The organism is Antribacter gilvus (assembly GCF_003946865.1).
Taxonomy (GTDB): Bacteria; Actinomycetota; Actinomycetes; order Actinomycetales; family Cellulomonadaceae; genus Antribacter; species Antribacter gilvus.
In genome coordinates, this window is sequence record NZ_QXTH01000016.1 from 1 (window position 1) to 56,984 (window position 56,984).

Below are 56,984 nucleotides of genomic sequence, written 5' to 3' on the forward strand. Positions count from 1 at the left end.
CGACGCCGTCACCACCGCCGCCGACCCCAACACCATCGCAGGCGACCTCCTGGACTGGATCAACCAACGCTGACCCATTCCGAAACACGCCCTAGGGCCCCCTAGATCCAGCCCTCCTCCCACGCCCGGTGGGCCGCGGCGTGGCGGGTGGCGACGCCGAGCTTGGACATCGCCGACGAGAGGTAGTTCCGCACCGTCCCGGGCGCGAGGTGCACGGCGGCCGCGATCTCCGACACCTGGGCGCCCGTGCGGGCCGCCCGCAGAACCTCCAGCTCGCGGTCCGTCAGCGGGCACTCGTTCTCGGTGAGCGCCGACGCGGCGATCTCCGGGTCCACGTACCGGCGCCCGACGGCGACGTCGCGCACGATCTGCGCGAGCCGTGCCGCCGGCGTCGACTTGGGCACGAAGCCGCTCACGCCCGCCGCGAGGGCCCGGCGCAGCACGGCGGGCCGGGCGTGCCGCGTGACGATGATGACGCGCGGCGGCGCGCCGTCGGCGTGGGCCAGGATCTGCCCCGCGGCGTCCAGCCCGTCGGTGGGTGGCATCTCCAGGTCGAGCACGGCCACGTCCGGACGGTGCCGCTCGGCGAGCCGCACGGCATCGGTGGTGGTGGCCGCCTCGGCCACGACCTGCAGGTCGTCCTCGAGGTCGAGCAGGGCGCAGAGGGCCCCGCGGAGCAGCTCCTCGTCGTCGGCGAGCAGGAGGCGGATCATCCGCTCACCGTCGCGGTGACCACGAACCGGTCGTCGTCGCTCGACCAGGACAGGCGCCCGCCGACGGCGGCCAGGCGCTCCGCCAGGGACGCGAGGCCCGTGCCGTCGCCGGGGCTCCCCGTCGTGCCCGGGTTCCTGGTCTCGCCCGGGCTCCCCGTCTCGTCCGGCCCGGCCGGGTCGTCGCCCGGCCAGCCCGCGCGGGCGCCGTCGTTGTCGATCACGAGGCGGGCCCCGGCGTCGTCGGGCAGCAGGACGATCGCGGCGCGCGTGGCACGGCTGTGCCGCAGCACGTTCGTGGTGGCCTCGCGCACCACCAGGCCGAGCAGGCTGCGCGGCGCCTGGGGGAGGGACGCGGCGAGCGCCGGGTCGACGTCGGCGTGCACGTCGACGCCCGCGGCGGCCAGGACCTTGGACGCGTTGGCGATCTCCGCGTCGAGGGTGGTGCGCCGGTAGCCCTGGACCAGGGCGCGCGTCTCGCGCAGGGCGTCGCCCGCGAGCTGCTGGACCTCGCGCATCTGGTCGGCGGCGCGCGCCGGGTCCGCCTCGGAGAGCCGCGCCGCGAGCTCGCTCTTGAGGGCGATCACCTGCAGGTGGTGACCCTGGATGTCGTGGAGGTCGGCGGCGAAGCGCAGGCGCTCGTCCGCGACGGCGAGCTCCCCGGCGAGACGCCGCGCGTCGTCGAGCCGGGAGGCGACCTGCCAGGCGCGGAGCATGCCGAGCATGGCCGGGCCGAACGCCACGACCATGAGGGCGGGCATCCAGGTGGCGTGCCCCACGTGCGGCTCACCCGTGGCGCGGGCCGTGAGGAGGCCGACGGCCGGCAGCAGCACCAGGGCCACCCCGAGCACCTGCCATGCCCGCCGTGCGGGAAGGAACATGACCAGCACCGAGAGGGCGGCGGCCGGTGCGATCGACCAGAGCCCGAAGTTCCCGACGGCGAGCGGCACCGCCCCCGCGACCACCGCCGCGCAGCCGGCGGCCACGAGCCAGGCGGCCGACGGCGGCTCGTCGCGCACCCGCCGCGCGATCAGGACCCCGCACGACAGGACCGTGACGACGGTCGCCAGGCCGGTGAGGGCCCGCGCGCCGGCGTCGACGTCCGGGTCGAGCACCCAGTCTCCGACGGCGAAGCCGAGCACGCAGGCCACCGTCCCCGCGAGGCCCCACCACGTGTTGCGGCGGAAGCTCGCGAGGCCGCTGCCGTCGTCGGCGAGGGCACGGGCGGTGCTCATGACGCCATCCTGCCAGCGCGGACGCGGGTGCGGGGCTGGCCCCGGGCCTTCATGACATCTGTCATGCCAGGTCGTGACAGGTGCCCGCGCTCAGGTGCGGTCCGGCACTACTGGCCGAGGGAGCCGTCGGACAGCGTGGGGAGCAGCGCGGCGAGGAGCGCCGCCCCACGGGGAGGAGAGGGCGATGAGGACGGAGACGACGGGCCGGGCCGAGGCGGCAGGGGCGCACGGGACAGGGCACGGGTCAGGGCAAGAGACCGGGCCCGGGGGCGTGCCCGCGACGCGGGCGCGAGAGGCGACGAGGTTCGTCGCGCACCTGGCCGAGATGGTCGTGGTGATGGTGCTCGGCATGATGCTGCTGGCGCCGGCGTGGAGCTGGGCCGGTGCGGTCCTGGGGGTCGAGGCGGTGCTGCTGCGGACCGATGTCGCGGCCGCGGTGATGGTGCTCGACATGGTGGCCGCCATGACCGTGTGGATGCGTGTCCGGCGTCACGGGTGGCTGGCGATCTGGGAGATGAACGCGGCGATGGCCGCACCGTTCGCCGTGCTCCTGGCGCTCTTCTGGGCCGGCGCGGCCACCCCGGGCGACGTGATGCTCTGGGGTCACGTGCTGATGGTGCCCGCGATGGCGGGCGCGATGCTGCTGCGCCGGGCGGCGTACTCGCAGCACGTCCACGGTCTCGACCTGGCCTGGCTGAGGCGGCGGTGGCCCGTGCTGCTCGGGCTCGCGGTCCTCGCCGCCACGATCGCCGGGGGAGCGGGCAGGCTGCCCGCGTGGCTGATCGTGGTGGTGGCCCTGGTGTACCCGGTGGTGGGCGTGCTCCGGCGCAGCATCCGCGGGCGGTCGATGGCCCTGCTGCAGGCCGCGGGCATCGTCGTGTTCGCGGGGATCGCACTGCTGGCGACCGCCTTCGCGGGCCAGGACACCGGGGCGCACCTGGTCGCGGCGGGCCTCGTGGGTCACGGGGTGTGGGACGTGCTCCACCACCGGGCGAACGCCGTGGTGTGGCGGTGGTACGCCGAGTCGTGCGTTGTCTACGACGTGCTGCTCGCGCTGGCCGTGGTCCTGGTCGCCGTGGCCTCCTGAGCCTGGCGCGCCGCCCGTCGAGCCGCGTGCTCGACGGGCGGCGCGGGCTGTCAGAGGGTCCAGCGCTGGTTGGTGCCGCTGTTGCACGTGTACTGCTTCAGGCGGGTGCCGTTCGCCGTCGAGGCGGCGGGGACGTCGAGGCACTTGCCCGAGTGCCGGGCCACGATCTCGACGTAGCCGCCGGTCACGCTGCGCAGCTGCCACTGCTGGTTGGTGCCGCTGCCGCACGTGTACTGGATGATCGCCGCGCCGTCGGCGGTCGAGGCGCCGTTGACGTCGAGGCACTTGCCCGAGTGCTGGGCGACGAGGTTGTAGTAGCCGTTGCCGAGGTTCTGCAGGGCCCACTGCTGGTTGGTGCCGCTGCCGCAGGTGTACTGGGCCACCTCGGCGGCGTTCGCGGTCGACGCGCTCACCACGTCGACGCACTTGCCCGAGTTCTGGTTGACGATGTCGGTCACGGTGGTGCCGCCACCGCCGTTGCCGGTGTTGGGGTCGACGCTGTCGCCCCACGCCCAGCGGAGACGGTTCGCGCCCGAGGCGTTGCGGATGGTGAGGTCGAGGTTCGTCCCGGAGCCGCCCTTGATGTACATCGAGTAGCCGTCGTAGCCGATGTTGCCGGGCTTGCCGCCGATCGCCGGCCAGTACGTTCCACCCATCTGGTTGTCGCGCATGACGTCGGTGACGGCGCGGATGTGGCGCACGAAGTTGTCGGAGCTGTTGGGGTCGCCGTAGTTGAGACCGCTGTTCATGGCCCCGCCGAACTCCGTCATGACCGCGCGCGAGGCGCAGCTCCCCAGGCGGGTGATGATGTGGTTGCGCCAGCCGTCGTAGGTGTTCGTGCCGTAGAAGAACGCGTAGTGGTGGTACGACAGGAGCGTGTTGTTGAAGCGGCTGTCGTTGCAGACGTCGCGGAGGTCCTGGCTGTAGCCGGTGCCCCCGATGAGGACCCGCCCTGCCGGTGCGGAGTAGTGGTAGCTGAGCCAGTCGGCGGCGACGTTGCGCCACTCGGTGGAGCTGTAGCCGTGCGGCTCGTTCATCGGCTCGAAGTACACGAGGCTGTTCGAGCCGTACTGGGACGTGACGGTGGACCACATCGTGTTCCACGCGGCGTAGTTGGTCACGCGGCCGCCCGAGGCTGCGCCGTCCTCCCAGTAGGCCAGGACGACCTTGAACCCGCGGGCGGTCGCCGCGTCGATCGTGGCGCGGTAGTTGTTCCACCAGGCGGTGCCGACGGTGTGGGTGTTGACCGGCAGGCGCACGGTGTTGATGCCGAGGGTGCTCGCCATGTCGTCGTACACGGCGTTGGCCTTGGCCTGGACGGTGGCGTAGCTGTCGGAGCTGCTGAGGCCGTCGAGGACCAGCGGGCCGGTGACGAAGTTGTCGCCGAGCACCGCCCAGTTCATGCCGCGGAACTGGCTGGTGGCGGCCGTGGCGGGGGCGGCCAGGGACAGCGCCGTGAAGGGGAGGAGGACCAGCGTGGCCAGCATGCTGAGCAGGACGCGCTCGAGGGGACGCCGCTGCCAGGGCAGGGCGGACTGTCGGTGAGGAGCGTTCATGGTGGTGACCTATCTCGTGCGGCGTTGCACGTAGCAGGGCGTGAACTGTGGATGACGTTGGCGTGGGATGTTAACGTCAACATCGGCGCAATTCTCACACTTGGCCCTTATGGGGTCAAGGAATGTTGCCCCGGGCCGGGGTGACGCCGGTCCGCCCGTTCGCTACGTTGACGTCCAGGTCAGAGCGCACAAGGGGGCAGAGGTGACGGTCGCACCGCAGGCACGCGCGGGAGTGCAGCCCCGACTCGCCGTCGCGCTGCTGCTCGCCGTCGTCGTGGGCGTGGCCTTCGCCATCGGGACGGTGATGCTGAACCACGGCGAGCACGTCGTGCTGCGAGGCGTCGCGACGGTGGTCGGGGCGGCCTCCGGCTGGGCGGCTGCCGGAGTGGTCTTCGGCTGGGTCATGCTGCGGCGAGGGGCGTCGGCGGCTCGCACCGTCCTGCTGTGCACCGCCTTCTTCGTCAGCGCCTCGGTCGGTTACTACGTGGCCGACTACCTGTACGCGCTGGCCACCTCCGAGCCGCCCCTGCCGCCCGGGGTCCCGCTGCTGCCTGGGGCGATGGCGAGCACCACGCCCCAGCTCTCCATCGGGGAGATGTCCTTCTGGGTGGTCGCCTCCCTCGTGTGCGGGCCGGCGTGCGCGGCGGTCGCGTGGCTGGCCGGCCGCCCCGGCGTCCTCGGGCTCCTGGGCGGGCTGTGCCTGCCTGTCGGGGCCGCGCTCTGGTCCGCGTTCATGCTGACCGACCGGTTCTCCATCCCCGTCAGGCTCCCGAACCTGGTCGCGCACTGGGCGGTCGTGGCGCTCTGCGTGATCGGGGCCGGCGTGCTGGTGGTGCGGTACGTCGCGAGAGCTCGCGCCACGCTCGCCCAGTAGCTCAGGCGTGCTCCCAGCCGGGGGCCACCAGGACGCCGTCGTGCACCGTGGCGGGGATCGTGCGGACCACCGCGCTGACCGGGACCGCGCCGTAGGCGTGCGGGAAGAGCTCGCTGCCGGGGTCGCGCGGGTCGCCGGGCTCCGCCCGCACCTCGATGCCCGCGCCCGCGAGCGCCGTCGTGCTGATGCCCAGGAGGACGAGCGGGCCGGCGTCGGCGTAGAAGGCTGCCGCGACGCGGCCCACCTGGTCCGCGTCGAAGGACCCGTGCAGGTAGCCCACCTCCGAGACGCTGCGCCCGCGGGTGGAGACGGCGTACGTTCCCGTCTGCTGGGCGGCGTTCCAGTCGCCGACGAGGGCGATGTGCCAGATGATCGGTTCCACGGGACGGACCGTAGCAGGCACACTGTTGACCACGGCCCGGAGCCCTGTTGCCGGCACCCCCGGTTGTTCGACAGGCGAACATCGGCAGATCTTCGGGGCCCGCTTGTCGGTTCTCACAGACTTGTTGGGCGTTACGCGTATTCGCGCCGTATCTGGCCGTTTTGCCGGTCCTGGCCGACGCCGTGGGCCGCTACCGTCGCGCGCCATGGGGATTCATTGCGAGTACGCGCGGTTCGCATCCGGGGAGCTCGACAAGGCGCGGTCCGACCGTGAGTGGGCGGAGACGAGGCTCGACGCGCTCGCCGACGAGTGGGTCGAGTACGACCTCCCGCCGGAGGACGCACGGTACTTCAGCCTGGGGCGCGCGTGGGGTCCGCTCCACGGCCTCCTGCTCGCTCAGCCGGGCATGCCGGTGGACGTGGTGCAGGGCGGCACGCCGCTGGGGCTCGACGGGGGCATCGGGCCCGTGCGCTACCTCGCACCGCAGGACGTGCTGTCCGCCGCCGTTTTTCTCGGGGCCACGCCGTTCACCGTGCTCGCGGCGCAGTACGACGTGGCGCAGACGTGTGACGGTGAGCCCTGCGCCGACCCGGACGAGCACCTGCCGGAGGAAGGGCTGCCGCTGCTGGGGGAGCGGTACGCGGAGCTGCGACGGTTCTATGCCGCGGCGGCAGCGGCGGGGGACGCCGTCGTGCTGATGCTCAACTGAGGTCGAGGGGCACGGCGGTCGCCCGGGGCGGGGCGCGCGCCGGGCTCCCGGCTCAGGCGGGCCGCCCACGAGGGTCGCCAGCGCGGACCTGGCCACCTCGTAGGCTGAGCCCAGACGCGACAGGCAGGAGACCGAGGTGGCCCAGACCACGACCGCGCCCAGCGTGGCAGAGCTGATGGCAGAGCTGGCCGCGCTCGAGGACCCGCGGGCGCGCGAGGTGAACGAGAAGCACGGCGATGATCACGGGGTGAACCTCGGCAGGCTGCGGGCGGTCGCGAAGCGGCTGAAGACGCAGCACGACCTCGCGCGCGAGCTCTGGGCGACCGGGGACACCGCCGCGCGGCTGCTGGCACTCCTGGTCTGCCGGCCCAAGGCGTTCGAGCGCGGCGAGCTCGACCTCATGCTGCGCGAGGCGCGTGCCCCGAAGGTGCAGGACTGGCTCGTGAGCTACGTGGTGAAGAAGAGCACGTATGCGGAGGAGCTGCGGGTGGCCTGGTCGGCCGACGGCGACCCTGTGGTTGCCGGCGCGGGCTGGGCGCTGACCACCGACCGGGTGGCGAAGAACCCTGCCGGCCTGGACCTCGCAGGGCTTCTCGACGTCATCGAGGCGGAGATGAAGGACGCACCGGACCGGCTGCAGTGGGCCATGAACCACTGCCTGGCCCAGATCGGGATCGAGCACGCGGAGCACCGCGCCCGCGCGCTCGACATCGGCGAGCGGCTGGAGGTGCTGAAGGACTACCCGACGCCGCCGAACTGCACGTCGCCGTTCGCGCCGACCTGGATCGCGGAGATTTTGCGGCGGCGGGGCGCGTAGCGACGTCGGCGTGCGCCCGGCTCCCGTTAATCAAGTGCCCGAGGCGCCTGTCCCTCACTAACCTCGCGGCATGCCTCAAGCCCGACTGCGCAGCGAGCGCCTCGACCTGGTCCCGCTCGCCGAGGAGCACCTGCCGTTCCTGGTCGAGCTCAACTCCGACCCCGTGGCGCTGCGCTACCTCTACACCCGCAGGCTCACAGCGGCGGAGACCGAGGCGCGGATGCGTCGCTGGATCGCCGGGGCGGTCGACGGGCTGGGACTGTGGGTCGCGTACGGCTCCGGGGACCCGATCGGCCTCTTCATGCTCGCCACGCCCGACGGCCCGAGCCGGCCCGGCGTGGCCGAGCTGGGCTACCGCCTGCCCCAGCGCTCTTGGCGCCAGGGGTTCGCCAAGGAAGGCTCCCGCGAGCTCGTACGCCATGGGTTCGAGGATCTCGGCCTGGACCGCATCATCGCCCAGACCATGGCCGTCAACGAGGCTTCCCGCGCCACCATGGCCTCGGCCGGCCTCACGTACGCCCGCAGCTTCCACGAGGACGTCGAGGAGCCGCTCGCGGGGCACGAGGACGGTGAGGTCGAGTACGAGATCACCCGGGGGATGTGGCGCTCGCCGGTCTGAGCGGGCGCCGGAACAGGCAGCCCGTCGCTCGCGCGGGCCTACGCCCTCGCCTGGACCTGCGCGACGACGTCGTGCGTCGTCTTCCCGACGACGTCCGGCTCGCCCTCGCCCGACCAGGTGCGGCCGTGCGAGACCCACCCGGTGCGCACGCCGGACGCGTGCCCGACGGCGACGTCGGCGTGCGCGGCGTCGCCGATCATCCAGACCGTCGACGGGTCGGCGTCCTCGGCGCCCAGCAGACCGAGCGCGGCCCGGACGGTGCGCGGGTCGGGCTTGGCGAAGCCCACCTCGCCCGACACGACCACCGCGTCGACGAGCGTGGTCAGGCCGGCGAGCCCGAGCTTGGCGCGCTGGTGCGTGCCGTCGCCGTTCGTGACGATGCCGATCCGGTCCCCGGCGGCGCGTAGCCCGGCGAGCAGCCCGGCCACGTCCGGGTACGCCACCACGTGGGCGCGGATCCCGGCGCGCATCTCCTCGATCATCTCCGCCACCGGGCCCGTGCGGCCGGTCGCGTCGAGGATCGCCTGCGCGACGAGGGGCTTGGGCGCGAAGCCTCCGGCGTCGGCGCGCAGGACCTCGGCGAGGGCGGAGGCGGGGCGGCCGGCGTCGGCCAGGGTCTTGGCCGCCCAGTCGCGGAACGCCCCGTCCCGGTCGACGAGCGTGTTGTCGAGGTCGAAGAGCCAGATCACGCCCGGACGGTAGCGGGGCGTGATCCGGCGGGTGCCGGGTGTCCACGGCGGCGCCCGGGGTGGGACCGCTCGCGCACCCGTCAGCGGCGGCGGTCGCCCGCCGCCGCCGACGCGTGGTCGGTCAACGTGTGGCGCAGGTGGCCGTGGTGGGTGGGGTTCCGCTGCCGATGAAGCCGGCGGTGGTGCTGGCTCCGGCGCTGAGGGTGCCGTTCCAGGTGGCGTTGGTCAGGGTGGTGCCGGAGAGGGTGGCGCTCCAGGCTTGGGTGATGGTGGCGCCGGTGAGGTTGGCGGACCAGCCGGTGATGGCTGTGGTGCCTGCCTTGACGACGAGCTCGGCCTGGTAGCCGCCGCTCCAGGAGTTGACGACGCGGACGGTGGCGGTGCAGGCGCCGCCGGTGGGCGGCGGGCTGACGGGCGGCGGGCTGACGGGCGGCGGGCTGACGGGCGGCGGCGTCGTCGGCGGGACCGACGGCGACGGGGTGCCCGAGCCGGGCCACGGTCCGAGGTTGCCCCCACCGATGTTGATGTCCGAACAGAGGAAGTACACCTGGTCGGCGTGCGACGCCTTCCAGACCGTGTACAGCACGGCGCGGCCCGAGCGGCCGGGCAGCGAGACGTCGGTGACGTACGGCGACGTGGTCGGGTAGCGCCCGGTCTCCTTGACCAGGTCGAGGTTCTCCCAGCCGAGCGCCTGACGGGTCGGGTCGAACCCGGCCTTCGAGACGTAGATCCGCAGGAAGTCGGCGCCGTGGTTGGCGCCGTCGGTGAGCGTGAGCCGGAAGTTGTTCGGCACGCCCTTGGCGACCCAGGCACCCGGGTTGTCGAGGGCGTTGTAGCGGCCGTTCTCGGCACGGCCGCCGGAGCAGAGCGTGCCGCTCGGGATGCCGGCCTGGTAGTTGCCGGCCAGGCCCTCGCGGTACAGGCCGTTCCAGTTCCACATGGCGTTGGTGTTGGCCTGCCACGCCTGGTAGCACATCGGGTCGGCCGTGGCCATGCCGGGGTTCTGGAAGTCGCCGCCCCAGCGGTCCCAGCAGCCGTAGTTGCGCGACGGCGGGTCGGTGACGGACCCGTGCGCCGCGGCCTCCGGGGCGGTGGCTGCCTGGATCGCCACGACCCCCAGCGACAGGGTCATGGCGAGGGCGGTCAGTGCGACCGCGGTCCTCGTGCGAACGGATTTCACGACGGACATGGATGCTCCTCCTTGAGCTCGACGGTGCCGTCACCATGCATGCCACCGCGCTCGTTGGCGAGGAGGTGAAGCGTTTCACCTCGTGGGGGCTCTCGAGCCCCCGGGCTTTGCCCTCCGGGTGACCAGACCCACACCGGAGCCGCTTGTGAAAACATGCACAAGGATGGATCCTGGGGGTGTTGGACATCCGGCCGAGGCTGGACCGAACGTAACGATCGCCTCGAGCACAAGAGGCGAGCGAAGGGATGGGGCGATGTACGGGCTGGCGGGCGGACGCTCGGAGCGTGAGGTCAGACCTCATGTACGGCGTGTGACCTCGCCCCTGCGCCGCCTCGCGGCGGCCTTGGCGACGGCCGCGCTCGCCCTGAGCGGCGCCGTCGTCTCGACCTCGTGGACCGCACCGCTGGCCGTCGCCGAGCAGGCGCCCGTCTGCCCGCCCGCGGGTGACGTCCCGCCGTGGACCACCCTGCCCGACGACGGCCCCCTCTACACCGACAACGCCGTCTCGATGTGGGCCGGCGGGGACTTCACGGTGACCGGCGCGACCGCCGAGTCCGAGGGCGTCACCGTCGTGATGGGCGACGCGACGATGTCCAAGACCGTGGCGAACGACGGGTGGTACGGCTTCAACTTCGGCGTCGTCGGCGTCGGCTCGCAGATCGCCCCGGAGCCCATGTCCGTCATGCTCACGGTGGGCGGTGACCTGACCGTCAAGCCTGGCTACTCGATCACGGTGGGCTACCTGATCGGCGGCGGCGTCGCCGTCGTCGGCAACACCTCAGGCACCGTCGACACGCACGGCGGCCCGGTCCTCACCCAGGAGGCCGCAGCAGAGCACCTCGCCCAGTACCAGCACTTCGGGGCCAAGGTGAACGCCCTCTCGTCGGCCCTCGACGCGCTGCCCGCCAACGGGACGGCCACCTTGGAGACCCGCGGCGGCGAGACCGCCCTGGTGCTCACGGCCGGCACGCCCGACGCCGCCGGGCGCCAGGTGTTCACCGTCCCCGGGGCCGACTTCGCCGCCGCGACGCGGGTCGACTTCGACAGCCTGCCCGTCAACGCGGACGGCTCCTACCCGACGGTCGTCGTCAACGTCACCGGCGGTCCGGTCGCCGCCGTGAACAACAGCACCTACGTCAACGGCACGATGGTTGCCGGGGACGGCTACGCGGGCCCGGAGCTGGGCAACGTGTCGACCGCCATCATGTGGAACTTCCCCGACGCGGGCTCGGTCAACCTCGCCAGCACCCAGGACGGCGTCAACTTCCTCGGCAGCATCCTGGTGCCCCACGGCAGCATGGTCACCGACGTGATCAGCACGAACGGGCGCCTCTACGTCGGCGGCAGCTACACCATGGGCGACTCGATGCCCAATATTGCGGCGCACGCCGAGCACCACAACTACCCGTGGACCGGCGCGTCGGCCAGCGGGTGCGACGACAACACCGTCACGCCGGTCTCTGGCGAGGTGTACCTCACCAAGCACCTGACGCCGGGCTCGTTCGTGGACGACCTGCTCGCACAGACGCCCGGCGCCGTCGTCGCCAGGGGCGAGCTGGTCTGCACCGACACCGACGGCACCGTGCTCTTCAGCCGCGAGTGGACCCTCGTCCCCGGTCGCACCGTCTACTTCGACGGCATCCCGTTCGGGGCCACGTGCACGGTCACCGAGCAACCAGGCCTCTACCTCACGGACGGCAGCCCGCTCGACACCCAAGGCTTCACCTGGGCGCAGCCCACCATCACCGTGGGCGGTCAGGCCACCTCGACCTTCACCGTCACCGACTCCGCGCCGGAGGTCGAGGTCGACGTCACCAACACGCTCCTGGGCTCCTTCGACCTCACCAAGCAGGTGGTCGGGACCACCACGGACGCGCAGTTCGGCTTCACCTGGACGGCCACGGGGCCCGACGGCGCAGCCGCCACCGGCTACCAGGTGCCCGCCGCCGGTGGCCCTGCCGTCCCGGTGACCGACGCGTCGACGGGAACCGTCACGGTCGGCGCGGGCGGCACGGTGAGCCCGGTGGTCGGCGGCAGCCCCGTGCTCTTCCCGACCGGCACCACGGTGACCGTCGAGGAGACCGCGCTGCCCGAGCCCGGTGCGGGGAGCGAGTGGGCGCCGTCGCTCAGTCCGGACACCGTCACGGTGGGCGGGCACGACCCGACCGTCTCGTTCACCGCCGTGAACACCCTCCAGCAGAAGCCCGCCCGCTTCGCCGTGACCAAGACCGTGACCGGCGACGGCGCGGACCTGGTGGACCCCGACGCCACGTACACGTTCGAGTACTCCGTGGATGGCGCGCCCGCCGCCGAGCCGATCGTCGTCCGCGCGGGGGAGACGGTCCTGAGCCCCGACCTGCCCGAGGGCGCTGTGATCACCATCGCGGAGAAGGACGTGCCCCAGTTCACGGGCGTGGAGTGGGCCGACCCCCAGCTCGAGGGCACCTTCACCGTGCACAGCGGCGCGCAGTCGCCCTACGCGCTGCCCGTGGTCAACACCGCCGTGCCCGTGGACCGCACGTTCCGGATCTACAAGGACGTGACCGGCGCAGCCGCCGGGTCCGTGCCGGGCGGCACCGAGCTCACGGTGGACTACTCCGTGAACGGCGGCGAGCAGACCGGCACGCTCACGCTCACGGCTGACGGGACCGTCGTCGACGGGCCCACGCTGAAGTACGGCGACACCGTCACCTTCAGCGAGGCCACGCCGCCCGCCGTCGACGGGGTGGTGTGGGGGAGCGCCACCTTCTCCGTGGACGGGACGGTGCTCGACGACGCGACGATCACCCTGGACTCGCCGGACGACGTCCCGGTGGCCGTCACACTGACCAACCAGGCCAAGCTGCCGGGCGTGGGCTTCGTGATCCACAAGAAGCTCGCCGGCGCCGCCGACCAGCTCGACCCCGGCGCGGTCTTCGGGGTGCGCTACCGCATCAACGACTCGTGGGACCAGCACCTCCTCCTGCTCCGCGCCGACGGCACCGTCATCAACGGACCGAGCGGGCTGCAGGCGGGCGACAGGGTCGTCTTCACCGAGTCCATCACGCCTTGGGGCGACCCCAGGCCGCCCGCCGCGCCCGGCGGAGGGTTCTGGGACCAGCACCCCGTGCTGACCGCAGACGGATCTCCCGTCGTCGTGGACGACTCGGGCCAGTGGACCGTCACTCTCGGCGCGGACACCGTGGTCGAGGTCGAGCTGACGAACGCCCTGCTCGCCGCTCCGGCGTTCACCGTCGCCAAGCAGGTCACCGGTGAAGCCGCCGGACAGGTCCCGGCGGACACGGTGTTCGTCGTCGGCTGGGAGGTCACCTCCGGGCCGAACGCCGGGATGAACGGCAGCCTGGCCCTGCCCGCGGACGGTACGCCCGTGCCTGGCCCGGCACTGACCAAGGGCGACGTGCTCCACTTCACCACCGAGTCGGCCCCCGACCTGCCCGGAGTCACCTGGGGCACGCCGACCCTGCCGCCGGACCAGACCTGGGGCGAGTGGGACGGCTACGCCCGTGTCCTGACGGTCACGAACGTCGCCGAGCTGCCCGCGACCGGCACCTTCCAGGTGAACAAGCAGGTGGGCGGCGACCTGGCGGGTTCCGTGCCGCAGGGCACCGACTTCACGGTGGACTACACCGTCGACGGCGTCCCGCAGCCGCCCCTGACCGTCCCGTCCGGCGGGCTCGTGACCTCCCCGGAGATCCCCGTCGGCGCCGAGGTGGTGGTCACCGAGACCACGTTCCCGGAGATCGCGGGCGTCACCTGGGGCGAGCCACAGATCGCGAACGGCACGTTCACGATCGCAGAGGACGCCCAGGTCACCGTGACCGTGACCAACGAGGCCGACGCGGCTCCGGCCGCGGACATCTACCTCCAGAAGCTCGGCCAGGCCGTGGGCGGCGACCCCGTCCCGCTCGACGGCGCGGAGTTCCAGCTCCTCGCCGACGAGGGCGGCACGCCCGGCACCGTGCTCGGCGACCTGCCCGTCACCCCGGTGACCGGCGAGACCGGCCGCTACGTCGTGACGGCCATCCCGGCCGGCACCTACTGGCTCCAGGAGATCAAGGCCCCCAGCGGGTACGACCTGCTGCCCGAGCCGGTCCAGTTCCTCGTCGGCTCCGACGGGTCCGTGAACGTCGCTCTCCCCGAGCGGCACCCGCAGGTCACCGCCACGTCCGCCGACGGTGGTGCGATCGACGACACGCTCCAGGTCGTCGACCGCCCGGTGCTCACGCTGCCCTTCACGGGCGGCCCGGGTGCCACCCTCAGCGCGCTCGGCCTGGCGACGCTCGGCGCCGCCGTTCTCGCCGCAGCGCTGGCCCTGCGTCGTCGACGCAGCGTGCCGCGCCGTCACTGAGCCGGGCTTCCCTCGCCCTGTGCCGGACGGCGCCCGCGCCGCCGACCGCCGTCGCCCCGCCGACGGCAACGTCCCCCTCTGTAGCCGACGGCCTTCCCCGGCGCGCCCTGCGCCCGGCGGTGGCGGCGGTCGGTGGCGCCCTTCACGACCAAGCCCGGGTACGCCGGGCCCCGCAAGAAGAGAGAAATGGAAAGAACAATGCGCACCATCGGAACGAACCGGCGTACCGGGGCGGGAGTCATGGCCGTGCTGGCCGCCTCCGCCCTCGCGCTCGGGTTCGGTATCCCGGCGGCCTCGGCCGCCAACGTGGCCCTGCCCGACGGCGACGAGACCGGCGAGCTCGTGATCACGAAGCACGAGAGCCCCGCCGGAACCGCGGCAACCGGCCTCCCGCAGGAAATCAACACCGAGACCAACCCCACGATCGACGGCGTCACGTTCAAGGTCCAGCAGGTCACCGCATGGAACGACACCCCGATCGACCTCACGACGAACGAGGGCTGGGCGCTCGCGTCGACCGTCGACATTCAGGACATGGACAACGCGACCCTCTCCGAGGGCACCACGAAGGTCACTGGTGCAGACACCGAGGCGGACGGCGTGGCGACGTTCGGCGACCTGCCGCTCGGCCTGTACTACGTGACCGAGGTCGACGCCCCCGCCGGTGTCCTGCCCGGCATCCCGTTCCTGGTCACCATCCCGATGACCAACCCCGACACGGAGAAGCTCAACGAGTGGATGTACACCGTGTACGTCTACCCGAAGAACGACACGGCGGGCGTCACCAAGTCGGTCGACGACTCCACGGCGACCTACAAGGGCCAGCCCGTCTCCTGGACCGTCCTCGGTGACATCCCGACGTACAAGGACGTGAACGGCGACGGCGAACTCGACGACCCCGGGGAGTCCCTGGCGGCCTACAAGATCACCGACCAGCTGGACAGCGCGCTCACCTATCAGTCGGCGACGGTCTCGATCACCACGAGCGAGGCGCTCACTGCGGACGACTACACCCTGTCGCACGCCGCGGGCCTCGTCACGGTCGAGTTCAAGCCCAGCGGCGTGGCGAAGCTCTCGGCAGCGAAGGCCGCGAACGCCGCAGCCCAGGTCTCCGTCGTGATCGTCACCACGGTGAACGACGCCGTCGGTCAGATCCCGAACGAGGCAGGTCTCTGGCTCAACGGCAGCGAGACCGCTGTCGAGTCGAACGTGGTCTCCACCTACTGGGGCGGCGTCCTGGTCGAGAAGGTCGACGCGGCGCTGAGCACCACGAAGCTGGCGGGCGCTCAGTTCCAGGTGTTCGCGTCCGAGGCGGACGCCGACGCGCAGGCCAACCCGATCACGATCAGCGGTGCCAGCACGTTCACCACCGGTTCGAACGGCCAGATCGCCATCGACGGCCTGCAGTACGACGCCGACGGCACCGACTACTGGCTGGTCGAGGTCAAGGCCCCCACGGGCTACGAGCTGCTTGCCGAGCCGATCAAGGTCACGGTCGACGGCCCGTCGACCGGCGACGCCGCCACGGACGTGGCTGTCGTCGAGAACGTCGAGCACAACGCCGGGTTCACCCTGCCCCTCACCGGTGGTTCGGGTACGGCCCTGCTGACCGGCGCGGGCGTCGTCGTCCTGGCCGCGGCCATGGTCCTCGTGGCCCGGTCGCGTCGCCAGACCGACGAGGTCTGACGCACGCACCACACCCGGGGCGCGGGCCGCAGGGCCCGCGCCCCGGCACGCACCGTCCGAGCCCGAGCACGGGAGGAAGCACCATGAACCGGCAGACCGTCGCCGTCATGGTCCTCGCCGCGCTCGGGCTCGGCCTGCTCCTCTACCCCACGGCGGCCAACTGGTTCGCCGTGCGCGACCAGGCCTCCGAGCTCACGGGCTACGCCCACGCCGTCGACGCGATGCCCTCGGCGGAGCAGGACGCCATGCTCGCCTCCGCCGAGGCCTACAACGAGCGCCTCGCCCAGGGCCGCACCGGCTCCGGCACCACCCCGGACGCCGAGTACCAGGGCGAGCTCGCCCCCCAGCCGGGCGACGTCATGGCCCAGCTCACCGTCCCGGACCTCGGGGTCACGCTGCCCGTCTACCACGGCACGGGGGAGGACTCGCTGAGCCGCGGAGTCGGCCACCTGTTCGGCTCCGCGCTGCCGGTGGGCGGCGTCGGGAACCACCCGGTGCTCTCGGCGCACTCCGGCCTGGTGGACGCGGAGCTCTTCACTCACCTCGAGGACCTCGAGATCGGCGACCACTTCAGCATCGACGTGGTGGGCCGGACGATCACCTACGAGGTGGACCAGATCACCGTCGTCGAGCCGGGCGACACCACCACCATGCAGCCGGAGGCCGACCGCGACCTCGTCACCCTGCTCACCTGCACCCCGACGGGCATCAACTCCCACCGCCTCGCCGTGCGGGGCGTCCGGCTCGACCCCGTGCCCGCCGCCGACGCCGAGGCCGTCATCGCCGGGCGCGACGGCGAGGCCGGCTTCCCGTGGTGGGCCGTCGCCTTCGTCGGCGGGGTCACGCTCGCGGGGGTCGGTGGCAACCGGCTCAGCCGGCCGCGCAAGGCGTCGCGGACGGCGGCGGACCAGGCCTCGGCAGCGCAGACCCCCGAGGGCCGGGCCCCCGCGAACCAGCACCCGAAGGAGACGCCCCCCGTGCGCACGCGCCGTCGTCGGCCCGACCCTGTCAAGATCGTCGCCCTCGTGGTCCTCCTCGGCGGCCTCGCCGTCGCGGGCGGCTGGACCTGGCACAACGTCGGCACCACCTGGATGGCCGACCGCCAGGAGGCCGGCGACCTCGCCGCCTTCAGCGAGGCGCACCCGCTGCCCGCAGCCGCCGGGACGCTCCGGACCGACCTCGACGCCGCGCCGGTCCCCACCGACCTGTCCGGGACCTGGGGGACCCTCTGGGTCCCGTCGTGGGCGGGCACCACCGGCGCTCGCGGCGAGCTGATGGACGCCCGCACCCCCATCAAGGAGGGGGTGACGGAGGCCGTGCTGAACACCGGCGCGGCGGGCCGGTTCACCCAGTCGGACCGGCCCGGGCAGGTGGGCAACACGGCCCTGGCCGGGCACCGGCGCACCCACGGCGACAACTTCCTGCACGTGGACGCCCTCGTGGCGGGGGACACCGTCGTGGTCGAGACCGCCGACGCCTGGTACGTCTACGAGGTGACTGGCCCGGCCGGGCTGGTCGAGCCCCAGCAGGGCGCCGAGGTCGTGGCTGACGCGCCGTCGGGGCTCGCCCCGGGCGGGCGCTACCTCACGCTCGTCTCGTGCCACTCCGTGACCGACGGCGCGTGGGGCAACGACCACCGGATCGTGGTGCACGCGTCGCTGGTGGGCTGGCTGGAGCACGACGCGGGAGTACCGCCGGAGCTCGCGGGCGCGCTCGGTTGAGGCGCCGCCGGCCTCGGCGGAGCCGGCCTCGGCGAGCTGCGCGGCGCGTCGTCCCCGCGAGTTTCGCCCGTTGTGTGAACAGTGGCGGAACTCTGGCGGGCCGCAGTCACACGCGCCGCAAATTGCCCCTAATGTGCCTGCCTGTGGAGATTTCCGACGCACGCTCCCTGCCGCTCGCCGCTCCGGCGACGCCCCGCCTGGTCGCGCTGGACATCGACGGCACGCTCGTCGGGCACGACGGCGAGCCGTCCCCGGCGGTCGCCCGTGCCGTCACCGCGGTACGCCGCGCCGGGCACCACGTGGTCCTGGCCTCCGGCCGGTCGCTGGCCGGCGTGCTGCCGATCGCCAGGTGCCTGCGGCTACGCACCGGCTGGGTCGTCGCGTCCAACGGCGCGATCACGGCGCGCCTGGTCGAGTCCGGCGCCCAGCTCGTCGACGTCCAGCCGCTCGACGTCCAGGCCGTGGTCCGCGTCGCCCTCGACGCGCTCCCCGCTGTGCGGATCGCGGTCGAGGAGGTCGGCCTCGGCTACCGGGTCTCGGCGCCGTTCGAGCCGCACGAGGTCAACGGCGCCCAGCGCCTGGTCCGGGTCGAGCAGCTGTGGAGCGAGCCGTCCCCGCGGCTCGTCCTGCGGGGGCCGCGGGCCCACCACCTCGTCCCCACGCTGCGGGCGCACGGTGTCACGGCCATGACCGACGGCGCGGACTGGGTCGACGTGACCGCCGGACGGATCAGCAAGGCCACCGCGCTCGAGAAGGTCCGCGCCGACATCGGCGTGGACCCGTCCCGGACGGTCGCGGTGGGGGACGGGCTCAACGACCTCGAGATGCTCGCGTGGGCCGCTCGCGGCGTCGCGATGGGCCACGCGCCGACGGAGGTGCGAGCCGTCGCCGACGAGGTCACCGCCACGGTCGCGGACGACGGCGTGGTGCCGGTGCTGCGGTCGCTGCTGTGAGGTCCGCGCTCGTCCTCGAGCCGACCGGCCGGACCCGATGCGCCCGGACCTAAACCTTTCGTCACCTGGTGCTGACGGGTGGGGAGCCCCGTAGGTTGCGCGCATGGACGATCGATGGAGACGTGCCGCGCACCTCGTGCGCGCCGTCGTCCTGGCGTCCACGACGTTCTGTCTGGGGGTGGGGGCGCACCTGTGGGCCGGCGGCCGGGAGCCGTCGGCGCCAGGGCTGGTGCTGCTCGGCGCGCTGACGCTCGTGGTGTGCTGCGTCGCCGCTCGCTTCCGTGCTCGCGCCGTCTGGCTGACGGCTTTTCTCGGTGCGATGCAGACCCTGCTGCACCACGGGCTCGCGCTGGTGGCGGACCCGGCGCCCGGCCCGTCGTCGGGCGCGCCTGCAGGGCTGGACCGCGTGCTGGACCACGGTGTGGCACACGGGCAGCCGATGGGCGGGCCGGCCGGCCTCGGCGCCGACGCGGGGATGTATGCCGCGCACCTGCTCGCGGTGGTGGCCACCGCCCTGCTGCTGGCCGCGCTCGAGCGCAGCGCTGATCTCCTGCGGGCGGTACTGACCTCGCTGCGCCTGTTGCTCGGCGCGTTCCGCCCGGTCGCGATCGCGGCAGCGCCGCGCCCGGCGTGGCCCACGGGGTCGCCGCAGTCCGTGGTCACCCTCCTGATGGCCTCCGTCGCGCCACGGCGGGGCCCGCCGGGCTCCTTCCCGGCCGCAGCCTGAACCTGTCCGTCCGCGCTCCTGCGCGGCGACGACGCGGTGCGGGCGGGCCCCGCTGCCACCAGCCCTCCTGCGCGACCTGAGCGTCGCGGCGCCCGTGCGCCCGCGACCCCCGTCGCGCTGTCCGTGGAAGGACCACCCATGACCTCCGTGACCACCCGTACCGACGAAACGACGTCCCCACCGACCCCGCCGGACCCGAGCCCGAGCGAACAACCGGCGACGCCGGGCGTGTGGGCGCACGTGCGGCCGCTGCTGCACCGCCTGCACTTCTACGCCGGCATCCTCGTCGGCCCGTTCCTGGTCCTGGCCGCGCTCACCGGCCTCGTCTACGCCGCCACCCCGACGATCGAGCAGGTGGTGCACCGCCACGAGCTGTTCGTGGACGCCCCGGTCGCCGAGCCGCTATCCCTGTTCGACCAGGTCCAGGCCGCTCGCGCGGTGTACCCCGAGGGTGCCGTGACCCAGGTGCGGCCGGCGGCGGCGCCGGACCGCACGACCGCCGTCGTGCTCGCCGCGGACGACCTGCCCGAGGGACTCACCCGGACGGTGTTCGTGGACCCGGGCACCCTCGAGGTGCGGGGCGCGCTGGCCACGTCCGGCGACGCGCTGCCGTTCCGCGCATGGGTCTCCGAGCTGCACGCCAGCCTCCACCTGGGCGCGGCCGGGCGGCTCTACTCCGAGACCGCCGCGTCGTGGCTGTGGGTCGTGGTGCTCGGCGGCCTGGCCATGTGGGTGGCCCGGGTCGCACGTACTCGTCGGCTGCGCCGCCTGGTCGTCCCCGAGGTGCGCTCCGCCCGCCCCCACAAGCGCGTCCTGTCGTGGCACGGCGCCGTCGGCACGCTGATCGCCCTGGTGCTCCTCGGCCTCTCCGCCACCGGCCTGACCTGGTCCGCGTACGCGGGGGAGAACGTCGAGAGCCTGCGGCACGCCCTCGGCTGGGCCACGCCCGCCGTCGACCCCTCCCTCTCCGCGGAGGCGGCCGCCGCCTCGGCCGCGGCCCACGAGGGCCACGGCGACGGCGGTCCCGCGATGATGCTGGAGATGGGGCCCGGGGTGAACGGCGTCCACTCGATCGCCCGCGCCGAAGGGCTGCGCGCCCCGCTGGTCATGACGCCGCCCGCCGACCACGGCCAGGCCTGGGTTGTCCGGGAGAACCAGCGACAGTGGCCCACCCAGGCCGACGCCATCGCCGTCAACGGGAACGACGGCACCACCGTCGACCGGCTCGACTTCGCGGACTACCCGCTTGCCGCCAAGCTCGCCCGCTGGGGGATCGACGCCCATATGGGCACCCTCTTCGGGTTCTGGAACCAGGTCGTGCTCGCCGTCGTCGCCGTCGGGCTCGTCGCGCTCGTCGTCATCGGCTACCGGCTGTGGTGGCTCCGCCGCCCCACCTCGTCGGCGTCGTGGCGCCCCGGGCCCGCCGTGCCGCGGGGCGCGCTGCGCCGGGCGCCGCTCTGGCTCACCGTCACGGTCCTGGCGCTCGCCGCGGCGGTCGGGGTGTTCCTGCCGCTGTTCGGCATCCCGCTGGCCGTCTTCCTCCTGGTGGACCTGGCGCTGGCGGCGCGTGCGAGGCGGAGGGCCGCGGCCTGACCTGGATCCTGGGTGGCCCTGCGCACCCGCGCCGGGCCACCTAGGATCGACCGGGAACTGGCGCGACGGGTCGGTCGTTGAAAAGGACACGACTCGCGCGCGAGCCGGGGCACGGTCGCGTGCCGAAGGCCCGCCGCGTGCACCCCCGATCGACCCTTTCGGAAGGACCATGGACGGCTCCAGCAGTACCAGCGCCCAGGCACACGCACGGCTCCGCGGGAGGTGTGCTCGATGACCTGGGTGCTCTCCCTCCTGCTGGGGGTGGTCGTGATCCTGGCCATCACCGCGGTGACGGGCTACTTCGTGGCCCAGGAGTTCGCCTACATGGCGGTCGACCGGTCCCGGCTGGCCGCCCGGGCCGAGTCGGGTGACGCCGACGCGCGCCGGGCCCTGGCGGTGACCCGCCGCACCTCCTTCATGCTGTCCGGGGCGCAGCTCGGCATCACGGTGACGGGCCTGCTCGTCGGCTACGTGGCCGAGCCGCTCGTGGGCACGGCGCTCGGTGACGCGCTGGACGACGTCGGCGTGCCGACGGGTGTGGGCGTCGCGGTGGGCACGGTCGGAGCGCTCCTGCTGTCCACGGTGGTGCAGATGCTGTTCGGGGAGCTGTTCCCGAAGAACCTGGCGATCGCCCGTCCGGAGGCCGCCTCGCTGTGGCTGGCCCGGTCCACCACCCTGTACCTGGCGGCGTTCGGCTGGCTGATCCGCGTGTTCGACGCCGCCTCCAACGTCCTGCTGCGCCTCCTGCGGATCGAGCCCGTGCACGACGTCGAGCACTCGGCCACCGCGCGCGACCTCGAGCACATCGTGGCGGACTCCCGCCAGAGCGGCGACCTGCCGCCGGACCTGTCCAACCTGCTGGACCGCATCCTGGACTTCCCCCGCCAGGACGTGGAGCACGCGATGATCCCCCGGGCGCGCGTGGACGTCGTCGAGGCCGACCTCACGGTGGGCGAGGTCCGCGCGCTCATGGCGCGCAGCCACTCCCGCTTTCCCGTGGTGTCCGACGACGACGTGACCGGCGTGGTGCACCTGACCGACCTGCTCTCCGGCGACGTGCCCGACGACGCGCTGGTCGCCTCCGTCGCGCGCCCGCCCCTGGTGCTGCCGACCTCGATGTCCCTGCCGGACGCGCTGCGCGCGCTGTCGTCGAGCCGGAACGAGATGGCGTGCGTGGTCGACGAGTACGGCGGCTTCACCGGCGTCCTGACCCTCGAGGACCTGGCCGAGGAGCTCGTCGGGGAGATCACCGACGAGCACGACGAGGCGGAGGACCTGCCGATGGTCGCCGACGACGACGGGGTCTGGATCATGTCCGGGGACGTGCACCTGGACGAGGTGGAGCGCGCCGTCGGGCACGACCTGCCGGAGACGGAGCACGAGACGATCGCCGGCCTGGCCGTCGCGACCCGCGGGTCGCTGCTCGCCGAGGGCGAGGCGGTCGAGATCGACCTGCCGGACGACCCCGCCGACCTCGCCTCCGACGAGCCGCCGCCGGACCGGGTGCTGCGCGTCGAGGTCCTGGAGGTCGCGCGCCACGTCCCCGCACAGGTACGTGTGAGCGTCGTCGAACGACCCCGCGGCGCCGCCCTCACCCAGAAGACCGACGCCGAGGACGCGAACCGATGACCGAGAACCCCGTCTTCGTGGCTGTGGCCACGGTCCTGATCATCGGCGCCAGCGCCTTCTTCGTCGCCATCGAGTTCGCGGTGCTGGCCGCCAAGCGGCACCGCCTGGAGGACGCGGCCGCGACCAGCCGGTCAGCCCGGGCCGCGCTGCGCTCCTCGAACGAGCTGACCGTCCTGCTGGCGGGTTCCCAGCTCGGCATCACCGTCGCGACCCTGGCCCTGGGGGCCATCACCAAGCCCGCGGTGCACCACTGGATCACACCCGTGATCGAGGTCTGGGGGGCGCCGCACTGGGCGGCCGACGTCGCCGGGTTCGTCCTGGCGCTGCTGATCGTCACGTTCCTGCACCTGGTGGTGGGGGAGATGGCCCCCAAGTCCTGGGCGATCGCGCACCCCGAGACCTCCGCGACCCTGCTGGCGCTGCCCATGCGGGCCTTCATGTGGCTGACCCGTCCGGCGCTCATCGCGCTCAACGAGGCCGCGAACTGGTTCCTGCGGCGGGTCGGGGTGGAACCCACGGGGCACGTCGCCTCCGGGCGCAGCCCCGACGACCTGCGACACCTGGTGGAGCACTCGGCGAACGTCGGCGCTCTGGACGCGGTCTACTCCGGCCGGCTCGCGGGCGCGCTCGACCTGAGCCGCCTCACCGTCGCCGACCTCGCCGCCGGGCGCACGGCTCCCGTCGCGGTACCCGCCGACGCGACCGCGGCCGACGTGCGCGCGGCGGCCGACCGCTCCGGGCACCTGCGCATCCTGGTCACGGACGCCGACGGTACGCCGTCGCACGTCGTGCACGTGCGCGACGTCCTCCTGGCGCCGGCGGACCAGCCGCTGACCGGGGTCGCACGTCCCGCCTACGTCCTCGACCCCACCACTCCCGTCCACACGGCCCTCGCCGCGATGCGCGAGACCCGTAACCACCTCGCCGTGGTCCCGGGGTCCGACGGGCACCGCATCGTCACCCTCGCGGACGTGCTGGAGCGCCTGTTCCCACGGACGGTGGCCGGAGCGTGACCCTCGGCCGTACCGCGACGACGGTGTTCTCCGCCTAGCAGGCGAACTGCCTCCGGTACTGCTGCGGGCTCACGCTGCGCACCCGCGTGAAGTGGTGGCGCAGGGTGGCGGCGTTGCCGAAGCCGACCTCCGAGGCGATCCACTCCACCGGCTGCTCGGTCCGCTCGAGCAGCTCCTCGGCCGCGGCCACGCGCTGCCGGGTGATCCAGCTGTGCGGCGTGGTGCCGGTCTCGTCGCGGAAGCGGCGCGCGAACGTGCGCGGCGACATGTGCGCCCGCCGCGCGAGGGCATCGACCGTGTGCTCGTCGCCGAGGTTCTCCAGGACCCAGGTCAGGAGCGGGCGGAGGGTCTCGGCGTCGCAGTCGGGGACAGCGCGCGCGATGAACTGCGCCTGGCCGCCGTCGCGGTGGGGCGGCACCACGGCGCGCCGCGCGATGGTGCTGGCCACCGCGGCGCCGTACTCCTGGCGCCAGATGTGGAGGCAGGCGTCGATGCCGGCGGCGGTGCCCGCGCCGGTGACGACCTGGCCGGAGTCGACGTAGAGCACCTCGGGCACCACCCGGGCCAGCGGGAAGCGGCTCTGCAGCTCCTCGGTGTACATCCAGTGGGTGGTGCACTCGCGTCCGTCGAGGAGCCCCGCGGCACCGAGCGTGAACGCCCCGCTGCAGACGGAGAGGATCCGCGCGCCGCGCGCGTAGGCGTCCTGGAGGGCGCGCACCACCGGTGCCGGTGCCATCCCGTTCCGCGGCGTCGCGGGCACGGCGACGAGGTCGGCCGCAGCCACCCGGTCGAGGCCTTCGGACGCCTGGATGGAGAAGCCCATCGTCGTCATGATCGGGCGCTCGTCGACGGCGCACACGGCGAAGTCGAGCCGGGGTACACCGTCCTTGCTGCGGTCGAGGCCGAACGCCTCGCACAGCACACCGAGCTCGAACGGGGCGACGCCCTCGAAGGCCAGGACCGCCACGTTGGTCAGCATCTCCTCATGCTGACAGAGGGTTGGCAGTAAATCAACGTAGTGCGGCATCTCTGCCACTGGTGGCAGGATGTCAGCGAGAGCAGGATTACTGCCATGACCACCGCACTCGTCCTGTTCCTGCTGATCAGCGGCTTCGCAGCGCTGGTCCGTTACGCCCGCCACGACCGGTTCGCCGTCGGCTCGCGCACGGCCACCCTCTTCGGTGCGCCCGGCCGCGCCGCCCACGACCCTCGCCTCGTGCCGCACTGACGCCACCCGCGACGCCTCACCGACATACCGAGCCGCCGCACCGGAGCACGGGGCTCCGGGGCGGCGGCCGGGTACGGCTGCTGCGACGGTCGTCAGCTCGTCGGGAAGCTGTCCGCCGTCACGATGCGGCTACGGACGAACTGCCCGGACTGCGTGAGCTGCGACGTGCCGTAGTTCGAGCCGGAGCACGTCCCCGGCCGGAAGGCGGCGCTGCTCTCGTTCGCGTCGGAGTACGTCCAGTTCACGTGGCTGATCTTCAGCTGGTCGAGCAGGTCGAGCCACGCCGCGGAGCTGGCGAGGTCGACGGTGCCACCACCGGTCGCGCTGGTGGTGCCCCACTCGGAGACGAACAGCGGGATCCGGCCGGCCGCGTTCCGTACCTCGGTGCGATAGTTGTCGAGGTGCGACGCCGCGTAGAAGTGGAACGTGTACATGATGTTCGAGTGCGTGAGCGGGTTGGCCACGATCTCCGCGTGGGTGGACCCGTTGGAGACGCCCAGCGACGACCAGCCGCGCGTACCGACGAGGATGACCGCGTCGGGGTCCGCCGCCTTGATGACGGGGATGACCTGGTTGGCGTAGGTGCGGATCTGCTCCCACGTGACGCCGTTCGGCTCGTTCGCGATCTCGTAGATGACGTTCTTCTTGTTGGCGTTGCGCGTGGCCACGTTCTGGAAGAAGGTCTTCGCGTTCTCCACGTTCGCGTTCGGGTCGCCCGGCGTGAGGGTGTGGAAGTCGATGATCGCGTACATGCCGCGCTGCTCGGCCTGGTCGACGAGGCTGTTGACCCGCGACGTGTAGCCGGCCGGGTCGGTGACGTAGCCACCCTCGTTGACGTACATGGCGATGCGGAAGACGTCGGCCTTCCAGTCGTTGGCGAGCGTGTCGAGCGAGCTCGAGTTGTAGCAGCTGGGGAACCACTGGAGCCCGTGCGAGCTGATGCCGCGCAGCTGGATCGGCTTGCCGAACTGGTTGCAGAGGTTCACGCCGCAGACCTTGAGCTGCCCGTTGATGGCGGTCGGCGTGGAGCCCGTGGGGGGCGGGAGCGTGGGGCTGACGCTCGGCGAGGGGCTGACGCTCGGCGACGGGGAGACGCTCGGCGAGGGCGACACGCTCGGGCTGGGGCTCGTGGTCACGCCGCCCGTGCAGGCCACGCCGTTGAGCGTGAACGAACCGGGAACCGGGTTGCTGCCGCTCCACGAGGAGATGAAGCCGAACGTGGCCGTGCCGTTCGTGCCGAGAGAGCCGTTCCACGAGACGTTGGTCGCGCTGACCGCGGCGCCCGACTGGGTCACGGTGGCGTTCCACGCCTGGCTGATGGTCTGCCCGGACGCGGCCGTCCACTGGAGGCGCCACGAGGAGATGGACGAGCCCAGGTTCGTGACCGTGACGTCACCCTGGTAGCCACCCGACCACTGGTTGATCACGCGGTAGCTCACCGAGCAGCCCTCGGCTGCGGACGCTGACGTCGCTGCGCCGACGCCGACGGCGCCTGCGATGAGAAGGCTCGCCGCGGCAGCTAACGCTGCCAGGCGGGCACGTCGTCGTACCTGTGGCATGGGGAGACTCCGTTCAAGGAAGGTGAAGAGGGACGGCGTCAAGGTAGGACGCGCCGAGGACGCGCCCAAGCACTCGAATCGATTAGGCACCGGACGCCGGGGGCGCGGTCCGGGCGTCAGCCGACCGGGTCGGGGTCTTTCCTGGTGGTACCCGTCGGACTCTCCGCAGCGGGCTGCGGCCGTACCTGCCCCGCCACGGAGACGCTGAGCACCAGTGCGATCGCGATGACCATCAGGGCGTGACGGGCGCCGACGGCGTCGGCCAGCAGCCCGAGCATCGGCGGCGCGCTGATCAGGGCGACCGACATGAACGACGACGCCACCGACACCCGGGCCGCGGCACGCGCCGGGTCGTCGGAGGCGGCGGCCATCGCGATGGGGTTCGCCAGCGCGGACCCCATCCCCCACAGGACGATGCCGGGGAAGGCGAGCCACCAGGTCGGCGCGAGGCCGAAGACGGCGAGCCCGAGCAGGCCCGAGATCCCGGAGGCGCGCAGCACCGCGACGCGGCCGTACCGGTCGATGAGGTGCGTCCCGCCGAACCGGACCACGGTCATCGCGACGACGAAGGTCCCGTACGCGACGGCGCCGAGCGCCTCGCGCACGTGGAAGCCGTCCACGACGGCGATCGACAGCCACTGGCCCGCCGAACCCTCGGACAGCGCGCTGGCCAGGAGCACCAGCCCGATGAGGACGGTCCGCGGCTCGGCCCACGCCTGCAGCGCGGTCCGGAGCGGGGTGCGCCGCCTGCCCGGCGACGACCGGCTCGCCTCGTCGCCGCGGACCGGGGCGGGGGAGAGGACGGTCGCGGGAGACACGAGGACCAGGCGAACGACGGCCACGGTGACGGCGACGACGGCCATCTGGACGCCGACCGGCACCTGAGCGGCGGAGCACCCGGCCGAGACGAGCGCGCCCAGGGCGGCGCCGATGGAGAACGCCGCGTGGAAGTGGGGCAGGATCGCGCGCCCCACGTGCTGCTCGACCCGGGCGGCACTGATGTTGATCGGCGTGTACATCGACGCGCTGGTCAGGCCGTTGAGGAGCACGCCGACGACGAACAGCGGCGCGGACCCCGTCCCAGCGGCGGCGGCGATCACGCACTGCGCGACGCCGTTGCCGACGGCCCCGACGACGAGCGTCGCACGGCTGCCGTACCGGGTCACGACAGCGCCGGACACCAGGATCGACACCAGCGAGCCGGCCGCCCCCACCATGAGAAAGGCCCCGAGCTGCGCGGACGAGACGTCGAGGCTCGCACGGATCGAGGGGAGGCGGCTCAGCCAGCCCATCTGGGTCACGCCGTACAGCAGGAAGACCACCATGAGCGACCAGCGGGCGCGGGTCACGACGAGCTGGGGGACGGTCCCCGCGTCAGTCGACATGGAAGGACCGTATCCGCAGGCCGGGGACGCCGACGAGGCGTTTCACAGGCGGCCCTCGCGCGTCGTCGGCCCCGGATCGCCAGGGGCGGCGGAGCGCGCCCTGTCCCGTGCTCTACGCCGGGCCGAGGGCCGCCCTGACGGCTGCGGCGATCCGGTCGACGTCGCCGCGCTCGGCGGCCGGCAGCGGCGCGCCCACCGAGTCCCGGAGCGCCGCGGCCTCGTCCAGCAACGCCGTCGCCCTCTCATAGGCGCCCTCGGCCGCCGCCACCCCGGCCAGCCCTTCCTGGGCCAGGGCGACGGCACGCGAGTCGCCGGCGGCGCTGGCCGCGGCGAGGCCCTCCAGGTGCAGCCGCTCGGCGACCGTCAGGTCTCCGCGCTGCTCGGCGACGAAGCCGAGCTCGGCCAGGAGCAGCGTCACGCCGTAGTAGGGCGTGCCGTAGTCGGCCTCGAGCTCGCGGTTCCAGGCCAGCGACTGGCGGAAGAGCTGCTCCGCCGCGTCGAGGTCCCCGGCACGGCGGGCGGTGAGGCCGAGGCCTACCCGGGCGAACTCCTCGGCGAAGCGGTGCGACTGCTCCGCCGCCAGGGCCAGCGCGCGGGCGTGGAGGTCTCGCGACGCACTCAGGTCGCCGGTCAGCAGCGCCACCCGGCCGAGGGTGGACAGCCGGTAGGACACGTCGACCCACAGCCTCAGGTCCTCGGCCACCTGCAGCCCTTCGCGGGCCAGGCGCTCGGCCGACTCGTAGTCGCCGGTGATCTCGGCGAGGTAGGCGAGCACGTCCATGGCCTGCAGCCGTCCCCAGCCGTCACCCAGCTCGTCGAAGATCGCCAGGCTCTCCCGGCCTGATCGCTCGGTCAGGTCCAGATCGCCCTGGAACATCGCCTGCTTGGCGCGGCCGGCCAGCACCGCGGCCTCGCCCCAGCGGTCGCCTGCGGCGTGGAACGCCTCCAGCGCCTCCGTCAGCATCCCCTCCGCGGTGGCCGCGTCCCCGAAGGTCAGGAAGGCGAGCGCGAGGAACCACCGCGACCGGCCCTCGCCCGGGTCCAGGTCCCGCGCCGCGGCTCGGCCGCGCTCGACCAGGTCGTCGCCGTCTCCCGTCAGGAGCGCGAACCCGGCCGCCCATGCCCTCGTCGCCGACGTCGCCATCAGGGGAGACTCGGCGGTCGAGGCCGCCACCGCCGCGAGTGCGGTGTGACCCTCGCGGTACCGGCCCCGCAGGTACCAGTACCAGGTGAGGGCGGTGGTCAGCCGACCGGCGAGGTCAGGGTCGGCGGTGTGCCCGAGCGTCGCCCGCAGGTTGGGTGCCTCGGTGTCCAGCCGGTCCAGCCACCGGCGCTGGTCCGGGCCGTGCAGGTGGGGGCTCGTCCGTTCCGCCAGCTCCGTGTAGTAGAGGTCGCGACGCAGAAGGGCGGTGTCGTCGTCGGCGAGCCGTTCGAGGCAGTAGGCGGTGATCGACTCGAGCAGCCGGTAGCGAGCGCCCCCGGCGCCCCCGGCGCCCCCGGCGCCCCCGGCGCCCCCGGCGCCCCCGGCGGACCCGGCGGACCCGGCGCCCCCGCCGACCGACGACTCGACCATCGACCTGCTCACCAGCTCGTCCACGATCCCGGCCGTGTCGAGCCCGAGGTCCGCGCACACCTCCTCGGCCGCCTCCAGCGTGCAGCCGCCGGGGTGGACGGCCAGCCGGAGCAGGACCTGACGCTGCTCCCCGGTGAGCTGGTCCCAGCTCCAGTCGATCACCGCGCGCAGGGTCCGCTGGCGGGCCGGGCGGCCGCGGCCCGAGACGGCGAGCAGGTGGAAGCGGTCGTCCAGCCGGTCGGCGACCCCCTGCACGCCCAGCGCCCGCACACGGGCCGCCGCCAGCTCCAGCGCCAGCGGCAGGCCGTCGAGCCGCCGGCAGATCGCCGCGACCGCCGGGACGGTCGCCTCGTCCAGCACGAAGCCGGGTGCGGCGGCCGCAGCCCGGGCGGTGAAGAGCCGGACGGACGCGGCCGGCTCCGGGGCCGCGCCCGGCGTCGGGAGATCGAGCGGCAGCACGGGGTAGAGGGCCTCGCCCACGATCGCGAGCGACTCCCGGCTGGTCGCCATCACCCGCAGGCCGGGCGCGGCGCGGAGCAGCCGGTCGGCCAGCTCGACGACGGGCTCCATCAGGTGCTCGCAGTTGTCCAGCAGGAGAAGCGTCCGGCGTCCGCGCAGGGCGTCGGCGAGCCGCCGCGCCTGGTCCTGCGGCGGCCGGCCCGCCCCAGGGCCCGTCGCGGTCTCGTCGTGGATGTCCAGCACGGCGGCCACGACCTCGGCCACCGTCGCCGTCGTACCGGTGGTCCCGCCCAGCTCGACCAGCCACACCCCGTCCGGGAAGGCACCGGCGACGGCTTCGGCCACCGCAAGGGCCAGCCTGGTCTTCCCGACGCCACCCGGGCCGGTCAGGGTCACCAGGCGCGCCGTGCCGAGCAGGGCGGAGACCTCGGCCACCGCATCCTCGCGGCCGACCAGGTCGGTGAGCGGCGCGGGGAGGTTCGTGCGCACGAGCGCCGGAGGCGCCGGGGTGAGGGACGGTTCCTGCCGGAGCATCGCCCGGTGAAGCTCGGCGAGCGCCGGGCCGGGGTCGACGCCCAGCTCGTCCGACAGCCGGCGCCGCAGGTCGTCGTACCCGGCCAGGGCCTCGCTCTGTCGTCCGGCCCGGACGAGAGCGCGGAGGTGGACGGCGCGCAGGCGCTCGCGGAGGGGGTGCGCGGCCACGAGCTCGCCCAGCCCGTCCGCCACCGTGCCGTGCTCGCCGAGCTCGAGCCGGGCCTCCGCCCGGTCCTCCTCCGCGGTCAGGCGCTGCTCCTCCAGGCGGGCGGCCGCAGCGCGGATGAACTCCTCGTCGCGAAACTCGGCGTAGGCGGGGCCGCGCCACAGGGCCAGGGCGTCCGACAGCAGCGCGGCCCTGCGCCGGGGATCGACGGCGTCTCGGGCCGCGCCGAGCAGCTCGCCGAACCGGGTGGCGTCCACGTCGGTCGTGCGCAGCACGTAGCCGGGCGACTGGAAGGCCACCAGCTCGCGGGCGCCGGGCTCCACCTGCTCCAGCGCGCGGCGCAGCTGGGACACCTTGGTCTGCAGCGTGTTGACCGGGTTGCCGGGAGGGGCGTCGCCCCACAGGTCGTCGGCCAGGCGTTCGGCCGGCACGGGGCGCCCCTCGTGCACCAGGAGGTCGGCCAGCAGGGCTCGGACCTTCACCTCGGGAACACGCACGGGACGCCCGTCGACGTCCCACACGACCAAGGGGCCGAGCACGCCGAATCGCATCCGGTCACCGTACCCGCAGCGAACCCCCAGCCGATCGTGCGCGGCGCCGTCCAGGGTGATCCCACGAGCAGCGAGACCGACGAACCAAGGAGCACCCCATGACTTCGAACCGCGAGATCCACCTGGTCGCCCGACCCGTCGGCGTCCCGAGCCCGACCGACTTCGGGCTGGTCAGCACCACGCTGCCCGAGCTCGCCGACGGCCAGGTCCTGGTCCGCAACACCTGGATGTCGGTCGACCCCTACATGCGCCAGCGGATGGACGACGTCGCGTCCTACCTGCCGCCGTTCCGGCTCGGTGAGCCGATGGAGGGCGCCGCGATCGGCGACGTCGTCGCCTCGCGCTCGGCGAGCGTGCCGGTCGGCGCGACCGTCATCCACCTCCAGGGCTGGCGCGAGCACGCCGTCGTGGACGCCGCGACGGTCACCGTGGCCGACCTCGGACTCGCCCCCGCGGAGACCTGGCTGGGCGCGCTCGGCACCACGGGGCTGACCGCGTATGCGGCGCTGACCCACGTCGCGCCGGTGCGCGAAGGCGACATCGTGCTCGTCTCGGCGGCGGCAGGGGCCGCGGGCAGCGTCGCCGGACAGCTCGCGCGCAAGCTCGGCGCCTCCCGGGTGATCGGGTCCGCCGGCGGCACGCTCAAGACGAAGAAGCTCGTCGAAGACTTCGGGTACGACGCCGCCATCGACCACCGCGCCGGGTCGTTCGCCGAGCAGCTGGCCGAGACCGCGCCGGACGGCATCGACGTCTACGTCGACCACGTGGGCGGCGACCACCTGGTGGCCGCGATCGACGCCCTGCGCCCCGGAGGCAGGATCGCGATGGTCGGCGCGGTCAGCGCCCACGGCGCCACCGAGCCGGTTCCCGGCCCGAGCAACCTCTTCGCCCTGGCGGCCAAGGACGCCACCCTGCGCGGCATGCTGGTCACCTCCTACTTCCACCTGTTCCCCGAGTGGATCGGCAAGGCGGCCGGATGGCTGGCCGACGGCTCGCTGCACACCGAGGTGACGGTCGCACAGGGGATCGAGCAGGCGCCGTCGGCGTTCCTGGACATGATGCGCGGCGGCAACGTCGGCAAGATGCTGGTGAGGCTCTGACCATGTCGGCGACGATGACCACGGCCGAGCGCGAGGCGTTCCTCGCGGACACCCGGATCGGCGTGCTGAGCGTGGCCGGCGACGACGGGCGACCGCCGACGGCCGTGCCCCTCTGGTACAGCTACGAACCCGGTGGCGAGCTCAGGTTCGCCACCGGCGCGGACAGCGCCAAGATGCGCCTGATCCGGGCCGCCGGCCAGATCGGGTTCACCGTCCAGCAGGAGGCGATGCCGTACCGGTACGTCTCGCTGGAGGGGACCGTCGTCGGCTGGTCGGCGACCGACGCGGACGAGTACCGCACGTGGGCGATCCGCTACCTCGGCGAGGTGGAGGGCGAGCGGTTCTCCGACGCCATCGAGGGCTTCGTCCGGACGATGGTCACCGTACGGGTGAAGCCCGCGCGATGGCGGACCTACGACTTCGGGAGGGAGCTCGCCGGGATGTGACGCTGCCCTACCAGCGGCCGACGACGAAGGCGGCGCCCAGGACCGCCCATGCTGCCGCGGCCACCGCGACGGCGACGAGGAGACGCCCGCTGTTGCCCGGGAGCGTCTCGCCCGCCGCCGTCGCGGTTCCGGCTCGTCCCGTCTCCTGGCGGGACCGGAACCATCGATCCATCGCCCTGTGGCGGCGGCGGGCCAGACCGGCGAGCAGACCGCACGCAGCCAGCCCGACCAGGCCGGCCAGGAGGCCGATCGTCGGAAACGTGTCTGCCGTCAGGCGGAACGACGCCAAGGACGCGGCGGTCATCCCGAGCAGGGTGCGACGCCACGCGAGCTCGGTGCGCTCGGCCTGGAGCCCCGGGTCCGCGGGCGCACGCTCGCCTCCCGTCACGACAGGACCGAACCCAGCAGGGCGAGGACCGCGACGGCCGGGATCCCGACGACGAGGAACAGCGTGGGAAGCGAGGCAGGCAACGGGTCGCCCCGCCGCATGGCCCGCTCGTTCCGCGCCCAGCCCACCCACGCCGCCGGCGGGAGCGCGAACCCGAGGACCAGCAGCAGCACGACCGCTGACGTCCGGAGCCCGGAGTGCCCCGGCACCTGGAGCGCTTCGAGCGCGATGGCGCCCGCCACGAGCGCCAGCGACGTCCGCACCCAGGCCAGGAACGTGCGCTCGTTGGCCAGTGTGAACCGTGGGTCCGGCTCGCTGCCCTCCCGGTAGACCTGACGGGGAAACCGGCGGTCGGTCACAGCGCCTCCTCGAAGCTGTCGGCTGTGACCTCGCGGATCGGGTTGCCCTTGGCGACCGAGGTGAACGTCCCGGGGACTGTGGCCTGGTAGATCGACTGGTCGGCGTTGACCAGGGTCGTGGGCAGACCGGGCCACTCGTGGAGGAACATCGCGTACACGGTCTACACGGTCCACGTCGACGACGTCGTCCGGGGCGAGGCCACGATCGGCGACACCATCGAGGTCCGAAGGCTCGGGGGCGTCGCTCGGCGGGCGACTGTACGTCGAGGAGCGGGAGGCCGAGCTCACGCTCGACTCGCAGTACGGCGTCTGCGCCGGCCTGGGGGTCGAGGTTCTCGTCGCCCGCCGCCGACGGGCTGAGCGCGATGTCGATCGCGCGGACCTCGCTGCTCAGCGGTGTGCCGATCACGACGAGCGAGGAGTCGGCGACCAGCTCGTCGATCGACCGGTAGGTCACGTAGGACGAGGGGTAGACGACAGGTTCGCTGGTGGAGCACGCGGTCGTCGTCGCGGCGCCCGCGACGGCGACCGCGGGAACGCCGAGGCGTCGAAGCATGCGCATGTCCAGGTCTTCCCTCCAGCAGATCCGGTGACGAACCTCAGGAGAACATCATGACGGTCCTCCGGACGGATCACGCCTACGTCGTCGTCGAGATCTCCGCCGACCGACACTCCTCGGCAGATGGACACCCTGGAACCGGGCTGGCAGGCTGCCTCCGTGCATGCGGACCTTGGCGGAGTGACTCTTTCGTACGAGCTGCACGGGCCCGAGGACGCGCCCGTCCTCGTGCTCCTGCACGGCATGGGTGCCGCGAGCGACGGGTCGTCGTGGCGCCCGGTGATCCCCCTCCTCGCGGCGGACCACCGGCTCGTCGTCCCCGACCTGCGCGGCCACGGCGCCAGCGGCCGTCCCGGCACCTACCGGCTCGCCGAGATGGCCGACGACGTCGCGCGGCTGCTCGACCTGCTGGGCGTGGGGCGGGCGGTCGTCGTCGGGCACTCGATGGGCGGGATCGTGGCGATCGTGCTCGCCCAGGCGCGGCCGGACCTGGTCGGAGGGCTCGTCGTCGAGGACTCGCCACCTCCGCCGCCTGCCTCCGCGCCGCCCGTGGACGTCTCGCCGCCGTACCGTCCGGGCGGGCCCGAGGACTACGACCAGGACGTCAGGCCGGCCGTGCTGCGGGAGACCAGCCAGCACGATCCCGCCTGGGCGCGGCGCCTCGGGGAGATCACCGTCCCCGCGCTCGTGATCGGCGGCGGCCCCGGCGGGGTCGACCAGGAAGCCCTCTCCGCGCTCGCGGCCCGGTTCCCGGCCGGGACGATGACCACCATCGACGCGGGCCACACCGTCCACGGCGCGCGGCCCGCCGACTTCGTCGCCGTGCTGCGGGACTGGCTGACGGGATAGACCGATGGCGCGTGGGACCCGGCCGGGCCCCACGCGCCATCGGTACCTCAGGAAGTGGTGCTACCCGTTCAGGCCCGGCGGGGTGCGCGGGGACTTACCGGGGGTGGCGTCCGTGAGGCTCTCGAGAAGCGCGAAGTACGCGGGCTTCTTCTCGTACTCCTCGGTCATGATCGTCGCGTAGCCCTCCGGGAAGACTCCCGGGACCCAGGAGCGCGCGTCGTCGAAGCCCCAGACTGTGTAGCTCGTGCAGGACGCGACGTTGAGGCACGCCTCGAGCATCTTGTCGTACCGCTCCGCCTGCAGGGCGATCTGCTCGGCGTCCGGCTCCCCGTCCTCGCCGAGCGGCATGCGGACGTCGGCCTCGGTGACGGACACCTTCAGCCCGAGGTCCGCGAACCGCTCGAAGTTCTCCTGGATCGACTCGTCGAAGCCGTACTGGAGGCTCAGGTGACCCTGAGCACCGAAGCCGTGCAGCGGCGCGCCGTCGGCGAGCAGCTCCTGCGCCAGGGCGTAGTAGGCGTCGGTCTTGTTGTTGATGCCCTCGGCGTTGTAGTCGTTGAGGAAGAGCACCGCCTCGGGGTCCGCCTCGTGCGCCCACTTGAAGGCGTCACTGAGAAGGGCGACCGGGTCCTCGGCGCACGCCTTGAGGAAAGGGTTGGCCCCGGTGCGCAGGCGCACACCGCCGGCGTCCCAGTCGTCCTGGAAGATCTCGTTCGCCACGTCCCACTCGTAGATCTCGCCGGCATAGCGGCCGACGACGGTGCTGATGTGGTCCTCGAGGACGTCGCGCGCCTCGTCGCAGGTCCAGCCGGCGCTGGCGGTGGTGACCCACTGCGGGTTCTGGCTGTGCCAGAGCAGCGTGTGCCCACGGACCTCCTGGCCGTTGGCCTTCGCGAAGGCCATGACGGCGTCAGCCCCGGAGAAGTCGTAGACGTCGGGCTCCGGGTGGATCTCGGCCCACTTCATGTCGTTCTCGGGGGTCAGCGAGTTGAACTCCGTCGCAAGGATGCGCTGGAACTCGGTGGGGTTCTTGGGGTCGTAGCCGAGGAGGTCACGCTGACCCCACACGGCACTGCCGATCTTGAGGTCACGCGGCGCCTCGGAGCGCAGGTTCGGCTCCGGGGGGTCGGCCTGGGCTCCGGGCACCACCAGTGCAAGGGCAGTGATGGCCGACGCCGAGATGGCGGCCACCCGCCGCATGGTTGTGGGTTGGGACATCGTTGTTCCTCTCCGATCCGGTTCCACCACGTCAGACGAAACGGTGGAACTCATCCGTGCTTCGCCAGGTTAACGATATCGATAACGATTTCGCAAGGGGTCCGGGCCCGGCGGTGGCTTTCGTCCGGATACGGCTGCTACCGGTCGAGCATCGTGGAGAACGTGGCGCCGCCGTCGGTGGAGGCGTACACGGTGCCGTTGGCGGCGGCGTAGATCTCTGTCGCCGACTCGATGGTCAGCGCCTCGGGCTGCCCACCCAGGCTGCCCTGCTCGGTCCACTCGCCGGCCGGGTCCTGCGCCGTGTACACGACGCCGTCCGGGGTCACGCCGGCCAGGGCGCCGTCGTCGGCCCAGCTCACGAAGACCATCACCGGTGCCGACCCGATGATCTCGAACGTGGCTCCGCCGTCCGCGCTCCGGGTCAGGCCCTGCGACGTGGTGGCGACGAGGACGGCAGGATCGTCGGGGCTGACCGCGAAGTCCGCGATCTCCGCGCTGCTGGCTTCCTCCCAGGACCGCTTGTCGGCGCTGGTCAGCAGCTGGCCGGTCATCGAGTTCAGGCCGTACACGCGGTCGTGGCGGTAGTCGAGCGCGTGGAAGTCCGCCTCACCGCTCAGCGAGAGCGTCTCCCACGTCTCACCGCCGTCGGTGCTCTCGATGAGGCCGACCGAGCTCGGGCCACCCTGGCCCGCACCGGGATGTCCGCTGGCCAGGAAGTGGCCCGGTCCGGCGACGGTGAACCCCATATAGTCCTGCACGAGGTCGCCGACCAGCGTCGCGCTGCCGTCGTCGATCCGGAACAGGCCGTGGTGCGTCCCGGCGTACACGGTGCCGTCGCCGGGGTCGATGCCGATCCCGTGGATGTGCACCATCTCGGGGGCCGCTCCGCCGCCGGTGGGCGGATCGTCCTTCGTCATCAGGATCAGCAGCGCGGCCACCACGAGGCCGATCGTGAGCGTGGCGGCAACGGTCATCACCACAGAGCTTCGTCGAGTCACGGATGGACCTCTCGTTGGGGCTTCGTGAACTTTACCTACCGGAGTGCGGGCTCCGAGGCGGACGCCTCCCCGCTTCGGATCCCGACCTGGCAGGATGCCCGCCATGGACACCTCCAGGTGGCGCGTGCTTCCCGACGACGGCCCGCTGGTCGCCCCCGTCGCGTCCGGTGCCCTGGACGGGGAGACCGTCGCGGTCAAGGACCTCTTCGCCGTGGCCGGACAGCGGGTCGGAGCGGGAAACCCGGCCTGGCTCCACGCAGCGCGTGAGGAGCCCGAGCACTCGTGGGCGGTCGAGCGGCTGCTGGCGGCCGGTGCGGCCGTGCGCGGCATCGCGCAGACCGAGGAGTTCGCGTGGTCCCTGACCGGTGCGAACGCGCACTACGGCACGCCGCGGAACCCCTCGGCGCCCGGACGGATCAGCGGCGGCTCGAGCTCGGGCTCCGCGGCCGCCGTCGCCGCCGGTGAGGTATCGATCGGGCTCGGCACGGACACCTCCGGCTCGATCCGTGTCCCGGCGGCGTACCAAGGCTTGTGGAGCCTGCGTCCGACACACGGCGCGATACCGTCCGACGGCGTCCTGCCACTCGCCCCGTCGTTCGACACCGTCGGCTGGCTGACCCGCGATGCCGGACTGCTCGCCCGGGTCGGTGAGGTGCTGCTCCCGCCCGACACCGCGACGCCGTCGGGCACGCTCCTGGCCGACCGGACCTTGCTGGGGCTCGCGGAGCCCGACGTGCGCGACGCCGTCGTGCGGGCGGTGCACGGAGGCGGGCGGCCGCCGCGACACGTCGAGTGGGACCTCCCGGACGCCTGGGTGGATGCCTTGCGCATCGTGCAGGCCGCCGAAGCCTGGCAGGCTCACGGCGCCTGGATCGAAGGACGGTTCGACACGCTGGGACCCGCTGTGCGCGGCCGGTTCGAGCTCGCGCGAGCGGTCACGCCGGAGCAGGCTGAGGCCGCGCGGACCGTGGTCAGCCGAGCGCGAGCGGAGATCCGCGGCCGGCTCGGCGCTGACGTCCTGGTGCTGCCTTCGGCGTCGTCCGTGGCACCGGTCGCGGGTGATCCGTCGGCAGCGGAGGCGGTGCGCGCGGCGACCGTCGTGCTGTCCGCGACGGCGGTCCTGGGCGGGCTGCCCTCGGTATCGGTCCCGGTCCGTACCTCTGCCGGCCTGCCTGCAGGTGTCAGCCTCGTCGGGCCCGCCGGGTCGGACCGCGGGCTCCTGGCGTTCGCTGCCGACTTCGCGAGGCGCTCCGCGACCGTCGTCTCGCCGTAGCGAGGGCTTGGCCTGAGACCGCAGGCCGCCTCACCGTCTCATCGTCGGGTCGGCGGTGCCCCGAGACGTACGCGTAATCCCTCGCCCGTGAACCGTCCTGTGCCTACCATCGTTCCTGGTCGGCGTGGGGCGTGACGAACCCCGTGAAGCGCCTGGCCCGCGCGTGCGGCGTACCGACGAGAGACCGGCCCGGTTGGCCGGTGAAGGTGTGGTGGCACCGCGACCTTGCCCCCGCCCACACCTCCAGGGCAGTCATTGCGAACTGGAGGTGACCATGAGCTCTTTCACGACCACGACCACGCCCACGCCCTCGCGCACGCTGTGCGCGGACCTCTCCCGGTGCGAACCGGGGACACACGTCCGGCTACAGGGGTGGGTCCACCGCCGTCGGACGCTGTCCACCGTGACGTTCCTCGTGCTGCGAGACCGGTCCGGCCTCGCCCAGGTGGTGCTGCGCCCCGCAGACGACCAGGACGTGCCGACGGAGGAGACAACCGTGGAGGTCGTCGGGACCGTGACGCCCAACCCGCAGGCTCCCGGCGGCGTCGAGGTGACGGCCCCTGTTGTCACGGCGCTGACCGAGCCCGCCGCCACCCCGCCGGTCGAGCTGTGGCGACCTACCCTCACCTCCGGGCTCGCCACCCTGCTCGACCACGCACCGGTGACGTGGCGGCACCCGGCCCGGCGCGCGGCGTGGGAGATCGCTGCGGCGTCCCTGCGTGGGTTCCGCACGACGCTGGACGCCGACGGTTTCACCGAGATCCACACCCCGAAGCTCGTGGAGTCCGCGACCGAGTCCGGGGCGAACGTGTTCGGCGTGGACTATTTCGGCCGCCCGGCATTCCTTGCGCAGTCGCCGCAGTTCTACAAGCAGCAGCTCGTGGGCGTGTTCGAGCGGGTCTACGAGATAGGGCCGGTGTTCCGGGCCGAGCCGCACGACACCGTGCGTCACCTCGCCGAGTACGTCTCCCTGGACGTCGAGCTCGGGTTCATCCGTGACCACCGCGACGTCCTGGCGGTGCTGCGTGAGGTCCTGGCGGGCATGGCGGACGCGGTCCGCGAGTACGCCGGCCCGGCAGTCGAACGTCTCGGTGTGGATGTGCCGGCCGTCCCGGAGCAGATCCCGGTGATCCACTTCGCCGATGCCCTGGCACTGGTCGGGGCGCCCGACGACGAACCGGACCTCGCCCCGGAGCACGAGCGCGCCCTCGGCGAGTGGGCTCTGTCCGAGCACGGGAGCGACTTCCTGGCCGTCGAGGGCTACCCCATGGCCAAGCGCCCGTTCTACACCCACCCGCAGCCCGACGACCTGCGCTGGTCGAACAGCTTCGATGTCCTCTTCCGGGGCTTGGAGCTGGTCACCGGCGGGCAGCGACTGCACCGCCCCTCCGAGTACCACCACGCGATCCGTGCCCGGGGCCAGGACCCGGCCGCCTACGCGGCGTACCTCCACGCGTTCGAGCACGGCATGCCACCACACGGTGGATTCGCCATCGGGCTGGAGCGCTGGACGAGCCGGATCACCCGGGCTGCGAACGTCCGGGAGGTCACCCTCTTCCCGCGCGACCTGCACCGCCTCACGCCCTGACGGGTCGGCTGGGCCTGGGTTTGGCACCCGGGCCCAGCCCTGCATGGATCGTGAGGTGCCGCGCCTCCCAGGTGCCGGTCGGGTGGTCTGCGAGGCGCTGACCGAGACCGCGGTCAGCGTCCTTGGCGGTGGGCCCGGACCAGGAGCGGAAGGCTGACGAGTAGCGCGAGAGCCCGGAGTGTTCCCGCGATCGGATAGCCGGCGCGGACGGCGAGCTCGTGGGCTATCAGGCCCCCGGCCACCGCGCCGAGGGGGATGAGCCCCCAGCCGAGCAGCCGGTAGACGCTGTTGACCCGGCCGAGCAGGGCGAGGGGGACCAGCTCCTGCCGGAGGGTGATGGTCACGACGTTCCAGGCTGCCGTGACCAGGCCGCTGAGGGCGAGCAGCGCGGCGAGGGTCCGCACGTCGGGGCTGAGGCCCAGCAAGATGAACGTGGCGGCGTTGACGCCCAGGGCTGTGACGAGGACGGGGATCTGCCCGAACGTGGTGACGAGTCGGGCGGTGAGCAGCCCACCCAGGACGCTGCCAACGGCTGCCGCTGCGAGCAGCGTCCCGTAGCCGGACACGGTGACGCCGAGCTCCTGGGTGGCCAGCAGGACGAGGGTGACGTTGCCGAGCTGGAAGCAGAACGTGTTGACGCCCAGCAGCAGAGCCAGCGTGCGGAGCAACCTGTGTCCGAGGAGCCAACGCAGGCCCTCCCTGATCGCCGGACCTGCAGGCTGGACGGTCTCGCGCGGCCGCGCCACACCGCGCAGCCTGGCGAGCAGCACGACGGAGGTGACGAGGGCCGCCCCGTGGAGCCCGAACGGCATAGCGATAGCGAGGCCGAACACGAGGCTCCCGACCGGAGGCCCGACGAAGCTCTGCCCGATCGTCGTGGCGAGGTACTGGCGAGCGTTGGCCCGGGGGAGCAGCCGGTGCTCGACGATCTCGGGCATCACGGACTGGCTCGCGATCCCGGACACGACCTGACCGACGCCGACCAGGAACGCCACGACCATCAGGAACACGACGTCCATCGCCTCGAGGGAGATCAGTACCGCGACCGCCATGACCACGACCACCTGGAACAGCTGGGCGGACCGCATCAGGCCGATCCGGCTGTACCGGTCGACGAGCGCCCCGGCCGGGAGCGCGAACAGCAACCATGGGACGAAGCTTGCTGCGGCGACCAGCGAGATCAGCCGGGGGTCGGTGGTGAGCGTGATCGCCAGCAGGGGCAGTGCAGTGACCAACGCGCCGTTGCCGACGTTGTCGATCGCCCCGGCCCACCACAGCCGCCAGTAGCGGGCGGGAAGCCTGTCCGGTGTCGATGCCATGCCCTGGAGCCTGGGAGCAGGCGACACGGCGCACCATGATGTAGCCCTGCGCTACATCATGGGTCCATGGCACTGAGCATCGAGATCGGCACGGCCGATCTCGCGGGTACCCGGTTCGCTGTCTCGCCGCTGGCCGAGACCGTCTCCGGGCTGCAGCTGCTGGCCCAGCCCGATCCGTCTCCTCGGGTCAGGTGGTGGGTGCGATGGGCGCGGGAACGGCTCGCGGACCGGCCTCTGCGGCTCGGGGCGTCCTGGCCGCTCGTGGTCAGCGGCCGTCCGTCGTGGCCCCAGTTCCTTCTCCCTGCGCCGGCCGCCACCCGAACCAGCATCGACGACGACCTGGAGGCGATGCGACAGACCACGCCGCGGGACGTGGTCGAGAACCTGCACCGCGTGTTCGGGGACGACCTGCCCCCGGCAGCCCGGGAGCTGGCCGATGCGCCGACCGAGCGGATCGCCGTCGTGGCGGCCGAGCTCCGCGAGGCCTACGACCACCTTGTTCATCCGCACTGGCCGAGGATCCAGGCGCTGCTGGAGACCGACGTCGCCCACCGCGCGGCGCGGCTCACCGCTGGTGGTGCCGCAGGACTGTTCGCCGATCTGCACCGGGACGTCGCCTGGTCGGACGGGCGCCTCACCGTCCGGACCGACCAGCGCGACGCCACCGCCGCGCGTGGAGGACTCGTCCTCCTGCCCGTGGCCCTCGGGCCCGACCGGGTCATCGTCAAACGCCACACCACGACCTGGACGACACTTCGGTACCCCTGCCGTGGGATCGCAACACTCGGCGCCGTGGTTGACCCGGCGCCCGTGCCCGACGACACGATCCGACTCGTCGGCAGGAGCAAGGCACGGCTGCTCAGGGCCCTGACCTCGCCGGCAACGACCACCGGCCTCGCCCGAGAGCTGGGCACGACACCCAGCGCCGTCGCCCAGCACCTCGCGGTCCTCCGAGCCAACGGCCTCGTCAGCCGTCAGCGCCATGGCCGCCGCGTCGTCTACACGACCACCCCGCTCGGCCGTGCGCTCCTCGCCGCAGCCGGTGGGTCGACCACCGATCGCGCCACGGGCGCGGCGACAGCGCCGTAATTTTCCACCCGGCTCAGACGCTGATCCAGTCGCCGTCCTCCGGGTCCCGCAGCATGTGGGACTCGATCAGCTCGTGGCGGCGCAGGTACGTGGTGGCGGTGGCCTGGATGGTCGCGGCGATCGGCAGGGCGAGGAAGGCGCCGATCGCGCCGAACACCGCCCCGAAGGCCAGGACCACCAGCAGGCTGACGGCGGCGTTCATCTCCAGCGCCTTGGCCGAGACCTTGGGCGCGAAGTACAGGTTCTCGAACTGCTGGTAGCCGATGACGAACGCGAGCACGGCGAGCGCCGGCGCCGGGCCCTGCGCGGTGAGCGCGACCATGACGGGGAGCGCGCCGCCGATGTAGGCGCCGATCGTGGGCACGAACTGGGAGACGACGCCCACGAAGACCGAGAGCGGGATCGCGTACGGCGTGTGGAGCACGACAAGGAAGAGGTACGTGCACACCGCCGAGACCAGGGCGAGCACCACGCGCGAGCTGAGGTAGCTGGAGACCTTCGACTGCGTGATCTCCCAGAGCGTGAGCACCTCGCGCTGCCGCTCGGGCGGGAGCCAGCCGCAGACCGCCGCGCGCACGCGCGGGCCCGCGGCCATCACGTAGTACGCGACGAGCAGGATGGTGATCGCGGAGAAGAGCCCGCCCACCACCGTGGTGCCGATGAACAGCACGCTGGAGGCGACGTCGCTGCCGAACTGCTGGAGCGCGCGGGCCAGCAGCTCCCGCGACTCGGGCAGGGTGACGCCGAACCGTTCGAGGAACGGCAGCCGCCGCAGCTCTTCGTAGCGCTCCGGCACCGTCTGGGCGAGAGCCATGAGCTGCTCGGCGAACAGGTTGCCGAACAGCGCGAGCATCACGAGCACCACGACGAGAGAGCCGAGGAGCGTCGTGGCGGCCGCGAGGGCCCGCTTCCAGCCCTTGCGGACGAGCCACACCGTCGCGGGCTCCAGGGCCAGCGCGACGAAGAGCGCGACGAGGACGATGACGAACAGGCCCTGGAGGGCGCCGAGAGCCCGCCACGCGAAGATGCCGACGAAGACCGCCACGACACCCATGGCCAGCGCCCGCGGGAGCCAGCGCGGCGGCCGGGAGGAGCCGGGCGTGCCGGGCGGCGGGGCGTCGTCGGCGAGGAGGTCGCCGGGGTCCGGGTCGGTGATGGACGTTGTCACGGGCGGAACGGTAGCGGGTCACGCCTGCGGGCACGTGACCGTCCCGGCGAAGCGGAGCCACAGGGGAACGTCGGCGAGGGAGCGGTGCGTCGTGTGCGTCGCCGCGTAAGGGGGCCGGGCTCGCGCGGTCGAGTGGTGCAACAAGGTGTCCCGCGCTCTCGACCTCGCGCCGGCATATGCGATGGACGGGACGACGGTCGCCTGGGAGGTGGGCGCCAGAGGCTTCCGCCTGCCGACAGAAGCCGAGTGGATGGGGCGTCGGATGCCGCCTACCTCGCGTTCGGCCCCGTCGAAGAAGGTGAGGCGACTCAGCAGGTGATGATCGATGACGACCGCCTGATGGGCGAGGTCGTCCTGGATCTGAACAGCGATGGCAGACTGCTCGGGATTGAGTTCTTAGGTTTTTTCGGATGACAGGGACTGCCTGACCTGGTCGTCAAACCGTCCTCTCGGATCATCCGCGCGCCGTTCGGACAGTACTGGAGCCGCAGATGAGCGGGAAGTCTCTTGTGAAGTACCCGTTGCTCTGGCAACTGCTGGAGACACTCGACGGCGACGTCGGGCCCGATTCTGCCGATCACCTAGGTGCCTCGGCGCGGATGTGCTCGCCGAAGCAGGCCCGACGGCTGGCCGAGGAGTGGACCACCCTCATAGCTCACGGGGAGGTCTTGCGTCTCGTAGACCCGGAGGGTGTGGCGTTCGTCGGCGACGCGGCCCGGGCGGCATGGATCGCCGTGCTCGTCAGGGGCCGGCGGGAGGCGGTTCGGTTTGCTGAGGCTGGCGGCGGCACTGTCCCGTGGGACCCGGCGTTCGCTCTCGACCTCGACCCGGTCTTCGAGGAGGTCTACGAGGACCTGACCGGGCAGTCCCGCGAGGGCTTCTCGTGGCAGCCCGGGGTCTCGTACGTGGTGCACGACAGCGAGCACGCGTTTCGAGCCGTCCCGCTCGTCCGAGCGCGCCTGCTCGACATCGGCAGGCTCCTCGAGCACAGCGACGCGATGACGGCGGCGATGGCGGCAGCCGGTCTCGAAGCGCTTGTGATGTCAGTGTGGCCATGGCCCGAAGCCAAGCGAGAGAACCGGGTAGTCATGTCCGGACCCGCCGCGCAGCTGGAGATCGTCTTCGACTCCGACCGGGCCGGGGAGATGTCGCCCGACGACGCAGCGGAGTTGGTCCGGGCAGGTCTAGCCGCTGTGGCACGCCGGACCGGACTGGCGGTACCGAGAGAGATCGAGGCATCCCTGGGCGGATAACGACGTGAGGCAGTTCTGTCTCGGGTTCGTTCTGCATCCTCCACACCGTCGGCACCACGTGCGTTGTGCCGGGACCGGGGCATCTCCTTCTATCCCCCGAAGATTGGGAAGATGTACTTCTGTTGGCAGAGCCATGCTTCGTCGACGTTGAGACCTGTCTTCTCGACGGCGGAAATCTTTGAGGTGATTGTTCCTTCGTCGTCGCCGACCACTACGGTATCGACGTCGGCAGCCTCGAGGCATTCGACAAACTCGGCGTAGGCGGATTCCCGTTCAGCTCCCGTGAGTTCGAGACCGCTCAAGTATTCGGACTCGATGGTGTTGAGGTGTTCAGCCGTGCATGCTCCGTAGGCTGCGTCCACCGCCGCCGTGGCATCCTCACCGCCGGATGTGGTGATCGAGAAGCCGTAGGTGAGACCGTCGGGCGAGAGCTCGACCTCGCTCACGTCGAACCCTTCCTGGGCGACGCATTCGGCCGCCTGTTCCACGGCAGCGCGATAGTCGGCTTCTGACGGCAGCGCGCTCGCCTGGGAACTCGCCGAGCAGGCAGCGATAGTCAGAGTGGCTGCGATCGAGACCGCAGTCGCTCCGAATCGGGAAGCGCGTTTCGGGCGCGCGTCCGAGCCCATACGACTCAGCATGCCAGAGTGCGTCCAGTCGAGCAGTCGATTGTCTGAGTGGGGCCTCGGTAGGCGATCGCCTGGGACCGGTATCGAGATGGTGGGCCACTCTCGATGGGGAGGGAAGGGAAGTCGTGGGCCGGTCGGCCGGGAGGATGAACTTTTACGTAGCCCCGTTGGCGATTTTCCACACCTTCCATACAGCGCCGCAGAACGGGATCTGGGCCGGTTGGCCGCTCTCAGCGGCGCGTGGCGCGGCCGTGCAGGTCGACCCTCTTCCATCGCCCGCCGACGCGGCGGCGTGTGGCGCGTTCCCCGGGTTCGAGGTCGAGGACGTCGAGGAGCGTGGGATCGTGCTCGACGAAGTGGTGAAGGTGGCTGATCCTGCCGTTGTCGACGGTTCCGTCGGACGTCCCGACGAGCTGCCATGTCCCGTCGTCGGCGGCGTGCGAGACGGACAGGATGGGTTCTACCCCGGCCAGCACCTGCTCGGTGGCGATGCTTGTCGTGCCGAGGATGCAGTGCCGCAACCAGGAAGCGCGGCTGTCCCGCACCATCACGATGTCCACGACCGCCCAGACGAACGGCAGGTCCTCGTGGGCCCGGGACTCGGCCGCGGTCAGGTCCGGGCCGCCCTGCGGCACCGTCTCGAACGGTTCGTCGACCAGGCCGTATGCGATGTCGCCCTCATGCTGGCGCACAGCCGCGTGGAACGTCCCACCCCCCTCGTTGCCGACGCCGATCCCGACCGTCACGCGCCCGCCGTTCCCACCCGGGGTCCAGCCGAGCGCGTAGGACGCGAGCTCGCCGCGCGGACCGACGAACTCGCCGAAGGCCCGCCAGTCGGTTCCGTGCTCAGCCACCGTCTGGACGAGACGCCCCTCGTCCACCCTGATCTTCATGACCGGAGGGTACTAGGCGGCTCGACACGCAGTGTTGACGAGGTGAGGAGGCACTTGTTCGACGGGGCGCCAGTCGGGTTTGGTCCAGCCGAACGACTCAGGATCTGGCTCCCGGTCGCCATGCTGGCGATCCCGTCTGCCGGCGGCTCCACCTGACGCGTGACACGGCCACGACAACCCGGCACGCACGACAACGATCCTCGACAGGCCATCGTGCAGTTGGAAACTTGTCGAGGTATTTCAAACCCGATCGACGGCTCCACGTACACGCGGACCATCCGGGTGTAGTTCCGGTACGTCGACGGCGCCAGCGTCCGCGACTTCACGTACTCCGCCGCCCACTCCGAGAGGGTCCACCGCTTCGGGGTGGGAGTGTCCCCGCGTGTCCACCACGCTCAGCAATGTCACCGCAGGTCACAGGCATAAAACACCTGGTGGTGGGCCCGGCCGGGTTCGAACCGACGACATCCACGGTGTAAGCGTGGCGCTCTACCAGCTGAGCTACAGGCCCTGGCAGCGCCTCAGAATACCTGGCCGACGGTGTTTCGGTGGCCGGGCTCGGCGAACGAGCCCGGCCACCGTGACGCCGATCAGATCGTGGTGAGCGCCTGGCGGTAGCCCTCGAGGTCGCGGCGCTGCCCGCGAGGGTTGACCACGGCCCAGCGGACGATCCCGTCAGCATCGATCAGGAACGAACCGCGCAGCGCGTGCCCGCTGTTCTCGTCGAAGACGCCGAACGCGCGGGCGGCCTCGCCGTGGGGCCAGAAGTCGGAGAGGAGGTCGAAGCCGAAGCCTTCCTTCTCCTGCCAGGCCTTCAGGGTGAAGACCGGGTCGGTGGAGACGGCCAGCAGGCGCACGCCGGCGGTCTCGAAGTCCTCGATGTTGTCCCGGAGCTCGCAGAGCTCGCCGGTGCACGTGCCGGAGAACGCGAACGGGTAGAACACGACCAGCACAGCCTCGCCGCGCAGGTCGGCGAGGTGGACGGGCGTGCCGTGCGTGTCGGGCAGCGTCAGGTCGGGTGCTGGGTCTCCCGGACGTGGTGCCGCTTCGGAGAGGACCTCAGCGGCCACGGCCACGGAACCCGAGGCGCGTCGCGGACCAGTCGGTGGCGATCGACATGGTGCTGGTGGTCTGCAGGCCGGCCGTGGTCGCGGCCTCCTGGATGTCGCTGTGGCCCACATGGCCGGGTCGGCCGGGCTTCGGCGTGAAGAGCCAGATGAGACCGCCGTCGTCGAGGACGGTCAGCACGTCGACGAGCGCGTCGCCGAGGTCACCGTCACCGTCGCGCCACCACAGGATCACACCGTCGGTGACGTCGTCGTAGTCCTCGTCGACCAGCTCGGCGCCGATGACGTCCTCGACTGCAGCGCGCAGGTCGTCGTCGACATCGTCCCCCCAGCCGAACTCCTGCACGACCTGGCCTGCGGTGAAGCCGAGTCGTGCTCCGCCGGTCGGTTCTGCGCCCTGGGGATCAGCACTGCCCTGGGGATCCGTGGTCTGTCCCACTTTGGTCCTTCGTTCCTTCCGTCGCTGGTCTGGACGACTGTGCCGTCCTTTCGTCGCAAAGGTAGTGCACGCACAGTGCCAGTGCCTCACCAGGCGCCTCCGACGGCGCGCCGCCACGCCGTCGGGCACCGTGCCCATGACCGGATGCGGACCCAACGACTGGGTCTCACCGTGCTGATACGCCGTCTCATTCCGGGCATAAGTAACGCAGATCACGCGGCCTTGACCCGCCCATGGTGTCAACCCCGCTGTGAAGGGGACAGAATGTGTGATGACCACCTGTCACGTGGGAGGGCGCCGAGGCTTACCACCCGGTGGTCCCCGTACGTGACGGGACGCTGACAGGGCGGCCCGGGGCAACAACGCCCCGCTAGGCCGCACGAATCTGGACGACGCGGCCGACGCCGCGAAGTCAAGACAGAAGGGTTGCTGGTGGCTTCGTTTGACGAGACCGGACCGCTGATCAACGGTCTGCTCAGCGCTGTGCCGGACATCGACCCCGCCGAGACGGCGGAGTGGGTCGAGTCGTTCGACGGCCTGATCGACGACAAGGGCGGCCCGCGGGCCCGGTACGTCATGCTCAACCTGCTCCGGCGGGCCCGAGAGCGCAACGTGCACATCCCGGCGTCCATGGCCACGCCGTACGTGAACACGATCGGCGTCCACGAGGAGCCGTACTTCCCGGGTGACGAGGCCATCGAGCGGCGCTACCGCTCGTGGATCCGCTGGAACGCGGCCGTCATGGTCACGCGCGCCCAGCGCCCCGGCCTGTCGGTGGGCGGCCACATCTCCTCGTACGCGTCGGTGTCGACGCTGTACGAGGTGGGCCTCAACCACTTCTTCCGCGGCAAGGACCACCCGGGCGGTGGCGACCAGATCTACTTCCAGGGCCACGCGTCCCCGGGCGTCTACGCGCGCGCCTTCCTCGAGGGTCGCCTGAGCGCGGACCAGCTCGACGGGTTCCGTCAGGAGAAGTCGCACCCGGGCGGCGGCCTGCCGTCGTACCCGCACCCGCGTCTCATGCCGGACTTCTGGGAGTTCCCGACGGTGTCGATGGGCCTTGGCCCGGCCTCGGCGATCTACCAGGCGTGGACCAACAAGTACCTGCACAACCGCGGGATCAAGGACACCAGCCAGCAGGACGTCTGGGCGTACCTCGGCGACGGCGAGATGGACGAGCCCGAGAGCCGCGGCATGATCCAGCTCGCGGCGCAGCAGCAGCTCGACAACCTCACGTTCATCGTGAACTGCAACCTGCAGCGTCTCGACGGCCCCGTCCGCGGCAACGGCAAGATCATCCAGGAGCTCGAGGCCCAGTTCCGCGGCGCCGGCTGGAACGTCATCAAGGTCGTGTGGGGCCGCGAGTGGGACGCCCTGCTCAACGCCGACAAGGACCGTTCGCTCGTCAACCTGATGAACGTCACGCCCGACGGCGACTACCAGACGTACCGGGCCGAGTCGGGCGCGTTCATCCGCGAGCACTTCTTCGGGCGCGACCCGCGCACGAAGGCGCTCGTGGAGAACATGACCGACGAGGACATCTGGAACCTCAAGCGCGGCGGTCACGACTACCGCAAGCTCTACGCGGCCTACTCGGCGGCGCGCTCCCACACGGGCCAGCCGACGATCATCCTGGCCCACACCATCAAGGGCTACGGCCTGGGGTCCGGCTTCGCCGGCCGCAACGCCACGCACCAGATGAAGAAGCTCAAGGGCGAAGAGCTCAAGTCGCTGCGCGACTCGCTGCACATCCCGATCTCCGACGCGGAGATCGAGGAGAACCCGTACCTGCCGCCGTACTACCACCCGGGCGCCGACGCCCCGGAGATCCAGTACATGCAGGACCGCCGCCGCAAGCTGGGCGGCTACGTCCCCGAGCGCCGTCAGTCGGCCAAGCAGCTGACACTGCCCGGCGACAAGACGTACGAGCTGCTGAAGAAGGGCTCGGGCACGCAGGAGGTCGCCACGACGATGTCGTTCGTGCGCCTGCTCAAGGACCTGTTCAAGGCCCCGGAGTTCGGCAACCGCATCGTCCCGATCATCCCGGACGAGGCTCGCACGTTCGGCCTCGACTCGATCTTCCCGAGCGCCAAGATCTTCAACACGCTCGGCCAGCACTACCTCGCCGTCGACCGCGAGCTGATGCTGAGCTACAAGGAGTCCGAGCAGGGCCAGATCATGCACACCGGCATCAACGAGGCCGGTTCCGCCGCCGCGTTCCAGTCGGTGGGCACGGCGTACGCCACGCACGGCGAGCCGATGATCCCGGTCTACATCTTCTACTCGATGTTCGGCTTCCAGCGGACCGGCGACCAGTTCTGGGCCGCCGGCGACCAGCTCACGCGCGGCTTCATCATCGGCGCCACCGCGGGCCGCACCACCCTCACGGGTGAGGGCCTGCAGCACGCCGACGGCCACTCGCCGCTCATCGCGGGCACCAACACGGCGATCGTGCAGTACGACCCGGCCTTCGGGTACGAGATCCGCCACATCATCCGCGACGGCATCGAGCGCATGTACGGCGACGGTTCCGACGGCCGCGACCAGAACGTCATGTACTACATGACGGTCTACAACGAGCCGATGGTCCAGCCGGCCGAGCCCGAGGACGTGGACGTCGAGGGCATCAAGCGCGGCATCCACCGCATCGCGGTCTCCGACGCGGAGGGCCCCAAGGCCCAGCTCCTCGCCTCCGGCGTGGGCGTGCCGTGGGCGCTCGAGGCGCAGCACCTGCTGCGCGAGGACTGGGGCGTGTCCGCCGACGTCTGGTCCGTGACCAGCTGGAACGAGCTGCGCCGCGACGCGCTCGCCGCCGAGCACGACGCGTTCGTGAACCCCGCGGCCGAGCCGCGCACGCCGTACGTCACCGCGAGGCTCTCCGAGGGTCAGGGCCCGTTCGTCGCCTCCAGCGACTACGACCACCTGGTCCCCGACCAGATCCGCGCCTGGGTCCCCGGCGACTACGCGGTGCTCGGCGCCGACGGCTTCGGCTTCTCGGACACCCGCGCCGCGGCCCGTCGCCACTTCCTCATCGACGGCCCGTCCATGGTGGTGAAGACCCTGCAGGTCCTCGCCCGCCGCGGCGAGGTCCCGGCCGAGGTCGTGGGCCAGGCCATCGAGAAGTACCGCCTCCTCGACGTCACCGCCGGCACGTCCGGCAGCGCGGGCGGCGAGAGCTGACCTCGCCCTCCTGAGCGGCAGTCCTGAGGTACGACGACGGACCGGTCACCTTCCGTACGGAAGGTGACCGGTCCGTCGTCGTACCCGGTCAGTGCAGGGCTTCCCGGCGGGCGTGGAGGTCGGCCAGGGCGGCCGGGAGGTCCGCCAGGGCCGCGAGGGAACGCTCCTGGCACCAGCCGACGACGGCGTCGGCCGCCGGGGAGCCGTCCGCCTGGGACCGGACGTGCTCGGCGAGCAGGAGGGCGTCGCGGTGGTCGCCGAGGAGCGACTGGATCCGGTGGCCGGCTCGGCCGAGGGCCTTCGTGCGGCCGCCGAGCAGCCCGGCCGACCGGACCGCGTCGCAGGTGTGCCGGAGCCGCCGGGCCGCCTTGCGCAGCGCGTGGGCGGCCTCGGGCCCGTCGAGGCGACCGGCGGCCTCCAGGGTGCGGTCGGCCTGGCGGCGCACGGCACGCCGGGCCGCCTTCTTCGCGGGCCGGCCCGCCCGGTCGGCGAGCGGGGGAGCGTCCGCCCACGCGGCCAGCGCCTTACGGAGCTCGCGGCCGCGGCGGGACCGCGTCCAGCGCACCGCCTGGGCGTGGGCACGCTCGTGGGCGGCATGCAGCTCGTCGACGAGCGCGGAACGGTCCTCCTCGTCGAGGCCGACGGCGTCGGCCGCCTCGGCCAGCTGCGCGGCGCGGACCTCCAGGTCGCGGGCCCGCCCCAGGGCGTCGCCCCACACCTTGAGCTCAGCGCGGAGTCCCGCGGTGGCGTCCCGGTCGAGGTACCTGCGGAACGCGGCGAGCACGTTCCGCAGGCGCCTTACGGAGGTGCGCAGCCGGTGCACGGCCTCCGGCTCGTCGGCGATCGCTGCGGGGACGCCGTCGTCGATCCGGCGCACGAGCTCCCCGACCGCGAGGGACAGCACCTCGCCCGCGGTCTCGGGGCGTGTCGTGGTCGTAGCGATACGTCCAGGCTAGGCGCGCCGGACGGCGCGCGCATCAGGGTGCTCAGGCCTGGTCCGCGAGGCCCGCCCGGTGCGCCAGGACCGCCGCCTCGACGCGGTTGCGGACGCCGAGCCGTAGGAAGAGGGCGCTGACGTAGCCCTTCACCGTGCCCTCCGTCAGGTGCTGCTCGGAGGCGATCTCCGCGTTCGACAGGCCACGGGCGAGCGCGGTGAGGACCTGGCGCTCCCGGGCGGTGAGGCCGGGCAGCCGGGGCGCGGGCGCCGCCGGTCCCCGCGCCGGCTTCGAGCGGGCCCGCGCCCGGATCAGCCTCGCGGCGACGGTGGGAGACAGGCACGCTCCGCCCGACGCCGCGGCCCGCACCCCGGCGACCAGCTCGTACGGGTCGCCGCTCTTGAGCAGGAAGCCCGAGACGCCGAGCCCGAGCGCGTGGTCCACCAGGTCGTCCTCGCCGAAGGTGGTGAGCATGACGACCGCAGGGCCGGGCCGTGACCCCAGGATCGACGCCGCAGCGTCCAGGCCGTCGCGGCTCGCGGGGCCGGACATGCGGAGGTCGAGCAGCACCACGTCGGGGGCGTGCGCCCGGGCCTCGCGGACGGCCTCGGCGCCCGACGCGGCCTCGGCCACCACCCGCACGCCGGGGTCGGTGCCGAGGATCGTCGCGACGCTCTGCCGCACCACGGGCTCGTCGTCGGCCACCAGGACGCTCACCACCACGACTGCTCCCGGAGGTCCGTGAGGCGCGCGACGTGGCCGTCGGCGAAGCAGACCTCCAGCGTGGCGAGCGCGAGCGGGAAGTTGCCCTCCGTGTATCGGGAGCACTCCCAGCCGGGCAGGGCGGCCGGCGGGCGGACCAGCCGCACCCACGACTCCCGTTCGGGCAGCAGCGGTTCCACCTCGGCCCGCACTGTACCTACCCCGATCGCGGCGAAGACCTCGGGCTCGAGCGTCGCGCCACGGGACGCCCACGCGTACCAGCCGAGCACGAGCACGACCGCCACGGCGGCGGGCAGCACCACCTGGCGGGCGAGCACCGCCAGGGGCGACCGTGCCGGCGGGAGGTGCGTGCCGGCGTCGGGCGGAGCGGGTGGCAGGGTGGCCTCCAGGACGAAGGACCCGTCGCGCTCGCCGTGGGCGAGCCCGCCGCCCGCGGCGCCGACGCGGCGCTCCAGCAGCGCCAGCCCGGAGTCGCCCCGCCGGGCGTCCCCCCGCCCGCTGCCCGACGCCGGTCGCTCGCCCAGGCGGTTCCCCACCGTCACGCGGAGCCCGCCCCGGGCGGCAGGGCCGACGTCGACCCGGACCGTCTCGCCGGGCGCGTGCCGCAGGGCGTTGGTCAGAGCCTCCCGCACGACCGCGCGCGCCAGCGGGGCCGCCGGGCCCGACTCGCGGACGCCGGAGCGCAGGACGTCCGCCCCGGCGGCGCGGGCCCGGGCGACCAGCTCGTCGACCGTGGCGGGCGAGGGGGCGTCGTCGCGCAGCACGTCGAGGACGCGGTGCAGGTCCGTGACGGCCGCGTCGGCCTCGTGCCGGAGCTCGGACGCCGCCTCGGCGGCGGCGGGAGCCGCCGTCATCTGCAGCGCCGCCGCGCGGAGCGCGACGAGCGCCAGGCGGTGACCCAGCGCGTCGTGCATCTCCTCGGCGATGCGGGTGCGTTCGCGGTCTGCGGCGAGCGCCACCGTCTGCGCGTGGTGCTCCCGGGCGAGGGCGCGGTAGCGCGCCACGACCGCGGCGATGCCGGCGACGGCGAGCGCCAGCACGGCGGTGGCGACGGTCGCGAGCGGGGACGGCAGGGGGTCCTCCTCGGGGGCGGGGCGGCTGGGACGTGACGGGGCGGCTGCGGGTGCGGGTGCGGGTGCGGCCCAGTCTTCACCAGAGGGCGGGGTCGGTGGCACCGACGAAAGTCAGGTGACCGCGGCTCGTGGGCCGGACCTGCGGGGTCCGGTCCGGCCGGTCAACTGATGCGAAGGGGTGAAACCGGGGGTAGTTTCACGAGGGGCCTGGAACTCCTCCGGGCCGGCAGGGGGGCGGGCCTCCAGGCGTGCCCTGGGCGCGATCAGCAAGGAGTCGACCATGAGCGAGAACAGCAACCAGGGCCAGGGCGACCAGGCCGACGAGTTCTCCCGGCAGTCGGAGCAGGAGCAGCAGTCGTCGTCGGACACCTTCTCGGAGCAGGGCTCGTCCGACATGACGTCGGAGGGCGCGTCGACCGGCTACGGCGCCGGCAGCGGCCTCGACGCGGACGAGACCACCGAGTTCGGCTCGTCGGAGTCGGTCGGAGGCGGGTACTCGTCGGAGGCGGGCTCGTCGGGCGGGTACTCGCAGGAGCCGGGGCAGGGCGGTTCGTCCTACGACACCGAGGGCTCGTCCTCCACCCAGGGCACGTCGTCGGAGGGGGAGAACGCACCGTTCGGCGGCGGGTCCGAGTCGGCGGACGCGCCGTCGGGCTACACCCCGGGCGCTGCGGGCGGCGGCACGTCGAGCGAGCAGCCGTCCCGGGTACCGCAGTCGTCGGAGCCGGCCGACAGCGTGGGCACCACCGAGGAGGAGGAGTTCGGCTCCGGGTCCGCCGGCTACCGGTCGGAGCAGACCCGTGGCTCGGAGGAGACGGAGCAGTCCGGGTCGTCCGAGCAGGGCGGCTGGACCGACTGACCCACCGACCTCCACGTCTTTCGCGGGGCCCTCGCCAGGAGGCGGGGGCCCCGTTCCGTGCCGTTGGCACGCGTGAGCGTCGCTAGGCGGAGGTTCTCAGGGGCTCGAGGGCGGCGAGGACGAGGTCGAGGCCGAAGATGAACTCCTCCGCCGGGTCGTAGCCGGCAGCGACGAGCGCCGCGGCGGACTCGTTGAGGTAGGGGAACTCGTCAGGAGGGAGCTGGGGCAGGTAGACGTCCTCGGCCAGGTCCGCGAGCTCGTCGGCGGTGTCGAACGGCAGGCTGGCTTCCTGCAGGGCGAACCCGTAGACGTAGCTGTCGAGCAACCAGTTGGCGTGCGTCGCCATCACGACCGAGAAGCCGGCCCTCCGCAAGCAGGCGGTGACCGCTTCGCGGTGGCGGAGGTTGGCGGGCCCCGGCGAGGTCCGCGACTCCATCAGGCCGATCGCCCACGGGTGGCGTGCGAGAACCTGTCGGGCGGATACCGCTCGCCGTCGCATCGCCGGCTGCCATCCGGTCTCTTCGGACGGGAGCTCGATCTCCTCGAACACGACGTCGATCATGGCGTCCAGCAGCTCCTCCTTGCTCGCCACGTAGTGGTAGAGCGACATCGCGCCCGCGCCGAGTGCGCCGGCCAGCCGGCGCATGCTCAGCCCGTCGACTCCCTCGCGGTCGGCGAGCCGGAAGGCCTCGACCACCACCCGCTGCTTGCTCAGCCCGGTGTCTGACGCGACCTGGCGTTGTTCCCTCGCGGACACGCGTACTCCTCGCTCCCTCGAACTGCTTGACAGATCGTACAGCGTACGAGAATAGTACGGCGTACGACGTCGTACGCCGTACGACGCGCGGGTGTACGACCACCTCACGATGGAGAGACCCTTGAGCGCAGACACCCAGACCACAGCACTGCACGATCCGCCGGCATCGGTCAGAGCGAAGCTCGCGGCCGCCTGGACCAGCTTCATGTTCCTGTACATCTACGTCGACTACTTCGCCCTGTACAAGCCCGGGGTGATCGACGACATCCTGGTCGGTTTCGTGTGGGAGTTCGACATCAGCCAGACGCTGTTGACCGCCTTCCTCACGCTCATGGCGATCCCGATCCTGATGGTGATGCTATCGATGACGCTGCCCGCCCGTGTCAACCGCGCAGCGAACCTCGTCGTGGCATCGCTGTACATCCCCGTCTCCGTGTTCAACGGGGCCGGTGAGTCCTGGACCTCCTTCTACGGCCTCTCCATCGGACTCGAGGTGCTGCTCCTGGCCTTCATCCTGCGCTCCGCATGGACCTGGCCCCGCACGTCGTCGGCGTCGTCGACAACACCCGCTGCCCAGCTCAGGCGTGCGTGACGAGCGTGGTCAGGGTCTCCGTCTCGACCGGCCGGTCGGCGAGGACGAGCCGGACCGCGGCCGGGTCGGGGTTGCCCACGTCCGGTCCGCGCCAGACGACCTGAAGGCCCGACTTCTCTGCCACCGCGCGCGACGCCCCGTTGTGCTCCAGCAGGAACGCGGTGACGGGGAGGTCGGGCCGCACCACCTGCCCGGCAGCGACCGCGGCGGACGCGACCTCCCGGGCGAACCCCTGGCCCTGCTGAGCCGGGGACAGCCGGTAGTAGACGTTCCAGGCGACGCCGAGCCGCACCGAGACACCGCCCACCCCCACGAAGTCGCCGGTGTCCCGCCGCCACGCCGTCCAGTACCCGAGGCCGTTCGCCTCCCAGCCGGCGACGAACCGCTCGACGTCGGCCCGCGTGCGCTCGACGGTCTCGTGCCTGCCCGACGGGAAGTGCTCCCACACCGCCGGGTCGGCATGCAGGGCGTGGAGCACCTCGAGGTCGTCGAGGGTCACGGCCCGCAGGGCGAGCCGCTCCGTGAGGTGGTGCCCGTACGGGCTCAGGTCGTTCACCGCGCCGACGCTACGCCCCGCCACCGACATCCACCGTCGTGCTCGGACCACGCCACCTGCGTGTCGGTGGGGAGCGCTACCTTGTGCCGCACGCCGCCTGATGCGGCGGGCCCCGGTTTTCTGACGTGCACCGACGTGCACCCAGGGGTGCGGACGACGAGGTGATGGGGAGACATGTTCCAGGACGTCAAGGACCGGGTGCTCGGTCGCAGGAACAGCGTGCCGGCGCAGGTGCTCGCGGATGCGCTGCGGGTGCTCAAGGTGGACGGCGGCGACCAGCACGAGCGCGCGGTGGCGTTCGTGCTCGAGGGTTCCGGGCCGGAGATCCTCAGCGACCTCGCCTCCCGGCCCACGGCCGACCTCGACCAGCTCCTGCAGAAGCCGGGTTCCCTGTCGCCCTACGCCCACTGGGTGCCGCAGCAGCACACGGACCGGCTCACGGCGGTGGAGCCGAAGTGGACCACGGAGCAGGGCGTGCAGGCCCGGGTGCGGTTCTACTCGCTCGGCGACGTGACGGTGCCGCAGCTCGTGCGCCTCGGCCGGCTCCTGGCGGCGGTCTGCGAGGTGGCGCGCGCGTCGGAGGCGCTGCCCGCCTGGCTCGCCGTCCTGGTCAACGACGTGGCCACCGAGGGCTACGGGAGCGGCCACGCCAAGGTCACGAAGGAGGTCCGCGCCGCGCTGC

Annotated in this window: 52 protein-coding genes and 1 tRNA gene (1 of these 53 running past the window's edge); 26 read left to right on the plus strand and 27 right to left on the minus strand. The window is 72.4% G+C overall.

Features of this window, described 5'->3' with window-relative positions:
* Positions 1-101 precede the first annotated feature (101 nt).
* Positions 102-713, minus strand: coding sequence for a response regulator transcription factor (locus D1350_RS21225; protein ID WP_125778052.1), 612 nt, complete (start codon positions 711-713; stop codon positions 102-104).
* On the minus strand, positions 710-1,945 hold the full coding sequence (locus D1350_RS21230) for a sensor histidine kinase (RefSeq protein ID WP_125778053.1): 1,236 nt from the start codon (positions 1,943-1,945) through the stop codon (positions 710-712). Before D1350_RS21230 ends, D1350_RS21225 begins: the two co-directional genes overlap by 4 nt.
* A 184-nt stretch (positions 1,946-2,129) precedes the next feature.
* On the opposite strand from D1350_RS21230, the gene D1350_RS21235 reads away from it, so the two are divergent.
* Entirely contained in the window at positions 2,130-3,032 is a 903-nt protein-coding gene (locus tag D1350_RS21235) for a hypothetical protein (protein WP_125778054.1), read from the plus strand.
* 50 nt (positions 3,033-3,082) lie between these two features.
* Here D1350_RS21235 and D1350_RS21240 read toward each other — a convergent pair whose 3' ends face one another.
* Complete coding sequence (locus D1350_RS21240; protein WP_125778055.1) at positions 3,083-4,588, minus strand: RICIN domain-containing protein; 1,506 nt, start codon at positions 4,586-4,588, stop codon at positions 3,083-3,085.
* Positions 4,589-4,790: 202 nt separating this feature from the next.
* Between D1350_RS21240 and D1350_RS21245 the strand changes: the two genes are divergently transcribed.
* On the plus strand, positions 4,791-5,462 hold the full coding sequence (locus D1350_RS21245) for a hypothetical protein (RefSeq protein ID WP_125778056.1): 672 nt from the start codon (positions 4,791-4,793) through the stop codon (positions 5,460-5,462).
* A gap of 1 nt (position 5,463) precedes the next feature.
* Here the strand turns inward: D1350_RS21245 and D1350_RS21250 are convergent, their stop codons facing one another.
* Entirely contained in the window at positions 5,464-5,844 is a 381-nt protein-coding gene (locus D1350_RS21250) for a DUF952 domain-containing protein (RefSeq protein WP_206074636.1), read from the minus strand.
* A gap of 205 nt (positions 5,845-6,049) precedes the next feature.
* Between D1350_RS21250 and D1350_RS21255 the strand changes: the two genes are divergently transcribed.
* The 3 genes from D1350_RS21255 to D1350_RS21265 all read left to right on the plus strand — a co-directional run bounded on the left by D1350_RS21255 (position 6,050) and on the right by D1350_RS21265 (position 7,989).
* Positions 6,050-6,553, plus strand: a complete 504-nt coding sequence (locus D1350_RS21255; RefSeq protein WP_164545262.1) for a DUF1877 family protein — start codon at positions 6,050-6,052, stop codon at positions 6,551-6,553.
* Positions 6,554-6,728: 175 nt separating this feature from the next.
* On the plus strand, positions 6,729-7,370 hold the full coding sequence (locus D1350_RS21260; RefSeq protein ID WP_125778127.1) for a DNA alkylation repair protein: 642 nt from the start codon (positions 6,729-6,731) through the stop codon (positions 7,368-7,370).
* A 70-nt stretch (positions 7,371-7,440) separates the two neighbouring features.
* On the plus strand, positions 7,441-7,989 hold the full coding sequence (locus D1350_RS21265; protein WP_125778058.1) for a GNAT family N-acetyltransferase: 549 nt from the start codon (positions 7,441-7,443) through the stop codon (positions 7,987-7,989).
* A 38-nt stretch (positions 7,990-8,027) separates the two neighbouring features.
* On the opposite strand, the gene D1350_RS21270 is transcribed toward D1350_RS21265, so the two are convergent.
* Together D1350_RS21270 and D1350_RS24795 are read right to left on the minus strand one after the other, a co-directional pair.
* On the minus strand, positions 8,028-8,678 hold the full coding sequence (locus D1350_RS21270) for an HAD family hydrolase (RefSeq protein ID WP_164545263.1): 651 nt from the start codon (positions 8,676-8,678) through the stop codon (positions 8,028-8,030).
* Between the two features lie 121 nt (positions 8,679-8,799).
* Positions 8,800-9,867, minus strand: a complete 1,068-nt coding sequence (locus D1350_RS24795) for a lytic polysaccharide monooxygenase auxiliary activity family 9 protein (protein WP_125778060.1) — start codon at positions 9,865-9,867, stop codon at positions 8,800-8,802.
* A 310-nt stretch (positions 9,868-10,177) separates the two neighbouring features.
* On the opposite strand from D1350_RS24795, the gene D1350_RS21280 reads away from it, so the two are divergent.
* The 8 genes from D1350_RS21280 to D1350_RS21315 all read left to right on the plus strand — a co-directional run bounded on the left by D1350_RS21280 (position 10,178) and on the right by D1350_RS21315 (position 23,537).
* Entirely contained in the window at positions 10,178-14,215 is a 4,038-nt protein-coding gene (locus D1350_RS21280; protein ID WP_164545264.1) for a DUF5979 domain-containing protein, read from the plus strand.
* Positions 14,216-14,413: 198 nt separating this feature from the next.
* Positions 14,414-15,901: a SpaH/EbpB family LPXTG-anchored major pilin gene (locus D1350_RS21285; RefSeq protein WP_164545265.1), complete on the plus strand. Its 1,488-nt coding sequence runs from the start codon at positions 14,414-14,416 to the stop codon at positions 15,899-15,901.
* 83 nt (positions 15,902-15,984) lie between these two features.
* On the plus strand, positions 15,985-17,622 hold the full coding sequence (locus D1350_RS21290; RefSeq protein ID WP_125778063.1) for a class C sortase: 1,638 nt from the start codon (positions 15,985-15,987) through the stop codon (positions 17,620-17,622).
* A gap of 143 nt (positions 17,623-17,765) precedes the next feature.
* The gene (locus D1350_RS21295) at positions 17,766-18,575 is read left to right on the plus strand and encodes an HAD family hydrolase (RefSeq protein WP_240644265.1); all 810 of its coding nucleotides are present in this window, start codon (positions 17,766-17,768) and stop codon (positions 18,573-18,575) included.
* A gap of 103 nt (positions 18,576-18,678) precedes the next feature.
* Positions 18,679-19,302: a hypothetical protein gene (locus tag D1350_RS21300; protein WP_125778065.1), complete on the plus strand. Its 624-nt coding sequence runs from the start codon at positions 18,679-18,681 to the stop codon at positions 19,300-19,302.
* Positions 19,303-19,440: 138 nt separating this feature from the next.
* The gene (locus tag D1350_RS21305) at positions 19,441-20,895 is read left to right on the plus strand and encodes a PepSY-associated TM helix domain-containing protein (protein WP_125778066.1); all 1,455 of its coding nucleotides are present in this window, start codon (positions 19,441-19,443) and stop codon (positions 20,893-20,895) included.
* Positions 20,896-21,126: 231 nt separating this feature from the next.
* Positions 21,127-22,524 (plus strand): hemolysin family protein, encoded by a 1,398-nt coding sequence (locus D1350_RS21310; protein WP_125778067.1) that lies wholly within the window; start codon positions 21,127-21,129, stop codon positions 22,522-22,524.
* Positions 22,521-23,537, plus strand: coding sequence for a CNNM domain-containing protein (locus D1350_RS21315; protein WP_206074637.1), 1,017 nt, complete (start codon positions 22,521-22,523; stop codon positions 23,535-23,537). The genes D1350_RS21310 and D1350_RS21315 overlap by 4 nt, the downstream gene beginning before the upstream one ends.
* Positions 23,538-23,571: 34 nt before the next feature.
* On the opposite strand, the gene D1350_RS21320 is transcribed toward D1350_RS21315, so the two are convergent.
* Entirely contained in the window at positions 23,572-24,516 is a 945-nt protein-coding gene (locus D1350_RS21320) for a helix-turn-helix domain-containing protein (protein ID WP_125778068.1), read from the minus strand.
* A 93-nt stretch (positions 24,517-24,609) separates the two neighbouring features.
* Between D1350_RS21320 and D1350_RS23880 the strand changes: the two genes are divergently transcribed.
* A complete protein-coding gene (locus D1350_RS23880) occupies positions 24,610-24,765 on the plus strand; it encodes a hypothetical protein (protein ID WP_164545266.1) in 156 nt (51 codons plus the stop codon).
* A 92-nt stretch (positions 24,766-24,857) separates the two neighbouring features.
* Here D1350_RS23880 and D1350_RS21325 read toward each other — a convergent pair whose 3' ends face one another.
* From D1350_RS21325 to D1350_RS21335, 3 genes are all read right to left on the minus strand, one after another.
* The gene (locus tag D1350_RS21325) at positions 24,858-26,204 is read right to left on the minus strand and encodes a cellulase family glycosylhydrolase (RefSeq protein ID WP_240644266.1); all 1,347 of its coding nucleotides are present in this window, start codon (positions 26,202-26,204) and stop codon (positions 24,858-24,860) included.
* A 236-nt stretch (positions 26,205-26,440) separates the two neighbouring features.
* A complete protein-coding gene (locus D1350_RS21330; protein ID WP_125778070.1) occupies positions 26,441-27,709 on the minus strand; it encodes an MFS transporter in 1,269 nt (422 codons plus the stop codon).
* 112 nt (positions 27,710-27,821) lie between these two features.
* Complete coding sequence (locus D1350_RS21335) at positions 27,822-30,992, minus strand: AfsR/SARP family transcriptional regulator (protein ID WP_125778071.1); 3,171 nt, start codon at positions 30,990-30,992, stop codon at positions 27,822-27,824.
* A 98-nt stretch (positions 30,993-31,090) separates the two neighbouring features.
* Between D1350_RS21335 and D1350_RS21340 the strand changes: the two genes are divergently transcribed.
* Complete coding sequence (locus D1350_RS21340) at positions 31,091-32,092, plus strand: NADP-dependent oxidoreductase (protein WP_125778072.1); 1,002 nt, start codon at positions 31,091-31,093, stop codon at positions 32,090-32,092.
* 2 nt (positions 32,093-32,094) lie between these two features.
* Positions 32,095-32,538 (plus strand): pyridoxamine 5'-phosphate oxidase family protein, encoded by a 444-nt coding sequence (locus tag D1350_RS21345; protein ID WP_125778073.1) that lies wholly within the window; start codon positions 32,095-32,097, stop codon positions 32,536-32,538.
* Between the two features lie 7 nt (positions 32,539-32,545).
* Here the strand turns inward: D1350_RS21345 and D1350_RS21350 are convergent, their stop codons facing one another.
* The 3 genes from D1350_RS21350 to D1350_RS23885 are packed head-to-tail and all read right to left on the minus strand — an operon-like array spanning position 32,546 to position 33,434.
* Complete coding sequence (locus tag D1350_RS21350) at positions 32,546-32,926, minus strand: DUF202 domain-containing protein (RefSeq protein WP_125778074.1); 381 nt, start codon at positions 32,924-32,926, stop codon at positions 32,546-32,548.
* Positions 32,923-33,285 carry a YidH family protein gene (locus tag D1350_RS21355; RefSeq protein WP_125778075.1) on the minus strand — a complete coding sequence of 121 codons (363 nt, stop codon included), beginning with the start codon at positions 33,283-33,285 and terminating at the stop codon, positions 32,923-32,925. Before D1350_RS21355 ends, D1350_RS21350 begins: the two co-directional genes overlap by 4 nt.
* A complete protein-coding gene (locus D1350_RS23885) occupies positions 33,282-33,434 on the minus strand; it encodes a hypothetical protein (RefSeq protein ID WP_164545267.1) in 153 nt (50 codons plus the stop codon). The genes D1350_RS21355 and D1350_RS23885 overlap by 4 nt, the downstream gene beginning before the upstream one ends.
* Before the next feature lie 590 nt (positions 33,435-34,024).
* Here D1350_RS23885 and D1350_RS21360 point away from each other — a divergent pair.
* Entirely contained in the window at positions 34,025-34,693 is a 669-nt protein-coding gene (locus D1350_RS21360; protein WP_164545268.1) for an alpha/beta fold hydrolase, read from the plus strand.
* Between the two features lie 60 nt (positions 34,694-34,753).
* Here the strand turns inward: D1350_RS21360 and D1350_RS21365 are convergent, their stop codons facing one another.
* Both D1350_RS21365 and D1350_RS21370 read right to left on the minus strand, forming a co-directional pair.
* Entirely contained in the window at positions 34,754-35,911 is a 1,158-nt protein-coding gene (locus D1350_RS21365) for an endo-1,4-beta-xylanase (RefSeq protein ID WP_125778077.1), read from the minus strand.
* Positions 35,912-36,048: 137 nt separating this feature from the next.
* Complete coding sequence (locus tag D1350_RS21370; protein ID WP_125778078.1) at positions 36,049-36,885, minus strand: F510_1955 family glycosylhydrolase; 837 nt, start codon at positions 36,883-36,885, stop codon at positions 36,049-36,051.
* A 127-nt stretch (positions 36,886-37,012) separates the two neighbouring features.
* Between D1350_RS21370 and D1350_RS21375 the strand changes: the two genes are divergently transcribed.
* Together D1350_RS21375 and aspS are read left to right on the plus strand one after the other, a co-directional pair.
* On the plus strand, positions 37,013-38,182 hold the full coding sequence (locus D1350_RS21375; protein ID WP_240644267.1) for an amidase family protein: 1,170 nt from the start codon (positions 37,013-37,015) through the stop codon (positions 38,180-38,182).
* 274 nt (positions 38,183-38,456) lie between these two features.
* Positions 38,457-39,770 (plus strand): aspartate--tRNA(Asn) ligase, encoded by a 1,314-nt coding sequence (gene aspS, locus D1350_RS21380; RefSeq protein WP_125778080.1) that lies wholly within the window; start codon positions 38,457-38,459, stop codon positions 39,768-39,770.
* A 113-nt stretch (positions 39,771-39,883) separates the two neighbouring features.
* Here the strand turns inward: aspS and D1350_RS21385 are convergent, their stop codons facing one another.
* Positions 39,884-41,089, minus strand: coding sequence for an MFS transporter (locus D1350_RS21385; protein WP_125778081.1), 1,206 nt, complete (start codon positions 41,087-41,089; stop codon positions 39,884-39,886).
* Between the two features lie 66 nt (positions 41,090-41,155).
* Here D1350_RS21385 and D1350_RS21390 point away from each other — a divergent pair, with 66 nt between their 5' ends.
* Complete coding sequence (locus tag D1350_RS21390) at positions 41,156-42,178, plus strand: DUF5937 family protein (RefSeq protein WP_206074638.1); 1,023 nt, start codon at positions 41,156-41,158, stop codon at positions 42,176-42,178.
* Between the two features lie 13 nt (positions 42,179-42,191).
* On the opposite strand, the gene D1350_RS21395 is transcribed toward D1350_RS21390, so the two are convergent.
* Positions 42,192-43,346: an AI-2E family transporter gene (locus tag D1350_RS21395; RefSeq protein ID WP_240644268.1), complete on the minus strand. Its 1,155-nt coding sequence runs from the start codon at positions 43,344-43,346 to the stop codon at positions 42,192-42,194.
* A 246-nt stretch (positions 43,347-43,592) separates the two neighbouring features.
* Between D1350_RS21395 and D1350_RS23890 the strand changes: the two genes are divergently transcribed.
* Positions 43,593-43,760 carry a DUF2283 domain-containing protein gene (locus D1350_RS23890; RefSeq protein ID WP_164545269.1) on the plus strand — a complete coding sequence of 56 codons (168 nt, stop codon included), beginning with the start codon at positions 43,593-43,595 and terminating at the stop codon, positions 43,758-43,760.
* 77 nt (positions 43,761-43,837) lie between these two features.
* The gene (locus D1350_RS21405; protein ID WP_125778083.1) at positions 43,838-44,599 is read left to right on the plus strand and encodes a hypothetical protein; all 762 of its coding nucleotides are present in this window, start codon (positions 43,838-43,840) and stop codon (positions 44,597-44,599) included.
* An 89-nt stretch (positions 44,600-44,688) separates the two neighbouring features.
* Here the strand turns inward: D1350_RS21405 and D1350_RS21410 are convergent, their stop codons facing one another.
* The 5 genes from D1350_RS21410 to D1350_RS24650 all read right to left on the minus strand — a co-directional run bounded on the left by D1350_RS21410 (position 44,689) and on the right by D1350_RS24650 (position 47,627).
* The gene (locus D1350_RS21410) at positions 44,689-45,045 is read right to left on the minus strand and encodes a hypothetical protein (RefSeq protein ID WP_125778084.1); all 357 of its coding nucleotides are present in this window, start codon (positions 45,043-45,045) and stop codon (positions 44,689-44,691) included.
* A gap of 413 nt (positions 45,046-45,458) precedes the next feature.
* Positions 45,459-46,121, minus strand: coding sequence for a hypothetical protein (locus D1350_RS21415; RefSeq protein ID WP_125778085.1), 663 nt, complete (start codon positions 46,119-46,121; stop codon positions 45,459-45,461).
* A gap of 435 nt (positions 46,122-46,556) precedes the next feature.
* Positions 46,557-46,632 (minus strand) — tRNA-Val (locus D1350_RS21420).
* A 79-nt stretch (positions 46,633-46,711) separates the two neighbouring features.
* Entirely contained in the window at positions 46,712-47,191 is a 480-nt protein-coding gene (locus D1350_RS21425; protein ID WP_240644269.1) for a peroxiredoxin, read from the minus strand.
* Positions 47,181-47,627: a DUF3052 domain-containing protein gene (locus D1350_RS24650; protein WP_276313781.1), complete on the minus strand. Its 447-nt coding sequence runs from the start codon at positions 47,625-47,627 to the stop codon at positions 47,181-47,183. Before D1350_RS24650 ends, D1350_RS21425 begins: the two co-directional genes overlap by 11 nt.
* Before the next feature lie 432 nt (positions 47,628-48,059).
* Here D1350_RS24650 and aceE point away from each other — a divergent pair, with 432 nt between their 5' ends.
* The gene (gene aceE / locus D1350_RS21435) at positions 48,060-50,807 is read left to right on the plus strand and encodes a pyruvate dehydrogenase (acetyl-transferring), homodimeric type (RefSeq protein WP_125778087.1); all 2,748 of its coding nucleotides are present in this window, start codon (positions 48,060-48,062) and stop codon (positions 50,805-50,807) included.
* An 88-nt stretch (positions 50,808-50,895) separates the two neighbouring features.
* Here the strand turns inward: aceE and D1350_RS21440 are convergent, their stop codons facing one another.
* From D1350_RS21440 to D1350_RS21450, 3 genes are all read right to left on the minus strand, one after another.
* Positions 50,896-51,711 (minus strand): CHAD domain-containing protein, encoded by an 816-nt coding sequence (locus D1350_RS21440; protein ID WP_164545270.1) that lies wholly within the window; start codon positions 51,709-51,711, stop codon positions 50,896-50,898.
* Positions 51,712-51,793: 82 nt separating this feature from the next.
* The gene (locus D1350_RS21445; protein WP_240644270.1) at positions 51,794-52,459 is read right to left on the minus strand and encodes a response regulator; all 666 of its coding nucleotides are present in this window, start codon (positions 52,457-52,459) and stop codon (positions 51,794-51,796) included.
* Positions 52,456-53,640 carry a sensor histidine kinase gene (locus D1350_RS21450; RefSeq protein ID WP_125778090.1) on the minus strand — a complete coding sequence of 395 codons (1,185 nt, stop codon included), beginning with the start codon at positions 53,638-53,640 and terminating at the stop codon, positions 52,456-52,458. The genes D1350_RS21445 and D1350_RS21450 overlap by 4 nt, the downstream gene beginning before the upstream one ends.
* A 178-nt stretch (positions 53,641-53,818) precedes the next feature.
* On the opposite strand from D1350_RS21450, the gene D1350_RS21455 reads away from it, so the two are divergent.
* Positions 53,819-54,397: a hypothetical protein gene (locus D1350_RS21455; RefSeq protein WP_125778091.1), complete on the plus strand. Its 579-nt coding sequence runs from the start codon at positions 53,819-53,821 to the stop codon at positions 54,395-54,397.
* An 82-nt stretch (positions 54,398-54,479) separates the two neighbouring features.
* Here the strand turns inward: D1350_RS21455 and D1350_RS21460 are convergent, their stop codons facing one another.
* Positions 54,480-55,154: a TetR/AcrR family transcriptional regulator gene (locus tag D1350_RS21460; protein ID WP_125778092.1), complete on the minus strand. Its 675-nt coding sequence runs from the start codon at positions 55,152-55,154 to the stop codon at positions 54,480-54,482.
* A 121-nt stretch (positions 55,155-55,275) separates the two neighbouring features.
* On the opposite strand from D1350_RS21460, the gene D1350_RS21465 reads away from it, so the two are divergent.
* Positions 55,276-55,746: a DUF6326 family protein gene (locus D1350_RS21465; protein ID WP_240644271.1), complete on the plus strand. Its 471-nt coding sequence runs from the start codon at positions 55,276-55,278 to the stop codon at positions 55,744-55,746.
* On the opposite strand, the gene D1350_RS21470 is transcribed toward D1350_RS21465, so the two are convergent.
* Positions 55,733-56,302 (minus strand): GNAT family N-acetyltransferase, encoded by a 570-nt coding sequence (locus tag D1350_RS21470; protein ID WP_240644272.1) that lies wholly within the window; start codon positions 56,300-56,302, stop codon positions 55,733-55,735. The genes D1350_RS21465 and D1350_RS21470 overlap by 14 nt on opposite strands.
* Positions 56,303-56,476: 174 nt before the next feature.
* Between D1350_RS21470 and D1350_RS21475 the strand changes: the two genes are divergently transcribed.
* Positions 56,477-56,984, plus strand: partial view of a DUF4132 domain-containing protein gene (locus D1350_RS21475; protein ID WP_125778094.1) — the 5' end (the start) only. It continues 3,308 nt past the right edge of the window; 508 of the gene's 3,816 nt are visible here — the first part of the coding sequence; the start codon lies at positions 56,477-56,479; the stop codon falls past the right edge of the window.

Coding starts and splice junctions, on each gene's coding strand:
- D1350_RS21225 (WP_125778052.1), bottom strand. CDS start 713: ATGATCCGCCTCCTGCTCGCCGACGACGAGGAGCTGCTCCGCGGGGCC.
- D1350_RS21230 (WP_125778053.1), bottom strand. CDS start 1,945: ATGAGCACCGCCCGTGCCCTCGCCGACGACGGCAGCGGCCTCGCGAGC.
- D1350_RS21235 (WP_125778054.1), top strand. CDS start 2,130: ATGAGGACGGAGACGACGGGCCGGGCCGAGGCGGCAGGGGCGCACGGG.
- D1350_RS21240 (WP_125778055.1), bottom strand. CDS start 4,588: ATGAACGCTCCTCACCGACAGTCCGCCCTGCCCTGGCAGCGGCGTCCC.
- D1350_RS21255 (WP_164545262.1), top strand. CDS start 6,050: ATGGGGATTCATTGCGAGTACGCGCGGTTCGCATCCGGGGAGCTCGAC.
- D1350_RS21260 (WP_125778127.1), top strand. CDS start 6,729: ATGGCAGAGCTGGCCGCGCTCGAGGACCCGCGGGCGCGCGAGGTGAAC.
- D1350_RS21265 (WP_125778058.1), top strand. CDS start 7,441: ATGCCTCAAGCCCGACTGCGCAGCGAGCGCCTCGACCTGGTCCCGCTC.
- D1350_RS24795 (WP_125778060.1), bottom strand. CDS start 9,867: ATGTCCGTCGTGAAATCCGTTCGCACGAGGACCGCGGTCGCACTGACC.
- D1350_RS21285 (WP_164545265.1), top strand. CDS start 14,414: ATGCGCACCATCGGAACGAACCGGCGTACCGGGGCGGGAGTCATGGCC.
- D1350_RS21290 (WP_125778063.1), top strand. CDS start 15,985: ATGAACCGGCAGACCGTCGCCGTCATGGTCCTCGCCGCGCTCGGGCTC.
- D1350_RS21300 (WP_125778065.1), top strand. CDS start 18,679: ATGGACGATCGATGGAGACGTGCCGCGCACCTCGTGCGCGCCGTCGTC.
- D1350_RS21305 (WP_125778066.1), top strand. CDS start 19,441: ATGACCTCCGTGACCACCCGTACCGACGAAACGACGTCCCCACCGACC.
- D1350_RS21310 (WP_125778067.1), top strand. CDS start 21,127: ATGACCTGGGTGCTCTCCCTCCTGCTGGGGGTGGTCGTGATCCTGGCC.
- D1350_RS21315 (WP_206074637.1), top strand. CDS start 22,521: ATGACCGAGAACCCCGTCTTCGTGGCTGTGGCCACGGTCCTGATCATC.
- D1350_RS21320 (WP_125778068.1), bottom strand. CDS start 24,516: ATGCTGACCAACGTGGCGGTCCTGGCCTTCGAGGGCGTCGCCCCGTTC.
- D1350_RS23880 (WP_164545266.1), top strand. CDS start 24,610: ATGACCACCGCACTCGTCCTGTTCCTGCTGATCAGCGGCTTCGCAGCG.
- D1350_RS21330 (WP_125778070.1), bottom strand. CDS start 27,709: ATGTCGACTGACGCGGGGACCGTCCCCCAGCTCGTCGTGACCCGCGCC.
- D1350_RS21335 (WP_125778071.1), bottom strand. CDS start 30,992: ATGCGATTCGGCGTGCTCGGCCCCTTGGTCGTGTGGGACGTCGACGGG.
- D1350_RS21340 (WP_125778072.1), top strand. CDS start 31,091: ATGACTTCGAACCGCGAGATCCACCTGGTCGCCCGACCCGTCGGCGTC.
- D1350_RS21345 (WP_125778073.1), top strand. CDS start 32,095: ATGTCGGCGACGATGACCACGGCCGAGCGCGAGGCGTTCCTCGCGGAC.
- D1350_RS23885 (WP_164545267.1), bottom strand. CDS start 33,434: ATGTTCCTCCACGAGTGGCCCGGTCTGCCCACGACCCTGGTCAACGCC.
- D1350_RS21365 (WP_125778077.1), bottom strand. CDS start 35,911: ATGTCCCAACCCACAACCATGCGGCGGGTGGCCGCCATCTCGGCGTCG.
- D1350_RS21370 (WP_125778078.1), bottom strand. CDS start 36,885: ATGACCGTTGCCGCCACGCTCACGATCGGCCTCGTGGTGGCCGCGCTG.
- D1350_RS21375 (WP_240644267.1), top strand. CDS start 37,013: ATGGACACCTCCAGGTGGCGCGTGCTTCCCGACGACGGCCCGCTGGTC.
- aspS (WP_125778080.1), top strand. CDS start 38,457: ATGAGCTCTTTCACGACCACGACCACGCCCACGCCCTCGCGCACGCTG.
- D1350_RS21385 (WP_125778081.1), bottom strand. CDS start 41,089: ATGGCATCGACACCGGACAGGCTTCCCGCCCGCTACTGGCGGCTGTGG.
- D1350_RS21390 (WP_206074638.1), top strand. CDS start 41,156: ATGGCACTGAGCATCGAGATCGGCACGGCCGATCTCGCGGGTACCCGG.
- D1350_RS21405 (WP_125778083.1), top strand. CDS start 43,838: ATGAGCGGGAAGTCTCTTGTGAAGTACCCGTTGCTCTGGCAACTGCTG.
- D1350_RS21415 (WP_125778085.1), bottom strand. CDS start 46,121: ATGAAGATCAGGGTGGACGAGGGGCGTCTCGTCCAGACGGTGGCTGAG.
- D1350_RS21455 (WP_125778091.1), top strand. CDS start 53,819: ATGAGCGAGAACAGCAACCAGGGCCAGGGCGACCAGGCCGACGAGTTC.